The sequence below is a fragment of the Pedobacter sp. A2324 genome, assembly GCF_059693705.1.
Genome location: NZ_JCASSK010000004.1, coordinates 57672 through 115342 on the forward strand (window position 1 = coordinate 57672; position 57671 = coordinate 115342).

The 57671-nt window shown below is 40.9% G+C and carries 54 protein-coding genes and 2 tRNA genes (1 of these 56 only partly in view); 18 read left to right on the forward strand and 38 right to left on the reverse strand.

Features of this window, described 5'->3' with window-relative positions:
- On the forward strand, positions 1 to 907 hold the 3' portion of the coding sequence (locus tag AC570I_RS12805; RefSeq protein ID WP_497405723.1) for a DNA topoisomerase IB. The gene continues 143 nt to the left of window position 1, outside the view; only the last 907 of its 1050 coding nucleotides appear in the window; its start codon lies beyond the left edge, outside the window; the stop codon is at positions 905 to 907.
- A 43-nt stretch (positions 908 to 950) separates the two neighbouring features.
- Here the strand turns inward: AC570I_RS12805 and AC570I_RS12810 are convergent, their stop codons facing one another.
- Together AC570I_RS12810 and AC570I_RS12815 are read right to left on the reverse strand one after the other, a co-directional pair.
- On the reverse strand, positions 951 to 1160 hold the full coding sequence (locus AC570I_RS12810) for a hypothetical protein (protein WP_497405724.1): 210 nt from the start codon (positions 1158 to 1160) through the stop codon (positions 951 to 953).
- Positions 1161 to 1255: 95 nt separating this feature from the next.
- Positions 1256 to 2395 (reverse strand): exo-beta-N-acetylmuramidase NamZ family protein, encoded by a 1140-nt coding sequence (locus AC570I_RS12815; protein ID WP_369799759.1) that lies wholly within the window; start codon positions 2393 to 2395, stop codon positions 1256 to 1258.
- A 287-nt stretch (positions 2396 to 2682) separates the two neighbouring features.
- Between AC570I_RS12815 and AC570I_RS12820 the strand changes: the two genes are divergently transcribed.
- Entirely contained in the window at positions 2683 to 3903 is a 1221-nt protein-coding gene (locus AC570I_RS12820) for an ABC transporter permease (RefSeq protein ID WP_047799485.1), read from the forward strand.
- 39 nt (positions 3904 to 3942) lie between these two features.
- On the opposite strand, the gene AC570I_RS12825 is transcribed toward AC570I_RS12820, so the two are convergent.
- Positions 3943 to 4743: a tRNA pseudouridine synthase A gene (locus AC570I_RS12825; RefSeq protein WP_497405725.1), complete on the reverse strand. Its 801-nt coding sequence runs from the start codon at positions 4741 to 4743 to the stop codon at positions 3943 to 3945.
- Between the two features lie 166 nt (positions 4744 to 4909).
- On the opposite strand from AC570I_RS12825, the gene AC570I_RS12830 reads away from it, so the two are divergent.
- Positions 4910 to 5281, forward strand: coding sequence for a YchJ family protein (locus AC570I_RS12830; RefSeq protein WP_497405726.1), 372 nt, complete (start codon positions 4910 to 4912; stop codon positions 5279 to 5281).
- A 14-nt stretch (positions 5282 to 5295) separates the two neighbouring features.
- Here the strand turns inward: AC570I_RS12830 and AC570I_RS12835 are convergent, their stop codons facing one another.
- The 6 genes from AC570I_RS12835 to mnmC2 form a co-directional block, all read right to left on the reverse strand.
- Positions 5296 to 5697 carry a hypothetical protein gene (locus tag AC570I_RS12835; RefSeq protein WP_497405727.1) on the reverse strand — a complete coding sequence of 134 codons (402 nt, stop codon included), beginning with the start codon at positions 5695 to 5697 and terminating at the stop codon, positions 5296 to 5298.
- 2 nt (positions 5698 to 5699) lie between these two features.
- On the reverse strand, positions 5700 to 6506 hold the full coding sequence (mazG, locus tag AC570I_RS12840) for a nucleoside triphosphate pyrophosphohydrolase (protein ID WP_497405728.1): 807 nt from the start codon (positions 6504 to 6506) through the stop codon (positions 5700 to 5702).
- A 10-nt stretch (positions 6507 to 6516) separates the two neighbouring features.
- Positions 6517 to 6966, reverse strand: a complete 450-nt coding sequence (locus tag AC570I_RS12845) for a DoxX family protein (RefSeq protein WP_497405729.1) — start codon at positions 6964 to 6966, stop codon at positions 6517 to 6519.
- A 19-nt stretch (positions 6967 to 6985) separates the two neighbouring features.
- Complete coding sequence (locus tag AC570I_RS12850; protein WP_497405730.1) at positions 6986 to 8095, reverse strand: AI-2E family transporter; 1110 nt, start codon at positions 8093 to 8095, stop codon at positions 6986 to 6988.
- Between the two features lie 81 nt (positions 8096 to 8176).
- On the reverse strand, positions 8177 to 9124 hold the full coding sequence (locus AC570I_RS12855; protein WP_497405731.1) for an aldo/keto reductase: 948 nt from the start codon (positions 9122 to 9124) through the stop codon (positions 8177 to 8179).
- An 85-nt stretch (positions 9125 to 9209) separates the two neighbouring features.
- Positions 9210 to 9908 (reverse strand): tRNA (5-methylaminomethyl-2-thiouridine)(34)-methyltransferase MnmC2, encoded by a 699-nt coding sequence (gene mnmC2, locus AC570I_RS12860; RefSeq protein ID WP_497405732.1) that lies wholly within the window; start codon positions 9906 to 9908, stop codon positions 9210 to 9212.
- A 114-nt stretch (positions 9909 to 10022) separates the two neighbouring features.
- Here mnmC2 and AC570I_RS12865 point away from each other — a divergent pair, with 114 nt between their 5' ends.
- Positions 10023 to 10370, forward strand: a complete 348-nt coding sequence (locus tag AC570I_RS12865) for an MmcQ/YjbR family DNA-binding protein (protein WP_497405733.1) — start codon at positions 10023 to 10025, stop codon at positions 10368 to 10370.
- A gap of 34 nt (positions 10371 to 10404) precedes the next feature.
- Here AC570I_RS12865 and AC570I_RS12870 read toward each other — a convergent pair whose 3' ends face one another.
- Entirely contained in the window at positions 10405 to 11181 is a 777-nt protein-coding gene (locus AC570I_RS12870) for a DUF2625 domain-containing protein (RefSeq protein ID WP_497405734.1), read from the reverse strand.
- 160 nt (positions 11182 to 11341) lie between these two features.
- Positions 11342 to 13378 carry a M13 family metallopeptidase gene (locus AC570I_RS12875; protein WP_497405735.1) on the reverse strand — a complete coding sequence of 679 codons (2037 nt, stop codon included), beginning with the start codon at positions 13376 to 13378 and terminating at the stop codon, positions 11342 to 11344.
- 303 nt (positions 13379 to 13681) lie between these two features.
- On the opposite strand from AC570I_RS12875, the gene AC570I_RS12880 reads away from it, so the two are divergent.
- From AC570I_RS12880 to AC570I_RS12900, 5 genes are all read left to right on the forward strand, one after another.
- Positions 13682 to 15661 carry a heavy metal translocating P-type ATPase gene (locus AC570I_RS12880; RefSeq protein ID WP_497405736.1) on the forward strand — a complete coding sequence of 660 codons (1980 nt, stop codon included), beginning with the start codon at positions 13682 to 13684 and terminating at the stop codon, positions 15659 to 15661.
- Between the two features lie 138 nt (positions 15662 to 15799).
- The gene (locus AC570I_RS12885) at positions 15800 to 18466 is read left to right on the forward strand and encodes a valine--tRNA ligase (protein WP_497405737.1); all 2667 of its coding nucleotides are present in this window, start codon (positions 15800 to 15802) and stop codon (positions 18464 to 18466) included.
- Positions 18467 to 18820: 354 nt separating this feature from the next.
- A complete protein-coding gene (locus tag AC570I_RS12890; RefSeq protein WP_497405738.1) occupies positions 18821 to 20176 on the forward strand; it encodes a Gfo/Idh/MocA family protein in 1356 nt (451 codons plus the stop codon).
- 89 nt (positions 20177 to 20265) lie between these two features.
- On the forward strand, positions 20266 to 21630 hold the full coding sequence (locus AC570I_RS12895; RefSeq protein ID WP_497405739.1) for a 3-keto-disaccharide hydrolase: 1365 nt from the start codon (positions 20266 to 20268) through the stop codon (positions 21628 to 21630).
- A 28-nt stretch (positions 21631 to 21658) separates the two neighbouring features.
- Positions 21659 to 22852 (forward strand): Gfo/Idh/MocA family protein, encoded by a 1194-nt coding sequence (locus AC570I_RS12900; protein WP_497405740.1) that lies wholly within the window; start codon positions 21659 to 21661, stop codon positions 22850 to 22852.
- 29 nt (positions 22853 to 22881) lie between these two features.
- Here AC570I_RS12900 and AC570I_RS12905 read toward each other — a convergent pair whose 3' ends face one another.
- Positions 22882 to 23340, reverse strand: a complete 459-nt coding sequence (locus AC570I_RS12905) for a type I restriction enzyme HsdR N-terminal domain-containing protein (RefSeq protein WP_497405741.1) — start codon at positions 23338 to 23340, stop codon at positions 22882 to 22884.
- Between the two features lie 122 nt (positions 23341 to 23462).
- On the opposite strand from AC570I_RS12905, the gene holA reads away from it, so the two are divergent.
- Together holA and AC570I_RS12915 are read left to right on the forward strand one after the other, a co-directional pair.
- On the forward strand, positions 23463 to 24485 hold the full coding sequence (gene holA, locus AC570I_RS12910; protein WP_047799468.1) for a DNA polymerase III subunit delta: 1023 nt from the start codon (positions 23463 to 23465) through the stop codon (positions 24483 to 24485).
- A 69-nt stretch (positions 24486 to 24554) separates the two neighbouring features.
- Complete coding sequence (locus AC570I_RS12915; RefSeq protein ID WP_047799467.1) at positions 24555 to 24917, forward strand: VOC family protein; 363 nt, start codon at positions 24555 to 24557, stop codon at positions 24915 to 24917.
- Here AC570I_RS12915 and AC570I_RS12920 read toward each other — a convergent pair.
- From AC570I_RS12920 to AC570I_RS12945, 6 genes are all read right to left on the reverse strand, one after another.
- Positions 24904 to 25104, reverse strand: a complete 201-nt coding sequence (locus AC570I_RS12920; protein ID WP_497405742.1) for a hypothetical protein — start codon at positions 25102 to 25104, stop codon at positions 24904 to 24906. The two genes, AC570I_RS12915 and AC570I_RS12920, sit on opposite strands and share 14 nt — an antisense overlap.
- A gap of 23 nt (positions 25105 to 25127) precedes the next feature.
- Positions 25128 to 25199 (reverse strand) — tRNA-Cys (locus AC570I_RS12925).
- A gap of 158 nt (positions 25200 to 25357) precedes the next feature.
- Positions 25358 to 25780 carry a GtrA family protein gene (locus tag AC570I_RS12930; protein WP_497405743.1) on the reverse strand — a complete coding sequence of 141 codons (423 nt, stop codon included), beginning with the start codon at positions 25778 to 25780 and terminating at the stop codon, positions 25358 to 25360.
- Complete coding sequence (locus tag AC570I_RS12935; RefSeq protein ID WP_497405744.1) at positions 25777 to 26463, reverse strand: CDP-alcohol phosphatidyltransferase family protein; 687 nt, start codon at positions 26461 to 26463, stop codon at positions 25777 to 25779. Before AC570I_RS12935 ends, AC570I_RS12930 begins: the two co-directional genes overlap by 4 nt.
- Positions 26464 to 26615: 152 nt before the next feature.
- Complete coding sequence (locus tag AC570I_RS12940; RefSeq protein ID WP_047799463.1) at positions 26616 to 27422, reverse strand: phytanoyl-CoA dioxygenase family protein; 807 nt, start codon at positions 27420 to 27422, stop codon at positions 26616 to 26618.
- A 211-nt stretch (positions 27423 to 27633) separates the two neighbouring features.
- Positions 27634 to 28428, reverse strand: a complete 795-nt coding sequence (locus tag AC570I_RS12945) for an SDR family NAD(P)-dependent oxidoreductase (protein ID WP_497405745.1) — start codon at positions 28426 to 28428, stop codon at positions 27634 to 27636.
- Positions 28429 to 28568: 140 nt separating this feature from the next.
- Between AC570I_RS12945 and AC570I_RS12950 the strand changes: the two genes are divergently transcribed.
- A complete protein-coding gene (locus AC570I_RS12950; protein ID WP_497405746.1) occupies positions 28569 to 28973 on the forward strand; it encodes an EVE domain-containing protein in 405 nt (134 codons plus the stop codon).
- A gap of 28 nt (positions 28974 to 29001) precedes the next feature.
- Here the strand turns inward: AC570I_RS12950 and AC570I_RS12955 are convergent, their stop codons facing one another.
- The 8 genes from AC570I_RS12955 to AC570I_RS12990 all read right to left on the reverse strand — a co-directional run bounded on the left by AC570I_RS12955 (position 29002) and on the right by AC570I_RS12990 (position 38916).
- The gene (locus AC570I_RS12955) at positions 29002 to 30189 is read right to left on the reverse strand and encodes a cation:proton antiporter (RefSeq protein ID WP_497405747.1); all 1188 of its coding nucleotides are present in this window, start codon (positions 30187 to 30189) and stop codon (positions 29002 to 29004) included.
- A 70-nt stretch (positions 30190 to 30259) separates the two neighbouring features.
- Positions 30260 to 30781, reverse strand: a complete 522-nt coding sequence (locus AC570I_RS12960; protein ID WP_047799459.1) for an acyl-CoA thioesterase — start codon at positions 30779 to 30781, stop codon at positions 30260 to 30262.
- 390 nt (positions 30782 to 31171) lie between these two features.
- The gene (locus tag AC570I_RS12965; protein ID WP_497405748.1) at positions 31172 to 32092 is read right to left on the reverse strand and encodes a hydroxypyruvate isomerase family protein; all 921 of its coding nucleotides are present in this window, start codon (positions 32090 to 32092) and stop codon (positions 31172 to 31174) included.
- A gap of 28 nt (positions 32093 to 32120) precedes the next feature.
- The gene (locus AC570I_RS12970; RefSeq protein WP_497405749.1) at positions 32121 to 33113 is read right to left on the reverse strand and encodes an FAD:protein FMN transferase; all 993 of its coding nucleotides are present in this window, start codon (positions 33111 to 33113) and stop codon (positions 32121 to 32123) included.
- 6 nt (positions 33114 to 33119) lie between these two features.
- Entirely contained in the window at positions 33120 to 34439 is a 1320-nt protein-coding gene (locus tag AC570I_RS12975; protein WP_497405750.1) for a Gfo/Idh/MocA family protein, read from the reverse strand.
- 32 nt (positions 34440 to 34471) lie between these two features.
- Positions 34472 to 35437, reverse strand: coding sequence for a formylglycine-generating enzyme family protein (locus tag AC570I_RS12980; RefSeq protein ID WP_497405751.1), 966 nt, complete (start codon positions 35435 to 35437; stop codon positions 34472 to 34474).
- A gap of 137 nt (positions 35438 to 35574) precedes the next feature.
- On the reverse strand, positions 35575 to 36852 hold the full coding sequence (locus AC570I_RS12985; RefSeq protein ID WP_497405752.1) for a type IX secretion system plug protein: 1278 nt from the start codon (positions 36850 to 36852) through the stop codon (positions 35575 to 35577).
- Positions 36853 to 37002: 150 nt separating this feature from the next.
- Entirely contained in the window at positions 37003 to 38916 is a 1914-nt protein-coding gene (locus AC570I_RS12990) for an ABC-F family ATP-binding cassette domain-containing protein (RefSeq protein ID WP_497405753.1), read from the reverse strand.
- Between the two features lie 166 nt (positions 38917 to 39082).
- Here AC570I_RS12990 and AC570I_RS12995 point away from each other — a divergent pair, with 166 nt between their 5' ends.
- From AC570I_RS12995 to AC570I_RS13005, 3 genes are all read left to right on the forward strand, one after another.
- Positions 39083 to 39493 (forward strand): Rrf2 family transcriptional regulator, encoded by a 411-nt coding sequence (locus AC570I_RS12995; RefSeq protein WP_497405754.1) that lies wholly within the window; start codon positions 39083 to 39085, stop codon positions 39491 to 39493.
- A gap of 74 nt (positions 39494 to 39567) precedes the next feature.
- Positions 39568 to 40218: an NAD(P)-dependent oxidoreductase gene (locus AC570I_RS13000; protein WP_047799452.1), complete on the forward strand. Its 651-nt coding sequence runs from the start codon at positions 39568 to 39570 to the stop codon at positions 40216 to 40218.
- A gap of 84 nt (positions 40219 to 40302) precedes the next feature.
- Positions 40303 to 41331 carry a quinone-dependent dihydroorotate dehydrogenase gene (locus AC570I_RS13005; RefSeq protein ID WP_497405755.1) on the forward strand — a complete coding sequence of 343 codons (1029 nt, stop codon included), beginning with the start codon at positions 40303 to 40305 and terminating at the stop codon, positions 41329 to 41331.
- A 179-nt stretch (positions 41332 to 41510) separates the two neighbouring features.
- On the opposite strand, the gene AC570I_RS13010 is transcribed toward AC570I_RS13005, so the two are convergent.
- From AC570I_RS13010 to AC570I_RS13020, 3 genes are all read right to left on the reverse strand, one after another.
- Complete coding sequence (locus tag AC570I_RS13010) at positions 41511 to 41681, reverse strand: hypothetical protein (RefSeq protein WP_010602219.1); 171 nt, start codon at positions 41679 to 41681, stop codon at positions 41511 to 41513.
- Positions 41682 to 41715: 34 nt separating this feature from the next.
- Positions 41716 to 41789: transfer RNA gene (locus AC570I_RS13015), tRNA-Cys, on the reverse strand.
- Positions 41790 to 41858: 69 nt separating this feature from the next.
- Positions 41859 to 42605 (reverse strand): TrmH family RNA methyltransferase, encoded by a 747-nt coding sequence (locus AC570I_RS13020; protein WP_497405756.1) that lies wholly within the window; start codon positions 42603 to 42605, stop codon positions 41859 to 41861.
- On the opposite strand from AC570I_RS13020, the gene tamL reads away from it, so the two are divergent.
- Complete coding sequence (gene tamL / locus AC570I_RS13025; RefSeq protein WP_497405757.1) at positions 42596 to 45025, forward strand: translocation and assembly module lipoprotein TamL; 2430 nt, start codon at positions 42596 to 42598, stop codon at positions 45023 to 45025. The genes AC570I_RS13020 and tamL overlap by 10 nt on opposite strands.
- Positions 45026 to 45033: 8 nt before the next feature.
- Here tamL and AC570I_RS13030 read toward each other — a convergent pair whose 3' ends face one another.
- The 6 genes from AC570I_RS13030 to AC570I_RS13055 all read right to left on the reverse strand — a co-directional run bounded on the left by AC570I_RS13030 (position 45034) and on the right by AC570I_RS13055 (position 51763).
- Positions 45034 to 45564 (reverse strand): hypothetical protein, encoded by a 531-nt coding sequence (locus AC570I_RS13030; protein WP_047799449.1) that lies wholly within the window; start codon positions 45562 to 45564, stop codon positions 45034 to 45036.
- A complete protein-coding gene (locus AC570I_RS13035; protein ID WP_497405758.1) occupies positions 45561 to 47879 on the reverse strand; it encodes a patatin-like phospholipase family protein in 2319 nt (772 codons plus the stop codon). The genes AC570I_RS13030 and AC570I_RS13035 overlap by 4 nt, the downstream gene beginning before the upstream one ends.
- A 29-nt stretch (positions 47880 to 47908) precedes the next feature.
- Entirely contained in the window at positions 47909 to 48382 is a 474-nt protein-coding gene (locus AC570I_RS13040) for a TspO/MBR family protein (protein WP_047799448.1), read from the reverse strand.
- A 41-nt stretch (positions 48383 to 48423) separates the two neighbouring features.
- On the reverse strand, positions 48424 to 49776 hold the full coding sequence (locus tag AC570I_RS13045) for a M28 family metallopeptidase (RefSeq protein WP_497405759.1): 1353 nt from the start codon (positions 49774 to 49776) through the stop codon (positions 48424 to 48426).
- A 127-nt stretch (positions 49777 to 49903) separates the two neighbouring features.
- Positions 49904 to 50527 carry a peptidase M16 family protein gene (locus AC570I_RS13050; RefSeq protein WP_497405760.1) on the reverse strand — a complete coding sequence of 208 codons (624 nt, stop codon included), beginning with the start codon at positions 50525 to 50527 and terminating at the stop codon, positions 49904 to 49906.
- Positions 50528 to 50932: 405 nt separating this feature from the next.
- Positions 50933 to 51763, reverse strand: a complete 831-nt coding sequence (locus AC570I_RS13055; RefSeq protein WP_497405761.1) for an alpha/beta fold hydrolase — start codon at positions 51761 to 51763, stop codon at positions 50933 to 50935.
- Positions 51764 to 51922: 159 nt separating this feature from the next.
- On the opposite strand from AC570I_RS13055, the gene AC570I_RS13060 reads away from it, so the two are divergent.
- Positions 51923 to 54001 carry a CehA/McbA family metallohydrolase domain-containing protein gene (locus tag AC570I_RS13060; protein ID WP_497405762.1) on the forward strand — a complete coding sequence of 693 codons (2079 nt, stop codon included), beginning with the start codon at positions 51923 to 51925 and terminating at the stop codon, positions 53999 to 54001.
- A gap of 17 nt (positions 54002 to 54018) precedes the next feature.
- Complete coding sequence (locus AC570I_RS13065) at positions 54019 to 54765, forward strand: NUDIX hydrolase (RefSeq protein ID WP_047799574.1); 747 nt, start codon at positions 54019 to 54021, stop codon at positions 54763 to 54765.
- A 46-nt stretch (positions 54766 to 54811) separates the two neighbouring features.
- Here the strand turns inward: AC570I_RS13065 and AC570I_RS13070 are convergent, their stop codons facing one another.
- The 3 genes from AC570I_RS13070 to AC570I_RS13080 all read right to left on the reverse strand — a co-directional run bounded on the left by AC570I_RS13070 (position 54812) and on the right by AC570I_RS13080 (position 57666).
- Positions 54812 to 55729, reverse strand: a complete 918-nt coding sequence (locus AC570I_RS13070; RefSeq protein ID WP_497405763.1) for a helix-turn-helix domain-containing protein — start codon at positions 55727 to 55729, stop codon at positions 54812 to 54814.
- 12 nt (positions 55730 to 55741) lie between these two features.
- Complete coding sequence (locus AC570I_RS13075) at positions 55742 to 56650, reverse strand: SDR family oxidoreductase (RefSeq protein WP_497405764.1); 909 nt, start codon at positions 56648 to 56650, stop codon at positions 55742 to 55744.
- A gap of 137 nt (positions 56651 to 56787) precedes the next feature.
- Complete coding sequence (locus tag AC570I_RS13080) at positions 56788 to 57666, reverse strand: EamA family transporter (RefSeq protein ID WP_497405765.1); 879 nt, start codon at positions 57664 to 57666, stop codon at positions 56788 to 56790.
- Between the last annotated feature and the right edge of the window lie 5 nt (positions 57667 to 57671).

Here is a 57671-nt window from a genome sequence, read left to right on the forward strand (position 1 = left end):
GAGCCGAATCAAGTCCCTGGTAATTCCGCCGGCGTGGCAAAATGTATGGATTGCAAACAAGCCGAATGCCTACCTGCAGGTTACGGGTACCGATGCTGCGGGGAGAAAACAGTATAAATACCATCCGAAATGGACCAGCCGCCGTTCGGAGGATAAATATTTCAGGCTGCTGGAATTTGGAAGAGCGCTGCCAGCAGCGAGAAAAAACCTGGCGAAAGACCTTCGCAGAAAGGATCTGGATGAGCGCAAGGTGCTGGCTATTTCTGTGGACGTTTTACAAAAAACCTTGATTAGAGTTGGCAATGAAAGCTATAAAGAGCTTTATGGATCCTTTGGTTTAACCACGTTGCGTGATAAGCACGTAAAGATAAAGGGCAGCAAAATTCTAATGGATTTCATCGGCAAGAAAGGAGTAAAGCAACAGCTGGAACTAAATGACCGGTCGCTGGCTAAGCTGGTGAAGAAATGCAGGGACATTCCGGGTCAGGAACTGTTTCAGTACTACACTAATGGTAAAGAACATAGGGGTATTGACTCCGGAAAGATCAATAACTATATTAAGGAAATTACCGGCGATGATTTCACGGCGAAAGATTTCAGGACCTGGGGAGGAACGCTGGAAGCATTGAGGCAGTTTGCTAAATGTAGCAATGATAAAGACTTTAATCTTAACTCTAAAAAGGCTATTGTATCTGTGCTAGATTGTGTCGCAAAAAAGTTAGGGAATACCAGGGCCGTTTGTAAGAGCTCTTATGTTTACCCTTTGTTGCTTACCGCGTATGAGAATGACGAGTTGGGCAAGTATCTTAAGAAAATGAACAATGCGAAGACTTTAGGAAAGATCAATCTCGATCATGATGAAAAGGTGCTGTTATCTTTTCTGAAGGCAAACAGCAAAACAACCTAATGCATCAAAGCAGCCAATTAATATTGACTGCTTTGGTAAGTGTTTATTCTTTTGGCGCTTTTTTAATTGGTTGAACGGGCTGTTCCTCCATTTCACGCTGTTGTGCAGGATTATTTGTCTTAGGCGCCTTATTAGGGGTACTGTCTCCTGGTTTACGCACGGTCTGGTGATCTACAGGTTTTCTGCCTTTTGGTACTTCCTCCTGGTAATTGCTTCCTGGTTTATCGCTTTTTTCTTTCGGTCCGCTCATCATTTTTGTTTATTGAATTAGTAAATGAATGAATTAGTGAATTTGAATGTCAGTTCCCAACTCTTTAATAGAACACCATAAGCTTTAAAGTTGTTTCACTAATCATAAATCAGATACTTTTTACGCATCGTTTTGTAAGCGCTTAGTCCGGGTTCCCAGCTGGCTCTGATTTCCTTTTCACTTTTTCCGTCAATTACCTGCTGCCTGAAATCTGCCACACCAACCAGTCTTTCAATTGTTCCCATCTCTTTACTTAGTTTAGTATTAAAGAAGTCTTCTTTTTTTGGTGATGCATTATACAGCTCAATGAGCCAGGAAATATTCACTTGTTTGGATTTTCTCAACGCTGTAACATCATATTGCCTTAAATCCAATCCATAACACACCTGATCCTGAAATAATGGTGTTTCAGACATACCTTTAATGCTTTTTGGGGTAAAGCTAAATTCGAATTTGTCTTTCAGATAAGGTGCACCAACTATGGTAAAAGGAAACATGGTACCACGGCCGTGGTTTAGGTACGTACCTTCGAACAGACAGGTAGAAGGGTAGAGCATGATGGCCTGTTGGGTGTTTAAATTTGGTGATGGTTTTACAGGTAAGGTATACTCCATATCATGGTTATAACCCGCATTTTTAATGATGGTGATTTTGCACTTCACTTTATCCTTTAGCCAACCTTCGCCATTCAGCATTTGTGCATATTCTCCAACTGTTAGTCCGTGAGCAATGGGAATGGGCTGGATACCGATTCCTGATTTAAATTTAGGGTCGAGTATGGGCCCATCAATGAGATAGCCGTTAGGGTTTGGGCGGTCTAGTATTAAGAGTTCTTTATTGTTTGCCGCACAGGCTTCCATCACGTGTTGCAGCGTATTTATGTAGGTGTAAAAACGAACTCCAACATCCTGTATATCGAATACCATCAGATCAATATCTGCTAAATCTTCGGTTGTTGGCGTGCTGTGTTTTCCATAGAGCGAAATGGCTTTAATACCTGTTTTGGTATCCACATCATCTTTTACAGAAACACCTGCGCTTGTATTTCCCCTGAAACCATGTTCTGGTCCGAATATTTTCTGAATTGTAACCCCTCTTTTCAGCAAGCTGTCTACCGAGGCCTGATCGCCAATCACGGAAGTTGGGTTAACCACCATACCAATGCGTTTCCCTTTCAATAAGGGCAGATATTTTTCAGTTTGCTCGGCTCCGGTTTTGAAAGAGGACGGAAGCGGCATGGTTCTGATAGCGGTTTTACGTGTCTTGCCATTTAGTCCCTGGCCTAATTCCTGTTCAATCGGCTTGGGCTGGCCACATGCGCTAAGCGCAATTAAACTGGTAAACAAAAAGCTGAAGGTTGTTCTCATATTTAAAGATTTTAATCTCTGGATTAAAGCTTAAACAATTTAGCATTTTTTTGCTTGTTGTTATTAGCCTATTGATTATTTTACGGGTGCTTATTTATCATCAAAAATGCCATTTTTAAAAATGATTTGAGCATTTTTGCTACAACAAATTTTATAAATTGAATTTCGAATATTTCATAGCGGGGCGGATTGCCATAAAATCAGAACGAACTTTTTCAAAGCTCATTGTGCGCATTGCAATAGCAGGCGTAATGCTGAGCCTGGCCGTGATGATTTTGACAATAGCCATTATCAAGGGATTTAAAACTGAAATTCAGGACAAAGTGCGCGGTTATCTGGGCGATGTTCAGATTACGCGATATGACTTGAATAATTCTTTTGAACATTCGCCATTTGTACTGGATGCGCAAACCAAAAAGCAGCTTCAACAGAATAAAAATATTGAGTATTATTATCCTTTTGCTACCAAACCAGCCATATTATCTGCAAATAACGAGATTGAGGGCATTAATTTTAAAGGGATTGACAAAACCTACAAATGGGATTACATTAAGCAGCACATCATCAGCGGAACGATAATCGATTTCAGGGACAGTGTAGCCGCTATGCAGGAACTTTTGATCTCCCAGTATACTGCCAATCGCCTGAAGCTTAAAACGGGCGACGATTTCATCATGTATTTCGTGCAGAATCAACTGCGTCCACGGAAGTTTAAGATAGTGGGCATTTATGATATCGGGGTGGAGGATATCGATAAAGGCTTCGTTTTGGGCAACATTAATATCATTAAAAGACTGAATGACTGGAAGCCTGATCAGATTGGTGGAATTGAAATCAGGACTAAAAATTTTAACCGGTTGAAAGTTGTGGCCGATGGGATTTACGAGCAGCTTCCGCGGAACCTGAGGTCGTATTCGATTGAAGAAAACTTTCCTAATATCTTTACCTGGCTGGGGCTTTTGGATGTGAATACGAGGGTGATTTTGATTTTGATGTTGATTGTTGGTGTTATTAATATGGTTACAGCCTTACTGATTATGATTTTGGAGCGTACAAACATGATTGGAATGCTCAAATCTTTTGGAGCCAGTAACTGGAGTATTATGAAGATATTTCTCTTTAATGCGGCTTATTTGATTGGTATTGGACTATTGCTAGGAAATATTTTAGGGATAGGATTGGGCTTGTTTCAGCAGTCGACCCATATATTTAAACTAAACCAAACCTCTTATTTTCTGGCATACGCTCCGATTGAATTTCATGTAACCGATATTATAGGACTGAATCTGATTACTGTGATTGTATGTTTGCTGGTTTTAATTATTCCTTCGTTTCTGATCAGTAAAGTATCTCCATTGAAGGCAATCAGATTTAAGTAATTTTCTAATCTGCCGGTTTGGCTCAATTTTTTAATCTGGCTACAGCAATTCCCACTCTGCGCCTTGTACTACCGGTATAATTTCCGTTGCCGGCTCGAGGTTTAAATAGGGGTAGGTTACTTTGGAAAGATATAAGCCTGTAGGATGTGCGGGTAAAGACAGTTTAGTGGCTTTGAGATTAATCAGCTCGCTTTCAAACTCATCAATACTGAGTTCACCTTTCCCAACCATCAGTATTTTTCCCATTGTAATGCGGATCATTTTGCCGAGAAAGCGGTTGCTGGCTATGTGAAATCTAAACCGGTCTCTTTTAGCATTGAGGTATAAACGGGCATCCATTACATTACAGATGGTATGCTCATATTTATCGGGGTGAGTGCAAAAAGCCCGGTAATCTTTATATTGAGGCAGCAGTTTGACCACTGTATTCATCTTTTCGAAATCGAGATTATCCAGCTGATAAAAGGAACTTTGGTTGCTTAAAAACGGGTCTTTTCGAGTATGTACAAAATAATCGTATCTACGCTGAACGGCATCAAAACGGGCATGAGGTTTACCTTCCATTTTAATGATATCAAAAACTGAGATGTTATAGGGAAGAGCTTTATTGAGGATGTAAAGCAGATCGAAGTTAAGTTCCTGTTCTATATCGGCATGGAAGAAAAACTGGCTGGCATGAACATGTGCATCCGTTCGGCCACAACCAAAAACAGGTGTAGGCGTTTTAAGAATTTTGAAGAGTGTTTGCTCGATGACTTCCTGTACGCTTTTGACGTTAGGTTGTTTTTGCCATCCACTAAAATGTTGACCCTGATAAGCAATATGAAAGAAATACCTCATTTTTCGAGCACAATTTTACGGAAAATATTTTTGTAATCTGGTTAAAAGCCAAACCCGTGCTCAAATACAAATTTATTGATGATGTTAAGATGATTTAAGATATTTTTGAACCAGATAGGGAAATGAACAATTCTTATCATTTTAAAGAGAATTAATATACAATACGATGAATTGTCCTTGCGGAAGTGGTTTACAATATGAAAACTGTTGCCAGCCCTACCATTTAAAAATGAAAACAGCACCTACGGCAGCCGCATTGATGCGTTCCAGATATTCGGCCTTTGTAGTGGCTGATGGAGATTATTTAGCAGAAACTACTCATTTGAGCAAGAGAAAGGGAAATTCGAAAGAGGCGTATTTAAAAAGTGCGAAAAATACCAAGTGGTTGAAGCTGGAAATTGTAGCTGCCGATTCCGATACCGTAGAGTTTAAAGCTTACTATTTGGGTAAACACTATCGACCCGAGGTGTTGCATGAAAAATCGAACTTCAAGCTGGAGGATGGGAAATGGTATTATGTAGATGGTGTATTCTATTAGTTGGTCAGCTTTTCCTACAAATCAATATCCAGGATAATCTCTATTCTACCAGATTCAGTTTTATACACATCCAGTGCCACCAGATCAAGTGTATTGATGTCGAATCCTTCTGATTTCGCAAAAACTATGAATTTTTCCCTGAGTTCTATCAGGAACAACTTTCTTGAAAAACCGATGGAGGAATAGAGCTGAAAGTGTGTAGGGTTGCTTAAGGGATAATCTACAGCAACAGTAATTTCATGTTCCGGAATGACAATTTCTTCGGCATCAATGAGGTTTAGGATTTCTTCATTTGCCTTGCCAATATTTACCCAGGGAATAATACCCCCATCTATTGTCTGGGTAGCCGTAACGTTAAAAGTAATGATGCTGATCAGGTTTTTTGGTGCCTGTTCATTGTAATCTGCTGCGCTCATAATTATAATTTCTTGGCCTCATTCCAATAAATATCCATTTCGGCCAGTGTCATTTCGGCCAGTGCCTTACCACTTTCTTTGGCTTTATTTTCCAGGTACTGGAAACGTTTGATGAATTTTTTGTTGGTCTTTTCTAAGGCATTTTCGGGGTTGATATTGATAAAGCGTGCATAGTTGATGAGTGAGAAAAGCACATCGCCAAATTCTGATTCAGCTTTTTCGACATCGATTGCGGTATTGTCTGTTACATTAAATTCGGCTTTAAACTCCTGAAGCTCTTCCTCAACTTTTTCCCATACCTGGTTTTTGTCTTCCCAGTCGAAACCCACCCCGCGGGCTTTTTCCTGAATCCGGGACGCTTTAACCAAGGCGGGCAGTGAGGAAGGTACGCCGGCGAGTACCGATTTATTTCCTTCTTTTAACTTAATTTGTTCCCAGTTGCGTTTTACATCTTCTTCATTTTGTACTTCAATATCGCCATAAATGTGGGGATGCCTGTTTACCAGCTTATCGCAAACTCCATTTAATACATCAACGATGTTAAAATCATTTGTTTCAGATGCAATTCTGGAGTAGAATACCAGATGCATCATCACGTCGCCCAGTTCCTTCTTAATTTCGTTCATATCACCCTCCAGAATGGCGTCACTTAGCTCGTACGTTTCTTCAATCGTTAAGTGGCGCAATGTCTCCATGGTTTGTTTTTTATCCCAGGGACATTGTGTGCGGAGCGTATTTAAAACAGTGAGCAAACGATTAAAGGCATCTGCCGGGTTGTGTGCAACAGCTGGAATGGGGTTATTGGGCATGTTATGTGATTTATCGGATGCTAAAGTACCAAACCCAGGCGATTAAGAAAAATTGAAAAGGAATTCTGAACCATAAATATTTAATTCCTGGTCCCGGTTTGTATAAATCTTCATAATTGATTTGGTGCTTTGCTGCGTAAATATTAGCTGGCAAAATGGCTATAAGGAATATAAGTAATGCGATACCCGTATAGAATCGTGTGCTTTCCATGCCTAAACCAAAGGCAAAAAGGATTTCCAGCACACCTGTAAAAATTACAATCTGCACTTTAGCAGGTACAAAGAGCGGGATCATCGCTGCCATTGAGGTTTTAAATTTGAAGTGACCTATGGCTGTAAAAAGCAACATCACCGCCATAGCAATATTGCCAGCAAAGATGTTTCCTTTGTCAAACGTAGTATGGCTACCAAAAGCAAGCAATGCCACGTAAACGATCAATAACACGAACAGGGGTTTCATCTGGTAAAATTATAAGATTTTAATCTTTCTCTTCTAATCTAATCTTTTTGGTAATGCGGTAAACGCGTTTCTTTTTTTCAGGTTTGTGCTCTTCGCCCATTAAAATCCCCCATGGCTTCAATGTATCTACCCGGTCAAAAATGATTTTTAGCATAGCCAGGTAAGGAATGCAAAGGAACATTCCGGAGATGCCCCAGATCATTTCGCCCACTACAATGCCAATAAATGCAAACAAGGCATTGATTTTGACTTTCGAGCCTACCACCAGCGGCATTAGCACATTTCCATCTACGGCATGTACACCAACGAAGGCTATTAAAACCAAAAGGACTTTACCAGCGCCGGCAGTTGCGAATGTGATGAGACAGCTGATCAAAAGCGCGAAGAAGATACCCAGATAAGGAACCACGTTAAAAATTCCGGCTACGAGGCCAAGAAGTACCGCATATTTAACACCTAACAAACTCAGCACCGTAATCATTAACACGGTAACAATGAGCATCTGCAGGAATAAACCGATGATATATTTTTTGATGATGTACTGAATCTGGGTTACAATTTCAGTGACCTTCTCCTTATGTTCTTCTTTAAAAACCGATGTCAGGAAAGTGAATAATACCCTACGATAGTTGAGTATAAAAAAGGTAAATAATAGTGTAAATCCTAAAAAGAGCAGGGTTGACGAAAGGGTTGCCAATGTGGTTGCGACAATGGCGGCACTGGTCGCCAAAGCTTTTTCTGTACTATCATTAAGGTAGGCGAGTTGCTTTTCGGAGTTTACATGAAATGTTTTAGATATCCAGTGCTGAAGATCGTGATAGGAAGTATTGGCTTTATCTTTCAGTAAAGGCCAGTCTGCCCATAGATCACTCAATTGATTGCCAAAGAAGTATATGATCCCTCCAATCAATACGATCATCACGATGACCGACACTATTGTTGAGAGGCTTCTCTTAAACTTAAAACGTTGTTCGAGAAAATTACCTACTGGCAGGAGTAAAATGGCCATCAGGAAAGAGAACAACAAAGGGGCGAGCAAAGATTGTCCTAAAATGGCGATATAAGTTAAACTGATTAAGCAGAATAGTACGAGTGCCAGTTTTGGGAGAAAAGATAGTTTTTCTTTCATATTTTTTTAAATCCTGAATAATACAAAATGCCCGGATAATTGTTTAATTAACCGGGCATTTAAATATAACAGATTATTTTGCTAATAGCTGCTTGCTTCGTTTAAAAGTGAAATGTCTGCCGGCGACAAATTCAGGTTTGCAGCCTCGGTAAATGATTTTAGCTGACTTAAGTCGGTAACGCTGGCTATTGGTGCGGTGATGGAAGGATGGTTGATTAACCAGGACAAAGCAACTGAGGCTTGTTCAACGCCGTGGCTTTCAGCAACCTGGTCCAGTGCATTTAAGATTTTGAAACCTCTGTCGTTTAAAAATTTCTTCACGCCTGCGCCGCGCTGACTTTTATTCAAGTCATCTTCGCTGCGGTATTTTCCGGTTAAGAATCCGCTTGCCAGGGAATAATAAGTGACTACGCCCAGTCCGTGTTCAACACATATTTTCTCATGATCCTGTTCAAATTCCTGGCGGTCGAACAAATTATAGCCTGGCTGGTAAACTTCGTATCTGGGTAGGTTATTTGTAGCCGAGTGCAGTAAAGATTCTTTAAGTCTTTCAGCCGAAAAATTTGATGCGCCTATCCAGCGTACTTTTCCCTCCTTGATCAACGTTTCGTAAGCACTTAGGGTTTCTTCAACCGGTGTGGTTTCATCATCAAAATGAGAAAAATATAAATCAATGTAATCGGTTTGCAGGCGTGATAAAGAGTGTTCTACCTGATTGATGATATAGTCTTTTTTCAATGACTTTCCACTGCCCATATCAGATCCAACTTTAGTTGCAATGATCACGTCACGGCGTTTATTGTTCTTTTTTAGCCAGTTGCCGATAATTGTTTCTGACTCTCCACCTTTATTCTCTGGTACCCAGCGGGAATACACATCGGCCGTATCAATAAAATTGAAACCACTTTCTACGAAATGATCTAATATTTCAAATGATTTTTGTTCGTCGATGGTCCAACCGAACACGTTTCCTCCAAATACAATGGGTGCAATATTTAAATCTGTTTTGCCTAATATTCTTTTTTCCATGATATGAATTTTAATATAAGCTTAACAAATGAAGGATATTGTAGTTTTAAGATTCGGTCGCGTAATTGTCATGCTTAAGCAGGGGTTAAGGATTCAGGATTTGGAAGTCTTCTGTTTGTTCCTGCATTTTTACTGCTCTTAGCATTTCCCTTTTTCCTGGCGCTCCCGGTAATTTTTCTATATTAAAACCACAGGCCTTTACAGCGCGCTTGAGTTTACCTGTTATGGCGTATGTAACAAAAGTGCCGCCGGGCTTAAGGAAGCTGCATGCATGGGCAATAATTTCATCACTCCACATTTCGGGCTGGTGCTGCACAGAAAAAGCATCATAGTAAATCACATCAAATCTTTTGTTTGTTGTGAATTGTGCCAGGGTGGTATGTGGGATTTCGAGTTGGCAAAATGGCGATAGTGTCTGCACTGAATTTAAGCTCTCTTCATATTTAGAGGTGAAATCGCTCCATATACCAGCAGGTACATAGGCATCATAACCTGTTTGATTGATTACCTCCAAACTCAATGGAAAAGCTTCAATGCTGGTGTAATCTAGTTTAATTTGCTGATTGGTAGCGTATTCATAGCTTAAGATGAAGTTTAGCCCTGTTCCAAAGCCTACTTCCAACACCGCTATTTCTGATTTCCCTGCAGAGGCAAATTTCAGACCCGCCTCAATAAAAACATGTTTGCTTTCCTGTAGCGCACCGTGCTTGCTATGGTAATGTTCGCCTATGGTTTCACTAAAGAGCGTGTTGGAGCCATCGGCAGTTGGTGTGATAATATTCATGTACAGGTTTTTTAATATAGAAAGATTTTCTGAGGCAAAATTATTATTTTCGTGGTGAGTTTATATAAAATATTGAACATATAAATCTGTTGCCTTAGCCCCCAGAATCTGCTTATGGATATTGAATCATTCAGAGAATATTGTTTAAGTCTTCCCGGAACAACAGAAGGCATGAAGTGGGACCATTTATGCTTTATGATTGAAGAAAAGATATACGTGATCATCGCCATTGAAGAGGGAAGCCGGTTCTCTATCAAATGTAACCCTGATGATTTTGATGCGCTAACCGCAAGGCACGGGATACAGCAAGCTTATCACCTGGCTAAACGCCAATGGATACAGATTGCCAGTGTGGATGTTTTAAATGATAAGGAGCTAAAGGCGCTTGTTGCAGGCTCACGTGCAATGGTACTGGCCAAGTTACCCAAGAAGGTACAGGCAAAGTACGCTGTTACTGCGTAGTAACCCTGACGATGACTGCCCTGAACCCTGACGATTACTGCCCTGGTACCTCCTTCTTGATGCCTTTATCGGCGTTTATCTCCTTAGACTTCATGACGTTGAAGCGATACATTTCTTCGATACCTACAAGTTTTCTGGTACATTTATCGATATCAGTGCCTTCCTGCCATAAATACGGGCGGAAGCTATAAGTTTTCGTTCCGTCGAGATTTCCTATAAACTGATTCCAGTTGTTCCAGCGCAGGCCTTTGTAAAATTTCGACAGGTCGCTATCGAAGCAGAATACCAGGAACTCACCATAGCCTGCACCCAGGGGCTGCCAGGTAAGGGTATTTGGTTCGAGATAGTAAACGTTTTTGATGTCAGGGCCTAAGCCACCATAATTTATTGCAAAAAATCCCCCAACGGCATCATCGGCAATGAGGAGGTATGGCACATTATCGCCATATTCTTTTATGGTTTTGCCTTTATTCCACTCGGCGATATTTCTGTTCAGCCTTTCGCCACCAGAGCCCAGGATGCGTATCCAGCCATTATCTACGATTATACCGCCGGTATTGTAAATGACCGATCCAAGAGTGGCGTAGGTAGTCATTTGCGCATTATAAAGCACTTCATTCGCTTTTGCGGTGTCAACAGGCAGGATCTCTACTTTATTTTTTGCTGCCTCCACCCATTTTTGAACTAATGGCCAGGCCGGATCAGTTTTATTGATTAATTTATCAAGACTGATGAGTTTATTCTGAGCAGTTGCACTAAGGGTGAGAAAAAATAAACCAGTGAAAACTATGGCTTTAGATATGCATTTCATATGGACACAATTATTGTTTTTCAAAGATAGAATGATAAATAAGAATTCATCAATTGAGACGGCTTAATTTTGATTTCTCGGAAAAGAAAAAGCGCCCTGATGATTCAGGACGCTTTAGGTTTGGTATTTCTCTTCGGGATGAAAAAATTGCAGTATTAAACTACCACATTCTGATTCTATCCTCTGGTTTTTTGTATAATTTATCCCCAGGTTTTACATCGAAAGCATTGTACCAGGCATCCATGTTTACAGGTGCACCAATTGTACGGAACGGACCAGGAGAGTGCGGATCGGTTTTGATTAACTGAGCAGCACTTTCTGGCAAGATATTACCTCTCCAAACCTGTGCCCATGCCAGGAAGAAACGTTGATCGGGTGTAAAGCCGTCGATTTTCTCATTGCTTTGACCTTGTTTAGTCATTTTGAATGCAGTATATGCCGCGTTTAAACCACCTAAATCGCCAATGTTTTCGCCCATTGTGAGTTTACCAATCACATGTACTGTATCCAAAACGGTGTAAGCGTCGAATTGCTCACCCAGCGCTTTGGTTTTAGCATCAAACTTAGCTTTGTCTTCTGCAGTCCACCAGTTTTTTAAGTTACCAGCTGCATCGTACTGACTACCGCTGTCGTCAAAACCATGGCTCATCTCGTGACCGATTACGGCACCAATTCCACCGTAATTAACGGCATCATCAGCATTTGGATCGAAGAAAGGGAATTGTAAAATTCCTGCAGGGAAAACGATTTCATTTAAAGTTGGCGAATAATAGGCATTAACCGTTGGAGGCGTCATGCCGAAACGGGTACGGTCTACCGGTTTACCCAACTGTCCGATGGATTCGTTATATCCCCAAACGCTTGCATTGCGAAGGTTCTGGAAATAAGTACCTTTATTGATCACCAGACCATCATATGTTTTCCATTTGTCGGGATAACCCACTTTAGGTGTAAACGCATTAAGTTTCGCAAGCGCTTTTTGTTTGGTTTCAGCACTCATCCATTCTAAACCGTTGATTCTGATTTCGAATGCTTTACGCAGGTTGACAATCATCTGGTTCATGCGGGCTTTTGCTTCTGGCTTGAAATATTTGGCCACATATAGCTGACCTAATAATTCGCCGATAGTGCCATCTGTTAAAGATGACATACGTTGCCAGCGCGGCGTTTGCACCTTTTGACCTGTTTGCGCTTGTGTAAAGGCAAAGCTTGCTTTTACAAAAGGAGAACTCAGGCTTGAAGCTGAACTTTTGATGAGGTTCCACTCCAGGTATGTTTTCCAATCGGCCACTGGTACTGATTTCAGCATCGCATCCAGGCTGACCATAAATTTAGGTGACGATACCAATACTGTGTCCTGCCCTTTAATTTTGAATTTAGGTAAATAAGTATTCCAGTTGATATCCGGGGTTTTCTTATTTAGTTCAGCAACAGTCAGTTTGTTGTAAGTTGCATAAGGGTCGCGCATTTCCAAGCGACTCATCTGTGCTTCCGCAAATTGCTTTTCAATTTTAAATACGGTTTCTGCTTTTTGTTTAGCTACCTCAGGTGTGCTTCCGGTAAGCGTAAAAAGCGTAGACATATAGGTATTATAAGCTTCGCGGATTTTTATGCTGCGGGTATCATCTTTGAGATAATAATCACGGTCTGGCAATGTGGTTCCACCCTGACCGATGTTCACCATGTATTTATTTACATTTTTACGGTCTTGTCCAACACCAATACCAAACATTCCACCGCCTAAGCCATTGGTACGCATATAGGCGACCTGATCAAGTACTTCCTGAATGTTTTTAATTTGCTGAATTTTAGACAGGTCTGCCTTGATTGGTGTGTAGCCTAATTTTTCGATGGTCGCACTGTCCATTGCGGCCGTATAGAAATCGCCAACACGACGTTTTACTGAGCCTGCGGGTGCAGATTTATCTGCGGCTGCTTCTTCCACAAGCGATTTTACAGCATTGATATTGAAATCGCGAAGTTCATTGAATGACCCCCATCGTGTTTCTTTAGCCGGAACAGGGTTGTTTTTTACCCAGGCACCGCTGGCGTAGGTGTAGAAATCATCTCCTGGTTTAACGGACAAATCCATGTTTGCCGGGTCGATGAATTTTTTAACGGTTTGTGCATTAGCAGAAAAGCCAGCAGCAACTATACCGAGTGCTGCAAAATATCTTTTCAAATTTTGGTATTTCATTCGCTTAATAAGTTAGTTATAACAGCGAAATTTATGAAATACTAATTAATACTGAAACAATATATTAGAAATATTACTTGTTAAACCAGTAATAGATTTTAGCCAGACCTAAACGTCTGATAATTTCTGATGCAGAAAAATGAATTTTAACAGATTTCATAGTTTTTCAATCTTTATACAGTATTAACATTTTTTAACATTCTTTATTGTGTGAGTGTAAAAATTTTAGTTATTAAGAATGATTAGAAATAAAGCGTTAATTTTGATTTTATGCATGATTAAATTTACAATATATCGTTAACAATGAGCCATTCCCACCATAAAGAAGATAGCTGTTGCAGCAGTAAAGCCCATCAGGGAAATCAGAGCCATAACCATAGTCATGAAGATGGCGATGAGCACGACCATGATCATGGGGGCGACCCTTCAGCGTTTAAAACTTACCTGCCTGCTTTAGTGACATTGGTGATGCTGCTAACAGGGCTGGCGTTTGACCATTTTTTTAAGATCGCGGCCTTTCAAATCATTCGTCCGTATTGGTACATTGTTGCCTACTTGCCTGTTGGGATTCCTGTTTTAAAGGAGGTATGGGAAACTTTTAAGGCTAAGGATTTTTTTACTGAATTTTCTTTAATGTCGGTTGCTACTATCGGTGCTTTCGGCATCGGGGAATACCCTGAGGGTGTAACCGTGATGCTTTTTTATACGATTGGAGAACTATTCCAAATGGCAGCGGTAAACAGGGCTAAGCGAAATATCTCTGCCCTGCTTGATGTTAGGGCAGACGTAGCACATGTTTTGAGGAACGGCAAATACGAAGACGTCAATCCGGAGCAGGTAGCAGCAGGGGAAACCATACAGGTTAAGGCAGGGGAGAAGATCGCTTTAGACGGAGACATGCTATCTGAGAAAGGCAGTTTTAATACGGCGGCACTAACAGGCGAAAGCAAGCCGAAATCCATTGGTAAGGGTGAACAAGTTTTAGCGGGAATGTTGAACCTGGATCAGGTAATCGACATTAAGGTTACGAAAGTTTTTGCAGACAGTGCATTGTCGCGTATTTTAGAGATGGTTCAAAATGCTACAACGCGTAAGGCGAAAACTGAACTGTTTATCCGCAAGTTTGCAAAGGTTTATACTCCAATCGTATTCTTTCTGGCAGTCGCACTCGTGACCATACCGATATTGGTTTTAGGCAGTGGGTATGATTTTCATACCTGGCTGTATCGTTCATTGGTTTTTCTGGTTATTTCATGTCCATGCGCATTGGTGATCTCTATTCCCCTGGGTTATTTCGGTGGCATTGGTGCTGCATCATCACATGGAATTTTATTCAAGGGATCTAACTTTTTAGATTTAATTACGAAGCTGAATGTGGTAGTAATGGATAAGACGGGAACACTTACCAAAGGCGTTTTTAAAGTGCAAAAAGTGGAAAGTAACATCAATGAAAAAGATTTTTTAAATCTGGTGGTTGCTGTTGAGGCAAAATCCACCCATCCAATTGCCAAAGCCATAGTTGAATATGTAGGCACAACGGGAATTCATTCTGCGGAAAACATTGAAGAAATTGCAGGCATGGGTCTGAAAGGAAATGTGAGTGGGAAAGAGATTTTAGCTGGAAATGTGAAGCTCCTGGAAAAATTCAATGTTGATTTTGATGCTAAAGTAAAGGATATTGAAGAGAGTATTGTGGTTGTTGCATTAGATGGTACTTATGCCGGATATATTTTAATTGCCGATGAGATTAAAGAAGATGCCGGCGATGCCATCAGGCAATTGCACGACAATGGCGTAAAACGGGTGGTGATGTTAAGCGGGGATAAAACATCAATTGTAAAGAAGGTTGCCGGTGTCTTGGGCATCGATTCCTATTTCGGGGATTTACTGCCGGAAGATAAAGTCGCCAAACTCGAAGAAATTAAAAAAGATAAAACTCGGGTTGTGGCTTTTGTGGGGGATGGTATTAATGATACGCCGGTTCTGGCCATCAGCGATATCGGCATGGCAATGGGTGCTATGGGGAGTGATGCTGCTATTGAAACGGCAGATGTGGTTATCCAAACCGATCAACCATCGAAAATTGCCACTGCCATTAAGATTGGCAAAGCCACCAAAAGTGTGGTGATACAGAATATTGTTCTCGCTTTTGCGGTTAAAGCACTGGTTTTAATTTTAGGAGCAGGTGGCTTAGCAACCATGTGGGAGGCTGTTTTTGCCGATGTTGGTGTAGCGTTACTGGCTATATTGAATGCGGTGAGGATTCAGAAAATGAAGTTCTAAGATAAGGTTTGGCCAGAATTTGAACTGTTATTGAATGATGTATTAGATGATCTGGATTGAAAATAGGGCTATTACTGAAAACAGGTATGCTTTGGTCTTTCAGCTTAATTAGCTATTTTTGGGCTTTTAATATAATTCATGAGCATTTCCACGAAGTACAATCCTGCAGAAACAGAAGATAAATGGTATAGCTATTGGCTATCAAAAAAGTTTTTTCACTCGGAACCAGATGAGCGCGAGCCTTACACCATCGTAATTCCACCGCCAAACGTTACCGGAGTGCTGCACATGGGCCACATGCTTAACAATACCATTCAGGATGTTTTGATTCGTAAAGCGCGGATGCAGGGCAAAAATGCCTGTTGGGTTCCAGGTACTGATCATGCTTCAATTGCAACGGAAGCTAAAGTTGTAGCCATGTTGAAAGAACAGGGCATCAATAAAAAGGATCTTTCTCGTGAAGAGTTTTTAAAATATGCCTGGGAGTGGAAAGAGAAATATGGCGGCATTATTTTAGAACAGTTAAAAAAATTAGGTGCAAGCTGCGACTGGGACCGTACCCGTTTTACAATGGAGGAGGATCTTTCTGAAGCCGTTATTGATTCGTTTATTCACCTGTATAAAAAAGGCTGGATTTATCGGGGCATCCGGATGGTTAACTGGGATCCTGCTGGTAAAACGGCAGTTTCTGATGAGGAAGTTATCCGTAAGGAAGTAAACCAAAAGCTATATTACATTAAATATCTCATTTCCGGTACTGATGATCAATTCCTGACCATTGCAACAACCCGCCCGGAAACGATTATGGCAGATGCTGCAATTTGTATCAATCCGAATGATGAGCGTTTTACGCACCTGAAAGGTAAAAAGGTGTTTGTTCCGCTGGTAAATCATGAGATTCCGGTTATTGAAGATGACTATGTTGATATTGAGTTTGGTACCGGTTGTTTAAAAGTAACCCCTGCACATGATTTGAATGACTACGAGTTGGGTGTTAAACACCATTTGCCGGTTACAGATATCCTGAATGACGATGGGACTTTAAACGAGCTGGCTGTTATCTTGGTTGGCGAAGACAGGTTCATTGCCAGAAAAAAGATTGCTAAGTTATTGGATGAGGCAGGTCATTTAGATAAAGTTGAAGATTATAAATCGCAGGTTGGTTTCTCTGAACGTACGGATGCGGCTATCGAACCAAAGCTTTCCATGCAGTGGTTTGTAAAAATGAAGGAGCTGGCACAGCCTGCATTGGATGATGTTTTGAATGGAGAAGTCAATCTGATTCCGAATAAATTTGAAAATACTTACCGCCACTGGATGGAGAATGTGCGCGACTGGAATATTTCGCGTCAGTTATGGTGGGGGCAGCAAATTCCGGCCTGGTATGACGACAAAGGAAACTGGGTAGTGGCAAAAACCAAAGACGAAGCTTTAGAGGAATTCTGGAAGAAAAAACATCTGGATGAAAGCTGCTCGGAGGCTGAAAAAGCTGGTTTCAAACATCAATTGGAGCCTTTCGTAAAACAGGATGAGGATGTAATGGATACCTGGTTTTCATCATGGTTGTGGCCGATTTCTGTTTTTGACGGTTTTAAGAATCCTGACAATGCGGATATTAACTATTACTACCCAACTAACGATCTTGTAACAGCACCAGAGATTTTATTTTTCTGGGTGGCACGGATGATTATGGCGGGGCATGAGTTTATGGGCAAGAAGCCATTTACCAATGTTTATTTAACCGGTATTGTTCGCGACAAATTAGGGCGTAAGATGTCTAAATCGCTGGGCAATTCGCCGGATCCGATTGGATTGATTGAGAAATATGGTGCAGATGCAGTTCGTGTAGGGATGCTGATGTCATCACCTGCAGGTAACGACTTAATGTTTGATGAAAGTTATTGTGAACAGGGGCGTAACTTTGCGTCGAAGATCTGGAATGCTTTCCGTTTGGTTAAGGGTTGGGAAGTTGATGAGCGTTTGGAAAATCCGAATAAGCAAGCCATTTCCTGGTTTGAAAACCGTTTCAGTGCTGCCCTGATAGACATTGAAGATAACTTTAAGCAATACCGTTTATCGGAAGCCTTAATGACCACCTATAAATTGGTTTGGGATGATTTTTGTGCATGGTACTTAGAGATGGTTAAGCCTGCTTACCAACAACCTATTGATGCGGAGAGCTATCAGGCCACCATTGGCTTTTTTGAAAATATCATTAAATTACTGCATCCTAATATGCCTTTCTTAACAGAAGAATTATGGCATGATGAATTATTCGGTACACGTGAAGAACTGGATTGTTGCATTGTTGCTGATTTTCCAAAGGCGGGGGCAATTGATGAGAAATTGTTAAAAGATGCTGAAGTTGTTAAAACTGTGGTTGCAGAGATCAGGAATGTTCGTAACCAAAAGCAAATTTCGCCAAAGGAAACATTACCGTTAAGCCTGAAAGTGAATTCTGATATTGATTATGAAAAATGGTTAAATGTTGTTTTCAAGCTGGCCAATGTTTCTGAAGCAGAAATCGTAAATGAGAAGATAGCTGGTGCTACAGCTTTCATGGCTGGTAAAGATGAATTCTTTATTCCACTGACAGAAAACGTTGATGTTGACGCTGAACGTAACCGTTTGAATGCCGACCTGGTTTACCTACAGGGTTTCCTTAAATCGGTAGATGCCAAGTTGGGCAATGAACGTTTTGTACAAAATGCAAAACCTGAAATTATTGCCAATGAACGAAATAAGAAAGCAGATGCTGAAGCCAAAATCAAGATCATTGAGGAGGGTTTAGCCGCATTGGGATAGCATTCATCAGTAAAAACATGAATCTGAAAGCGCCTATAGGTTTTTCAGATTAAAGAAGTCCTTTTGAATATCATTCGAAAGGACTTTTTATATTTACCAGGTATCATGGATATCTTATGGTGGCATTTATTTATTTCAAACGTTTTCCATTTTTTTTACGCAATCTTATTGAGTTCAACACATGCCATTTACAGGCATTTATTCAATGATTATGGCAGTTGAGCTTTAATTCCGGTCTGATGGTTTCAAAAATATTACTTACCAGAATTCAGCTTTTGGTTTTATTAACCATATTTTAGGTTGATAAAACGGTTTACCCACAGCCTTTTATTTTATTCTAACCTAATATTAACCATGGAAAACCCAAGGAGAAAATTCATTAAACAATCGGCGATTTTTGCTGCGGCTACTTACGCCGGTACAATGGGTATGAGTGCCAAAAGTTACGGTCGGATTATCGGCGCAAATGACCGTGTCCGTGTTGGCGTAGTAGGCTTTTCAGACCGGTTTAAGGATACCTTATTACCCTGCTTTTTAAACCACAATAAGGAACTCAATTTTGATATCGTTGGATTATCAGACTTGTGGAACTACCGTCGGGATTTAGGCATTGCTCATTTGAAGGAGAAGTTTGGACATGACATCAAAGCCTGCCGTAATAACGAAGAGCTATATGCCACAAAAGACCTTGATGCCGTCATTATCAGCACGGCTGATTTTCAGCATGCCCTTCATACGATTGAGGCCGTAAAAGCCAACTGTGATGCATACGTTGAAAAACCATTTGCTGAGACAATGGATGACGCCAAGGCGGCGCTTAGAGCAGTAAAGGCAACCGACAGGATTGTGCAGATTGGCTCTCAGCGCAGAAGCGGAGAAAACTATGTAAACGCGGCTAAATTTATACAGGAAGGTAAGTTTGGGCCAATTACCGCAGTTGATTTGGTATGGAACGTAAACCAGCCGGGACGATGGCGAAGACCTGATCTTGTTGCTAAACTGAAAGAAGAAGATATTGACTGGAAAAGATTTTTATTAAACAGGCCTTCCGAGAGTTTCGATCCCCGTAAGTATTTAGAGTACCGGTTATTCTGGCCATATTCTTCAGGCATGCCTGGCCAGTGGATGTCGCACCAGATTGATACTGTTCATTGGTTTACCGGTTTGAAATATCCAAGAAGTGTAGTTGCTAACGGGGGTATTTACACCTGGAAAGACGGACGGAGGAACTGGGATTCTATGGTTGCGGTTTTTGATTACGGTCAGCCAGATACAACAGATGGTTTTCAGGTAACCTTTACTTCGAGAATGCAGAATAGTGTGGGAGATGTAGGTGAGGTTTATTATTCGAATGGAGGAGAGCTTAACCTGATTACCAATAAAGTTTCTCCAAAGGGTGGATTGAAAGAAAGAGAGGCAGCGGCGATGGGCTTAAAGGCTAATCTTTTACCTGATTTTGATTTGAGTAAAACTGAAATAAAAGCAGCTACAGGGGCTAATATGGGAGGAGATTCACTGACGTCGGGGCACATGAGGAACTGGATGGAATGTGTGCGGAGCCGTAAAACGCCAAATGCTCCGGTCGAAGCTGGTTATTCACATTCCATTGCCAATATCATGACTAATGCTGCGGTACGTACAGGTGCTAAATCGACATTTGATGAAGGCCGGCAGGAAGTGATCGCAAACGGGAAAATTTTTAAATATTAAATAATCTATCACCGCCCAAGCTACTTAAGTTCAGAAAGTTTGAATGGCTGAGATGCACTTAAATGTACAAGGCGGTAAACAATATCCAAATGTTAAACATTAGAAAATACACATTTTTAGCGCTGGCATTTGCCAGCCTAACATCGGCTGCCCAAAAATCAAAGCCACTTTTCGATGGTAAAACGCTTACAGGCTGGAAAGCTGTTGCAGGTGCTGCACCTTATAAGGTGGAAGACGGGATGATTGTGGGGACCATGACAAAAGGCACACCAAACTCATTTCTGATTACTGAGCAGGAATATGGGGATTTTGTTCTGGAACTGGATGTTAAGCTTGAAGGTGAGACGACCAACTCAGGGATTCAGACCCGTAGTCATATCAAGGCAGAGGGCAACAATGGCAAGGGGCTGGTGTTTGGCAGGCAGGTTGAAATAGATCCTACGGCGCGGGCCTGGACAGGGGGGATTTATGATGAGGCCAGGCGACTGTGGCTTTATCCGCTTGAACTTAATTCCCCGGCGAAATCGGTTTATAAAAAGAATGAATTCAACCATTACAAGATCGAAAACATTGGTAATGAATTAAAAACCTGGGTTAATGGAATACCTGTTGCCTACGTAATCGATACATTAGATCAATCGGGTTTCATTGGTTTACAGGTACACGGAATTGGAAACGAACTGGGTAATGATGGAAAGAAAGTTTATTTTAAAAACATCAATATCCAGACCGAAGGCTTAAAAGCAAAAACTTTCCCGAAAGGCGTTTATACTGTAAATTTGACGCCAAATACGCTTTCTGCATACGAGAAAGCTAATGGCTACAAACTGCTGTTTGATGGAAAAAGTAACGCAGGCTGGAAGGGCGCCTATAAGCCAGCTTTTCCGGAGAAGGGATGGAAAATTGCCAGTGGTGTAATTAGTGTTGAGCCATCGGGCGGCGCAGAATCTACCAATGGCGGTGATATTGTAACCAAAGAAGAATTCTCCGCATTTGATTTGTCTTTTGAGTTTAAGCTTACCCCCGGTGCCAACAGCGGAGTTAAATACTTTGTTACCCTGAGTGAAAATAATACGGGATCGGCAATTGGTCTGGAGTATCAGGTTCTGGATGATGTACTTCACCCTGATGCTAAACTAGGTAGAGACGGAAACCGTACACTGGCATCGCTTTACGACCTGATCACTTCAAAAAAGGAAGCCCGTTACCTGCGTCCAATCGGATCGTGGAACAATGGAAGGGTAGTGGTTTATCCTGATAACAGGGTAGAGCATTATTTAAACGGGGTTAAGGTGCTGGAATATGTGCGTGGTTCGGAAGAATTTAGAAAACTTGTGGCCATCAGTAAATATAAAGACTGGAAAAATTTCGGGGAAGCTCCTAAAGGACACATCTTATTGCAGGATCATGGTAACAAGGTTGATTTCAGAACAATAAAAATAAAGTCGTTATAGGCTTTTGTTTTAAATAAATAGCGTAAAAATGCATCGAAGATCGTTTATCAGGGATTCAGCTTTGCTAGGTTCTGGTTTGTTATTGGGGAATGAAGTCTTTGCTGGTGTAAAAGCAGATCGGGTGATTAATATTGCGATGATTGGCTGTGGTGACAGGGGCAAAGGTGTGCTGTCGGTAATTAAGTCGATGCCTTCAAAATTCAGAACGGCCGCTTACTGTGATGTGTTGGATTTCAGATTGAAAGAAGCAGAAAAACATGCCCCTGCTGACGCCAAGCCAATTAAGAATTATCAGCAGGTTCTGGACGATAAAAATATAGATGCTGTTTTTATTGCAACGCCCTTAAGTGAGCATTTCAAAATTGCAAAAGGTGCAGTACTTGCGGGTAAGCATGTGTATGTAGAAAAAACAATGACCTACAGTATTGAACAGGCGCTTGAATTGAAAAAACTGGTAAATCTTTCAAAACAACGAACTTTTCAGGTTGGCTATCAATACCGTTACTCGCCACTTTACTTCAAGGTGAAGGATATGATTCAGAGTGGATACCTGGGCAAGGTATCGCAAATTGATTGTAGATGGGACCGGAATGCCAACTGGCGCAGGCCTGTACCCGACCCGTCTCTGGAGCGTAAAATCAACTGGCGTATGTATAAAGAATATTCTGGAGGGCTTGCTGCTGAACTATTGTCACATCAGATCGATTTCATCAACTGGGCATTTGAAACGCAACCTGATGAAATTATAGGTTCGGGGGGAATCGATGTTTTCAAAGATGGCCGGGAAACCTATGATAATATTCAGGCTATACTTCGTTACAAAGAAAAAGGCATGATTGGTAACTTCGGCGCTACTTGTGGAAATAAGCATGACGGTTATCTTTTTAAAATTAAAGGGACAAAAGGGACTGTGTCATTATTAACAGATACAGGAGTGTTTTATCCTGAAGAGATCGCCAAAAAAGAACTTGGAATTGTTGACGGGGTAAGCGGGGCCACTAAGATTGTAGTGAATCAAGATGGCGGCATTCCTATATTAGACAAGCCGACTAAAGACGGGACCATTTATGCTTTGGATGAATTTTATAAATCGGTTATAACCGGCTCGCAGCCTGTATCTGGAATCAACACGGGTACCCAGGCTGCCATTTGCGTAGCCATGTGTAATGAAGCAATCTATTCGGGTACCAAGCAGGTTTGGAAAAAGGAATATGGCTTGTGACAGGTATTACAAGGTTAAACGATTGCGTGCTATAGATCCGGATACTCTGGCATTTGAGGCGTAAAGGCAAAACTCCCATTTTTAAGATCCATTTTGGCATATACATGCTGCAGGCCATTGGTTAAAACAATCCATTTAGCCTGGTGAATAGAATTATATCGGGAAGCCTGCTCAAATACGGCCTGGGTAATTTTAACTTTTGGCGCTTTACACTCAATAAGCATCAGCTTTTCCCCGGCAGTATTGTAAACCAGGATGTCACTACGCTTTTGCAATTGATTTAATACCAGGCCTCCTTCAATTTGAATCAGGGTTTTAGGAAACTTTTTGCTGGCAATCAAATCCTGTATAAAATGCTGGCGTACCCACTCTTCGGGCGTCAAAACAAGATGTTTTCTTCTCAGTTCATCGAAAATAAAAACCACATCATCTTTCTTCGTAATTTTAAACGGGTATGGTGGAAGATTAAGTGGGGTAGGGTTAAACATTTTTAGTCACTGGTGTGGATTGCAGGTTTGTGCTGTTATTCAAATAAAACTGACGGGCTAAAGTTACTATTGTTTATAAACAATTGCGAGAATCATAAAAGCTAAATTGTAATTTTACGGCTATGACCGCCGCCGAAATTATCAAGGATATCAAAGCCCGTAAGTATAAGCCAGTGTATTTATTGCATGGTGAGGAATCGTATTACATTGACCAGCTAACGGATTATATAGAAGATAACGTATTAAACAGTGCAGAAAAAGGCTTCAATCAAACGGTTTTATACGGCAAGGACACTGATATGAACACTGTTCTTGGCGCGGCCAAGCGTTATCCTATGATGTCGGAATACCAGGTTGTTATTGTAAAAGAAGCGCAGGATTTAAAATGGGGTAAGGAGGACGCGGGTAGTAAGGAGGCTGAATTTGTATTAAATTATTTCGAGAAGCCTTTACCGAGCACCATTTTAGTACTGGCATTTAAGTATGCAAATTTTGATAAGCGGAAGAAAATTTACAAGGCAATTAGTAAAAGCGGACTGATCTTTCAGTCGGATGCGGTTAGGGATTATAAACTTGTACCGTGGATTGAGGAATTTATACGCGAAAAGGGTTATAAGATAGACCAGCAGGCTTCCGCGTTAATGGCCGAATATCTCGGCACTGACTTGTCGAAGATTGCGAATGAGATTGAAAAACTCATGCTCAATGTACCTAAAGAGATGACGATAAATACGGATCTGGTTCAGAAAAATATCGGCATCAGCAAAGAGTATAATGTTTTCGAACTCCAAAAAGCGCTTGCTATCCGTGACGTATTGAAGTGCAACAGAATCATCAATTATTTCTCAAGCAACCCCAAAGCAAATCCTATGGTTATGGTGCTGGCTAATTTAGGAGGATATTTTACCAAGCTGCTGAAATATCACTATGTGCCTAACAAAGCTGATGCAGCTTCAGTATTAGGCGTTCCGCCTTTTTTCATCAAGGATTATGAAGTTGCAGCGCGAAATTATCACGCAGGAAAAGTTTTTCAGGTCATCAGCCTGCTTCGGGAATATGATTTGAAGAGTAAGGGGCTGGACAGTTCGGGGAATGTAAATGATGGAGAGCTTCTTAAGGAACTTGTATTTAAAATCATTCATTAAAAGTTAAAAAAATGGTTATTTAGCCATTTTTAACTGCTTAATTAATAATCATTAATTTAAAAATAAACTATGTTACAGGGACTTAGGACGATTGTGTATTACGTTGGCGATTTAGAAGCTGCGAAAGAATGGTATAAAAAGGTTTTCGAGATTGAGCCCTATTTTGACGAAGCCTATTATGTTGGTTATAATATTGGTGGCTTCGAACTGGGTTTAAATCCGGATGATACTGGTTATAGTAATGGTAACCATTCCATCACCTACTGGGGTGTTGAGAATATTAAATCGGCTTTTGATCGTTTGGCCAGTATGGATGTTGATATTCATGAGCAGCCGAATAATGTTGGGGGAGACGTTTGGGTTGGAAGTATCTTCGATCCGTTTGGAAATGTTATCGGCTTAATCGAAAATCCTGCGTTTAAATTAAGCTAAAACCCTTATTGATTTCATCTACTTGGAGATGTGGGTCTTCCGTATCTCCCGCGGTTTCCTTTGGCTTTTCCGCCTCTTTTCTATTGGCGATTAAGTAATCTTCCTCATCATCAATTTTTGTTGCACCGCAATTTCCGGGTATATTAAAAAAATCCCTGACCAGCGGGCAGTCGTTAGGTAATGGCATTTTTGTAATTATCAATTTCTTTGACGTCATGGGCGGATTCGAACCGCCGTAAAAGGTTTTGCAGACCTGTACCTCAACCACTCGGCCACATGACTATGTTGTGCAAATTCCCATGAATGTTATCTTGATTAGACATTCAAATTCTGAACTGCTAAACAAATATAGTATAATTAATATATATTCTATAGAATCAGTAGTCATTTTGTTTTTGCAGTGCAGGATGGTCAAGCAGATCCTGTACTTTTAGGGGCAGTTAATGAGATTGGACTGCTTTGCTGGATCTAAAAACCCAGTGTTTCATCAGTGGATAGTTAAACCCGTAAGAAACAATACTGTCGATTAGTAACCGACCTATCCGATAATCTAAATTGATGGTTCGGTGTAACAGGTAGGTCCCAGCCGACTTTAATGAAATGCTACCCAATACCACTCCGATAAACCTTGTTAACTGTTGTTGAGGTGTTGCGGAGTATCCTGACTGATTTTTGAACGCCCAAAGGCGGTTTAAAGAAAAGTTAACAATTCCTCCAACGGTTCCGGAAATCAGGATTGAAAAGACGAAATGCAGGTGTAAAATCTCGGTAAGAAATATCATCAAAGCATAATCGGTTATTCCTCCTGAAAATGCTGAAAGCTGAGCCTTAAGGAATGTTATTATTGATTTACGCTTCTTCATTTTAACTTTTCCTCCCGATCACGCTCGTTCCCAGCTTCCAGTAACTTAATGGTATCGACCATATTGATGATGAACAAAGATGCCGTGGTGATCAGAGCGGAGTATGTAATGGTTTGAGGAAATAGCCACTCTACAATAAAAATCAGCGCAATAAGTACACGGAGCTCAGTGGGGCCGAACCAACCTGAATCTATACGATAGACATTTGTTATCTTATATCTGAGCAGCGATATGATCATCGACCATCCGTAAAGTACTACGAAAAGGAAACCTAAAACTCTAACACTCTCATTTGCATAAAAATAGTAGCCTAAACCTGTAAGGATGATGCTCATCCAGTCCATGATGATATCTAAAGCGAAGCCGTACCACTTTCTGGGAGTATTTCGATAGTAAGCCAATCTGCCATCAAGAGAATCGCCTAGCCAATTTACGATCAGTCCAACAATACCTAACAGCAGGAAGTTTTTATGATAGTGCTCTGCAAGCGTGAACCCTCCAAATACAATGAAAGATCCGAGCATACCGATGCCTGTCAGGATATTCGGTGAAACCCAAATGGGAACACATTTCAGCAGAGCGTGAATTAAAAACTGTTCACCATTCCGCATGATGTTTGATCGTTTACGATCTGCAAAAATTTGCTTCCGCTCTGTTATCTGCACCTTCTCGCTTATCGCCATCAGCAGCTTAACAAAATAATGCCCGAGATTATAGCTACCTCCGGCCTGTAGGTGTTATGAATCTTTTTCTGACATGATTTAATCATTAATAAAGGTTTTCGAAGTTTTCCGGTTTTGGCCAGGTAACTAAAAATTAAGATAAAGATCATAAGCTATTTAACTATCCCCGCAAAACGCTGATAAAATACTGTTGGACTATTTTCATTTTTAGGCGCATATTTTCCAGCGATTATTGGAATATAAATCACCTTTCTTCTGCTCTCTTCTCCACGAATTGATGACTCTGCTACTCTATGCCATAATCTCCCGTCATGAACAGTCAGGTCACCTGCTTCTGGCAGAATGGAGACCTCATCTCTGTCTGGTTTATTATCTAAGAAATATTTTTTACGGAAAAGCATCTGGTAAATACTCTGTTTGTGTGTTCCTGGTATAATTTTCAATCCACCATTCTGTGGGTTCTGCGTAGTCAGATGGATTCCAACGTTGAGCATTGGATTTAGTTTTCCACCATAAAAAATATCTCTTAATCCATCTGTATGCCAACCCATTTTAGTGAAACTGCTGTCGGGGCCATTCACGTAATGATTGAAAACCATTCCGTCTTTTTCTTCCGTGCCTAATCTTGAATCTTCTCCGGCCAGGGGAAGTAAAGCTGAAATTCTGGGATCAAGTAATAAACCACTCAGCGTTTTGTGATGCTGGTTGATGAACGCAAAACGCTGCACAATTCTGGAACCATCTAAATCGGTTCCATATTTAATTGGCACCCCGTTTATTTTACGGATATCTGCATTTATCCAGTCTCTTTGAACTTCTTTTGATGCCTGATTGATGGAGGCGACTGTAGACTTTTCGATAAAGTTTTTGAAATGGATGAAACCGTGCGTATTGAAAAAATCAATCTGTGCTGAGGTTAGATTTTCTGATAGGGTAAAGGTTGGATACGAGGATGCCATGTAGTAAAAGTTTAAATTAAGGAAATTTAGAATTGGTTGATAGAAGATTATGAACAACAGCAGCACATTCGCATTCGCGAGTGGTTCTGTGCATGAGTGTAAGATAAGTGTCTATACTTATACATTATCTATCGATTTAGTAGTATTTAATACAAACGTAATCTTTTTTTAACATTACAACGAATATAAATCACTTTTTTTTGAAAAAAAGTCATGTTTTATAAATTCCTGCCGCCATCTTTTCGATGAAGAACTTAGGCAGGATTCTGTTGGCGTACACGCTAATTAGATTGGTGAAGCCTGGAATAACTTCTGATTTGCGGCCGAACAAGCCGTTTAGGCCTATATTTGCAACCTCATTGGGTTTCATGTTAAACTTTTCAGCCATCTTGCTAAAAGCATCCAGTCCAGCTCTGTGGGCAAACCCCGTGTCGACAGGTCCCGGGCTTAAGCAGGTAATGGAGAGGTTACTTTCCCTATGTTCAAAGCGCAGTGCTCTGGTAAAGGAAAGAATAAATGATTTGGTAGCTGAATAGATAGCAAGTGTTGGAACAGCCTGATAGGCTGCGGTACTGGAAACGTTCAGGATATATGCTTCTTTTTCCAAAAGCAAGCGGGGTATAAAAAAGTGACATAGCTTCACTACAGTATCCATATTTAACCTGCACATATCCATTTGAGCAGATAAGTCTAACGAAGAGAAATTGCCCCACAAGCCATATCCCGCGTTGTTGATTAGTACCGAAATCTTCAAGTCATTTTCTGATACCCAGTTTAATACTGTTTCAGGTGAAGCGCTTTCAGCCAGATCAATCGCTAAAAAAGTTGCTTTTATGCCGTATTGACTGGAAAGTTCTTTGCAAATTCCGGCAAGTTCCGCTTCAGACCTCGCAATCAAAGCAAGGTTATATCCTTTCTTTGCCAGTTCTATAGCAAATGATTTGCCTAATCCTTTACTGGCTCCGGTAACCAGTGCAAATGTTTTTTGACTAAGATCTTTTTCCATACGTATATTTTCAGTGCCCTAAAATATCATATAATATCTCATATTACTTCATTTTTATTAAAAACAGATGTAATTGTCGCCTGGAGTAGTTTTCAAATTCACTTCGTTTTGGTAGTTTTGAATCATTAATAAAGATACATATGAATCATTGGTTAATAAAGAGTGAACCTTTTAAATACAGTTGGGAAAAATTTAATGAAGATGGGCGCACCTTTTGGGATGGTGTTCGTAATTATCAGGCCAGAAACAACCTGAAAGCGATGAAACAGGGTGATCTGGTATTATTCTATCATAGTAATGAAGGAAAAAATGTAGTTGGTATTGCCAAAGTGGTTAAAGAGTTTTACCAGGATCCTACTACTGATGATGCCAACTGGGTTGTTGTAGATCTCGCTCCGGTAGAGACACTAAAGTATCCCGTATCGCTGGAGCAGATCAAAGCTGAACCCAGCCTTAGCGATATATCATTGGTTAGACAAGGTCGCCTTTCTGTGATGTCTTTAAAAGCCGAAGAATTTGATAAGATTTTGGAAATGGGAAGCTGATGATCAGTTTCCTTATCTTACAGTCAGTTTAAACCGTAATCTCTTCTGTTTTTCTTTTGCTTAGTGTGATGCCGAGCGTCATTACAATGCTTGATCCCAGTACAACGAGGAATAAAAATGACGGGCCCACTTCAATTACCTTAAGCGATGCAGGTAGGTTAAAGTAAAGTAAAATGCTAATCAAACCACGGGGTGCGATAAATAAAATTGGAGATACGCTGCCGTTCTTGAATACTTTTAAGAAAAATACCCGGATCAGGTAAATGCTGATCAGTATGAGAAAACCATTTGCCAGGATCAGTTTATTGTTTAACTCGCCGATATTCATGGTAAACCCAAAAATCACGAAGAAAAATGTGCGCAGAATGAAAGCACTTTCTGCAGACAACTGATAAAGCTGTGAAAGATCATTGGTTAAGTTTTTATAGATAAAAACACTTCTGAACCACATATTTTGAATGGTATCGGCGTTGTTCAAAAATAATCCTGTACTCAAAATCAGTACCAGTGAAGATAAATGATAGGATTGACCGATGGCGTATACCAATATCAGGATGGAGATGATCAGGAAAAACTTGATGTGATGAACAAGTTTTCCCATGATATATAATAGGACTACACACGCAATAGCTGATAGCAGAATAATTAAGAAGGTGCTTAACCCCAGGCCAATAAATGCAGAGGGCGTAATGGAGTGATTGGTGACTGCGAAATTAAATATAATGATGCCCAGTATATCGGAGAATGACGATTCGTAAATGACAAACTCTTTATCTGACTTATTTAATGCTGCAGCTGATGGTATGGCAATTGCCGAGCTGATTACGCTAAATGGAATGGCATTTGCAATGCACGTATACAAATTATGATGAGTGATCTGATATACGATTAGGGTAATAACGGTAATTGTTCCCAGCAAAATCGTCAGTGCTGATAAAAAGGCGCTTCTAATAAGTTTGTTTTTATTCCGGTCGTATTTTAATTCCAGAGATCCCTCAAATACAATTAAAATCAGGCCTACGGTACCAAGAGTAGGTAGGATAGATAGAAAATTAAACGTTTGGATTTTTAAAGAATCGACCAGAAACCTCAAGCCTATGCCAAGCAGTAAGAGCAATAAAACCGATGGTATTTTTGTTCTACTGGACACTAAATCAAACAGATAAGAAAAAATTACTAATCCGCTTAAAATAATAAGAATGGTATAGGTTGTCATATTTTTCAGCCTAGGGTAAGCCGCTAAAATAAAACAATCAAATTAAGCGAGGGGCAAGTTTATGTAAAAATTATGCTTTAAAGAATAAAGCTTTTAGTTCGCTGGCATCGTCAGGACTCATTTTACCGCCTAAAACAAGGCGAAGCTGGCGGCGTCTTAAAGCGCCATCATACAATTCCACTTCTTCGGGTGTTTCGGGTATTACTTCTGCCACAGGGATGGTTCTTGCGCTTTGATCAACTGCCACAAAAGTATAGTAAGCTTCATTGCTTTTCTGGCGTGCGCCACTGGGAATATTTTCAGACCAAACATCTAAACGAACTTCAACAGAGGTGTTAAACGCCCGGGTCACTTTAGCTTCAATAGTGATCACATCGCCCAGTTTTATAGGTTGTTTAAAAGAAACGTTGTCTACAGAAGCGGTTACTACAATGCGGTTGCAATGTTTTTGAGCTGAAATTGCTGCTGCGATATCCATCCAGTGTAACAAACGGCCGCCCATCAAATTGTTTAAGGTGTTGGTATCATTTGGTAATACCAGCTCATTCATTATCGTAAAACTCTCTTTGGCAAATTTCTTTTTCAAACTCATAACTGAGCGCAAAAGTAATTAAAATGTACAGCAAAATATCGCTTATTTAGCATTCTGTAAGAACGAATTATCGATATAATGTCAATAAAGGATTATTGTGCATTATTCAGGCTTATTTCAACATCCGGAATGTGAACTTTGAAACTATTGATCTAAACCCATGTTTTAAGCTGAAAATAATGCGGAACCTTACACTCATACAATTTTTCCACTGGTACTATAATGAAGACCAGAACTTATGGCTGAAAGTAGCAAATGAAGCCGCCCGTTTAAAAGAAATGGGAGTAACGGCGTTTGGCTGCCGCCAGCTTACAAAGCCAGTACATTCATAGCCATTGTCGAATTGGTTAGCCGACTAAACAGTTAACCAATTCAACACCCTTGCTTTGGCTAAAGAAAACTATCTTCTTTACGATAAGCTGCAATCACGGCCAGTTCGCCTTCTTTACCTCCCTTGGAATTGCCGTGCTCCATTCCCATTACGCCTTTATAGCCTTTTTGATGCAGGTGCTTAAACAGGTTTTTATAGTTGATTTCGCCAGTGGTCGGTTCTTTTCTACCCGGATTATCTCCAATTTGAATATAGGCGATTTCATCCCAGCAACGATCTATGGTTTTAATCAAGTCGCCTTCAGTGCGCTGCATGTGGTAAATATCATATAAGATTTTGCATGATGGACTTTTTACTGCTTTGCATACCGCGTAGGTTTCATTGGTTTTCTGAAGGAAAAGTTCCGGGGTATCACTCAGCGTTTCCAGCACCATAATTATACCATGGGGCTCGAAAATTTCTGCTCCTGCCCGCATGGCATCTATTACATTGGCAAACTGATTGCCATAAGGCAGATTACGTTCGTAAAAGCCTGGTACTACGGTAACCCATTTGGCATTACAACGTTTTGCGGCCTCTACCGATTTTTTACAGGTTTCTATGAATTTGTCTTTAAACTCCTTCTTTCCGGTAGTCAGTGAAGTTTTCCAGTTGTCGCCACCATCCACTACAAAAACGCCCATCCTCATACCTAACTTAGCCAGGAGATTTCCGATTTTATCCTGTTCGTCTACAGACCTGTTCAGGTAACCGTTATCCTCTATTGAACGGAAGCCTTTATCATACATAAACTGAATCTGATCGAGAAAATTATTTCCTGCATGGTTTTCAAACATCCCCTGGTGTGGCGCGTAGTCGAGGTTGAACACCCGGTCGGCAGGAAATTGCTGTTCTCCTTCAAAAGCATTACTGAAACCTGTTCCTGCAGTAATGGCACCGGCTGTTAACAGGCTGTTTCTTATAAATTCACTTCTTTTCATTTGTTCGTTTTTAAATGTAAAGCCAGGCTTATTTTTTTAATATTTTTTTGAATCCGGCAGATAGTGTATCGGCAATAGATCCGTCTTTGCGGTGATAAACAAAATAAGCTTCCAGATCTTTTCTTTGTTCCACAAAATGTAGCGCATCTTTCAGGTGCATCCCCATCAGGGCATTATCGTAGCCATCGGCTGTAATGGCATCTTTAGCATAAACAGTAACACTGATCATTTCATTTTGAAGCGGATAACCGGTTTTCGCATTGATCAGGTGAGATAGTTTTTTCTTTCCGCTCTGGTGAAATTTACGGTAATTTCCAGAGGTGGTGATGGCCCCGCTGTTTACCATTGCAATATGCCTGATTGCAGGTTCATCATGCTCATCCGGTCCTTCAATACCAATTTTTATTGCTGAGCCATCGGGTTTAGGACCGGAAATTCTAAGTTCCCCACCCAGTTCTGCGATGTAGGTTCTGATCCCTTTTTTTTCCAGATAACCGGCAATTACATCCACACTGTAGCCCTGGGCTATTCCGTTTAAATCAATTTGTACACATGGTTGCGTTTTGGTGAGCGAACCATTTTCAAAATGCAGGTTTTTCATGCCTACACAAGCTAAAATAGATTTTATTTTCGCCCTGCCCGGTTCTTCATCCGCTTTTCGAGGGCCAAATCCCCAGGCTTGAACCAGCGGCGCAACCGTAATGTCGAAGATTCCCTTCGTATCTTGATTAATTTCGAAACTTCTTTTCAAAACGGTATCCAGGAAATGATCGGTGTTAATTTGCCTGTCGGATGAATTAAACCGGCTAATTAACGAGTTTGGCTTGTATAAAGACATAGACTGATCAATGTCGTCGAGCAGACTATCAATCCCTTTTTTTGTCGCCACGCTATCTGTTGCATAATAGGTGATGGTATAATCTGTTCCCTGTGCATAGCCTGTAATTTTGTACTGTCGCACATTGTTACGGGTAAAAAAGCCAAACAAAACAGGAAAGCAAAGGAACAGAAATCTATACATGATAACCTATAGTACTTTAGTTTTACCAGGCATAGGGATTGGATAGAGGCCATTAGCATCAGGCATTAATTGTGGATTAGCATCCCATGCAAAGCGCTCAGGTAATAAACTGTTATTTGCAGCGAGTGCTTCATCCCATTTTATTGTTTGGCCTGAATAGGTAGCATAGCGGCCAATGATGCCCGAGAATGTTGTGGTTGCACCATAATCGGTATTTTGGAATTTATACTCTCCTTTGGAAATTGCTTCAAAAAGCTCATCATGTTCTGTTTGGTAAGGATTTGCATTGCCTTTGGTATTGTGGTTATAGATTTCTTTTCCACTGGCATCCCATATAATGGCCTGATTGCCTGCCGAGAGATATACTTTACCTTTGGTTCCCTGAAAAGTCTCATCAACACGGTTACGGGTTCCTTCGAAATGCCTGCACTGACTGTAGATTTTAGCACCGTTGGCATAGGTAAACTCATTGGCGTGGTTATCATAAATCTCTCCATAATCCTTTCCTGTACGCCAGGCCCTGCTTCCGGTGCCTTCTACTGAAACCGGATGTGCTCCTGTAATCCAGTTTGCAATATCAATATTGTGTACATGCTGCTCTACAATGTGGTCGCCGCATAGCCAGTTGAAATAATACCAGTTACGCATCTGATATTCCATTTCAGTCTGGTTAGCCGTACGCGGGCGCACCCAAACACCCCCACTGTTCCAATATACCTGTCCAGATACAATTTCGCCAATTGCGCCATCCTGTATCCGTTTCATGGCCTCGCGGTAGTTGCTCTGGTAGCGGCGCTGCAATCCTACCACTACATTTAATTTTTTCTTTTTCGCTTCTTCAGCAGCTGCCAGCACCTTTCTGATTCCAGGTGCATCTACGGCAACGGGCTTTTCCATAAACACATGCTTTCCTTGCTTAACTGCTTCTTCAAAGTGAATGGGACGGAAACCCGGAGGGGTAACCAGGAGTACCACGTCAGCCAGCGGGATTGCTTTCAGGTAAGCATCGAAACCTACAAACTGACGTTCTTTGGGCACATCCATCTTCGCTGCAAATTTTGAGCTTAATGACTGGTAGCTGCTGTCCAGGCGATCTTGAAAAGCATCTGCCATGGCCACGAGTTTCAGATTAAATTTAGTGCTGAGTGCCTGGAATGCTGCTCCTGTTCCGCGGTCGCCACAACCAATCAGGGCGATCCGGATGGTGTCAGTTCCTGAGGCAAATGCACCTGCAAGCGGAATGCTGCTTAAAATCGTTCCTCCGGCCAACAGCGCAGAGGCTTTAAGAAAGTCGCGTCTTTCTTGTGTGTTTGGTTCTGTTTTCATTTAGCGTTTGGTAGGTTTTGTGTGTTAAATAGTTAAAGATCTTTGATTGGTTGCTTATTATAATAGGCATCTATTTCAGTTTTTGAAGGTGTTTTGGCTGGACGAACGAGTCTTATTCCTACAAAAGGTGCCTCAGGGAACCACCAGTTACTTTTCGGGATCTGAGGATCGAGCTGTTTCCATGAAGGATCGGATGCCAACCGGACTGTTGAGGTTAGATTATCGGGCGTTTCATCATACGATCCGCCACGCACCGAATGAGGATAGAGTTTATCAGGCAAAGCAATGGGATTTACAGTTACCTTACCATTATGTTGGTTATAAAAATCAGCCAGGTATTGATCGCAGGTCCATTCGCTAACGTTTCCATGCATGTCATATAAGCCCCATGCATTTGGTTGTTTTAGTCCTACAGGATGTGTTTTGTTTTCACTATTATCTTTAAACCAGGCATATTCCGCTAGTTTTTTGGAGTCACTTCCAAAAGAATATGCTGTTGAAGTTCCGGCTTTACAGGCATATTCCCATTCTGCTTCTGTTGGGAGTCGGTAGAAAACTCCTGTACGAACGTAAAGCCATTTGCAGAACTGAATGGCATTGTACTGTGTCATAGCTATTGCCGGCTGGTTTTCTTTACCCATGCCAAAGGTCATATCCAGATAGGGTTTAGTTGGCCTGGTCACCGCGTCAACCTCAGCCGGAACTGGAGTAATACTGGCCTGCTTCTCATAATCACGATAAAGAAAGGGCTCAAAAATATTCCAAGTTACCTCGTATTTACCCATCCAGAAAGCATCGAGTTTTACTTCATGAACAGGCTGTTCATCGGCCTTTCCGGTTTTGCTACCCATTTTAAAGGCTCCTGCCGGTATGGCCTGCATATCGAAAGTCAATTTTGTACCATCAATATTTTGTGTATATGATTTAAATTCCTGGGCATAGTTTTCCCCAAAAGAAAGGAGTATTAAAGCTGGCGCAATAAATTTCTTAAACATCATAATTGGTTAGAAATGCCGGATGAAGAGCATTTGGGTTACTTTATCTGAACACTAAAGTAATTAACCAATTTTTAAATTAAGAAAATTTATGTAACAAAAACACTAGGTTTTATTTAAATTGAGTCAGCTAAAAGGTTTTATCGCTGATCAGTTACCTTATTGCTTAAATTGGTATATCCCACTAAAGTTTCCCAACGCGCTCCGGGTTTTTTATAATAGACAAATATCTGGTAGCTATTTTCCGTCTGGAAAAACGAGCCCTCAAAAGGTTGCATTTCCAGGGTTTTCGTATCCTTATTAAACCAGGCATACTGGTAATCGTATAAGCCTTGTTTCAACATGATGTTGCCGTAAAACTGTTTTCTGCCGGCATCATATATTAATTTGTTTTCTGGACTCAGTGTATAGTTGTTGAATCGGCCGATTACATATGCATCTCCATTTGTACCAGGCGCTGTAGCATTCAGGGTAAAAAGCACACCCATATACTCCGCTTCAGTTTTATCATCCCTGCCATCAGTATTTCTGATGAAAAAATTTCCATTCTCATCGAACTGGTTCGCAAATGCACTACCGTTTAATGCCGCATCCTGAAAAAGCATCACATTTACTGTTTCATTGTCACGGTAAATGTCTTTGACATTGGCCCCCTTAAAGCGTAGGCTTCGGGTATCAAATTTTCTAAATTCATTATTACCCCAAAAATCATTTGTATTCACGTCGTTATAAACCAATTGGTTAGGTCGTACAAATGCAGGTTTTGTACTGATCTGTGCGGTATAGGGATCGAAGTTCTGCATGACTATTGCTTTCAAATCCTGGTAAGGATTGGGGATGGATATAGAATGGTTAATTGTAAAGTTGATTTTTTGCTTTGTATTCCGGTCAGCTACCTGAATGGAATTGGTAAGCTCTGCTGCTACCGCAAGCTGACTTTCAACAACAAAAAACCTTTGAGAAATAACGGGTTGATTTTTGTCTCCGTCCAGATATACCTTTAAAATATAATTTCCTCCAATTTTGGGTTGTACCTGCGTGTTTGGAAAACTCAGTTCGTAGTGGGTGTATTTCCTGGTTGTGTTCGATGAGTATTTATAATTGATAATGCGGTCGCTGTCGAATCCCTGAAGATAGTCCATTGTTGAAATCCTCGAGGTTTGCCAGTCCGATGTGCAATGTTCTATGCTGTACCAGTAGTTCTTAGTTCCCCCAAGAAGATCGTCGAAAGAGAAAGCAATCGTTTCAGATGAGTTCAGTAAGATTAACGGAATGCTTTGTTCTTTCGTAGCATTATAGCAAAGCACCGTTTTAATGTTCGGCAGATATATCTTATTATCATTAGTGAAGATTTTATCCCGCTGAGCAAAACAAAGGGTAGAGGTAAAGGTCAGAAGTACTGCGATTAGTTTTTGCATGGTTAAAATTACAGGATAATAACCAGAGATAAAAAGGTTATTTTCTTTTGATTGCCGGCAACCTGGGAGCGTATTGCCAGTATTCAAAAGATATAAAAAAAGCCACAGAATTTCTGTGGCTTTTTTTATATGAATATCGGGCTAATGGTATTAACCTTCCAGTTTCATAATTTCTGTGGCTAGTGTTTCCCATTTGGCCTGACTGCTTTCTAAATCCTGCTTTGCAGAAAGATAGCGCTTGTTGGCTTCTGCCAGTTTAGCCGCATCACTATAAACCTGTTCGTTGGCAAGTTCCAGTTCTATATCTTTAATAGCTGTCTCCTGCTCTGCAATCACCGTTTCCACTTTTTTCAGTTCATCATTTAATTTCTTTAACTGATTAGCGGTATTTGGGCTGGTGGGCTTAGGGGCTTCTTTTTCTTTTGGTTTTTCAGGCAATTTAACCGGAATAGGTTTTGAAACGGGGATTTCACGCTTGCTGTTCCATTCTTCGTATTCTTCATAAGTACCGGGATACTGTTTGATTTTTTCGCCTTCGATAAACCAGATTTTGTTGGCCACATTATCCAGGAAGTACCTATCGTGAGATACTGCAATGAAAGTACCCTCGAATTGGTCTAAAGCCTGAATTAAAATATTTACCGACTGAATATCAAGGTGGTTGGTTGGCTCATCCAGAATCAGGAAGTTTGAATCTGTAGTTAATGACTTGGCCAAAGCCACACGCGATTTTTCACCACCTGAAAGTACTTTGATTTTTTTGAAAACATCATCGCCGGTAAACAGGAAGCATCCTAAAATACTACGTAATTCAGTGTCGCTGTGTTTAGGTGCAAATGCCTGTAGTTCTTCGAGGATGGAGTTACCCAGGTGCAAAGATTCCAACTGGTGCTGCGCAAAGAAAGTAGTGGTTACGTTATGGCCGGTTTCGCAAAATCCGTCGAATTTTTCTGTACCTGCAATCATTCTCAAAAGCGTAGATTTACCTTTACCATTGGCTCCGATCAATGCAATTTTATCGCCTTTTTCGATTACCGCTTCAGCATCTTCTAAAATATGTACGTTAGGGTAGTGCTTGGTGGCATGTTCTATACGCACTACGTGACGGCCTGAAGGTTTTGTAAATTTGAAGCTGAAATTAACGGTAGGGTTTTCATCATCAACGTCATCGATACGCTCCATTTTATCGAGCGCCTTCATACGCGACTGCGCCATTTTTGCCTTCGATGCTTTTGCTTTGAAACGTTCAATTAAACGCTCTTCCTGCTTAATTTTAGCTTGCTGGTTCTTAAATTCACCCTTCTGTATTTCGCCACGTAAAGCTTTTTCTTCTACATAAAAGCTATAGTTTCCGGCATATACGGTAAGTTTTCCTTTGCGTGATTCAACGGTACGGTTAACAATTTTATCCAGGAAATATCTATCGTGAGATACAATGACAATGGCACCTTCAAAACCTGCCAGATAATTTTCCAGCCATTTAATCGATGGTAAATCCATGTGGTTGGTAGGCTCATCCAGCAGCAAGATATCCGGATTCTGCAACAGAATTTTCGCAAGCATTACCCGCATTCTCCAGCCTCCCGAAAAGGTATTTAGCCGGCGGTGCTGATCTGCAGTACTAAAACCCAGACCTGCTAAAATTTCATTTGCGCGGTACTCAATGTTATAACCATCAAGGGCCTCAAACTCCTGTTGTTTATCACTCAGTTTGTACAAAACCTCCTCACTATAGTCGGTTTCAATTTTCTTCAGTAACTCTTCAATTTCATCATGCAGCTGGTTCTGGCGCTCGAAAGCTTCCATGGCTACGTGCAAAATGCTATGGTGCGATTCATAGGAAAGTAAGTCCTGGTTCAGGTAACCGATTTTCAGGTCTTTCGACATGGAAATTGTGCCCGAACTTGGTGCATATTCACCTACAATTAATTTTAATAGTGTTGATTTTCCTGTTCCGTTGGCGCCGATTAATCCGGCTCTGTCGCCGGGTTTAATGTGCCAGTTCGCTTCATCGTACAAGGCTCTTGAGCCAATCAGGAATGTTAAATTATTTATTGAAATCATTTCGGCTGCAAAAGTACGAATTTAAAAGCCTTTTTTCGGGTTAGAAATGAAATAGAAGCCGGGTGGCTTTAATGTTTTTATACATCACCTGCATAAACTTTTTGTTTTTTGTTTTGAATTAATCAAAATTTATCTACTTTTGTACTGTAATAAAAATAATTACAGAATGAATAGCAGCAGATTTCCGGTATCCCTCCATATTCTTACCTTGCTCGAAGATGCGAATGGGGAGATGGTGAGCTCTGATTTTTTAGCGGGCAGCATTAACATCAATCCTGTTCTGGTTCGCAAGGAAATTATGAATTTGCGGAAACATGGCTTCGTGGATAGTAAAGAAGGAAAGGGGGGAGGGTCGTTCCTGGCTAAAAATGCTGCTGATATCAACCTTGGTGAGGTGTATAAGGCTGTTAAGAATGTCAATATTTTAGGCCAAAGTAAAAATGAACCAAATCCTAAGTGCCCGATTGGAAGGCAGATTAACCGGCATTTGGATGAGCTGTATGTTGATGCTGAGCAGGCATTAATTGATCGTTTATCAAAACAAACACTGGCAGCTTTTGCTGCAAAATTCAAGTGACATTTTTTTTAATCTAAACTGTAACAAAATACATTACAATAAGTATTCAATTATTTAATCATAAAATAAACAACATGAAAGTAGCATTAATAGGAGCCTCGGGCTTCGTGGGGAAAGCCCTTTTAAACGAGTTAGTCAGCCGGGGAAATGATGTAATCGCCATTGCGCGGGATACTGATAAAATTGATAATGATGATCAGAAGGTAACAAAGGTATCGGCAGATGTGCTCGATACGGATAAACTTGCCGAAGCTTTGAAAGGTGCTGATGCAGTAATTAGTGCATTTAACGCTGGCTGGACTAATCCAAATCTTTATAACGATACTGTTGCCGGTGCTGAAGCCATACAGAAAGCCGTTAAAGCCTCGGGCGTTAAACGTTATATTTTTATTGGTGGTGCAGGTACATTACAAATTGATGGGAATCAACTGGTTGATGGTCCTCAGTTTCCTGCAGAAATTTATCCCGGCGCATCAGCTGTAAGGGATTATTTTAACACTTTGAAACAAGAAAAAGAACTGGACTGGTTATTTTTTAGTCCGGCGATTGAAATGCATCCTGGTATCACTATCGGACGTACAGGTAAATACCGTTTAGGTAAAACTTCACCTGTTTTCAATGAGGAAGGTCGTTCTATTTTATCAGTGGAAGATTTATCAATCGTACTTGCCGATGAACTTGAAAACAATGCCCACCACCAGGAGCAGTTTACTGCCGCGTATTAAAATCAGGTAAAATAGAAAATGTGAGATGGAAACGCTGGGGCGTAATCCATTTCACATTTTCTATTTTTTATCTATCTTCGTTGCATGTATCGCATCATTAAACCAATCTTCTTTAAGTTTGACCCTGAAAACGTTCATTATTTCGTTGTTAAACGGTTAAAATGGTTTAACGACAAGTTTCCGCTGGGTAAAACAATCATCCGAAGCAGTTTTGATGTTCACATCAAGGGCTTGGAGAAAGAAGTTTTCGGGATTAAGTTTCGGAATCCTGTTGGTTTGGCGGCAGGTTTTGATAAAAACGGCGAGTATGTAGAAGCTTTGAGTAACCTTGGCTTTGGTTTTATCGAAGTGGGTACAGTAACCCCAATGCCCCAGCCAGGTAATGATAAACCCCGTATGTTTCGCTTGCCTAATGACGAGGCTTTAATCAACCGGATGGGCTTTAACAATAAAGGCGTAGATGTAATGGCAGAACGTTTACGTTTGCTTAAAGATAAACATCCCGAGATTGTTGTGGGGGGTAACATCGGAAAAAATAAGGCTACGCCAAACGAAGATGCGGTGAGCGACTATATCAGATGCTTCGACAGGTTATTTGATGTGGTTGATTATTTTGTCGTGAATGTGAGTTCGCCTAATACGCCTGGCTTGCGCGAACTGCAGGAAAAAGAACCGCTCAAAAAAATTCTGAATACCTTACAGCAACGTAATCGTAAAAACGATATATCCCGTCCAATTTTATTGAAAATTGCGCCTGATTTAACTGATGCACAATTGGATGATATCATCGAAATTGTGGCCGAAACCAATATTGCGGGCATTATTGCGACCAATACAACCATCAGCAGAGAAAAGCTTGCAACCGGAAAAAGCCTGGCTGAAGAAACCGGTGGATTAAGTGGTAAACCCGTTAAAGAGCGTTCTACCGAGGTTATTAAATATCTTTCTGATAAATCTGATAAAGCTTTTCCGATTATCGGCGTAGGAGGGATTCATTCCGCTGAAGATGCACAGGAAAAACTAGATGCCGGAGCCAGTCTGGTTCAGTTGTATACAGGTTTCATTTATGAAGGTCCTGGCCTGATCAGATCGATCTGTAAAGCCCTGGTTTAATAAAATCGGGCTTATCAAAGTTACAGTTCCCATTCCCAGGTAACGTTTCCTGAATATTACTATCTCATCAGTTCGCCCTGAAACAGTCGGCCAGGCAATATGTATTAAAACTAAACGCATAAAAAAAGCATCCTTTGATCAGAAGGATGCTTTAAATTCTTTAGAAGAATATCTAAAAACTATTTTGCCAAGCCAGCTAAAACAGCATTGTTTTTAGCTAATTGATCGTTTTTAGGTTGTGCAGAACGGCTTCCTAACTCGATGTTAGTTGCTCTTTTTAAAAATGCTACCTCTTGGTGAGCTGTATTTTTATTTCTTCTGTCTTTTCTTTTTAATCTGGTAACTGCCATGGTAATAACCTTTTATTATTTTATTTTGTACAAATGGAGGTCGAGAGCGGATTCGAACCGCTGTAGAAGGTTTTGCAGACCTCTGCCTAGCCACTCGGCCACTCGACCTTGAAATTCAAGGTTGCAAAAATAGCAATTATAACTTAGCCCGCAAATAATATCTTAATTATTCTTGGTTTAATTTTTAACTCGCACTAATTCAGAACAAAAGATTGCGGCACTCACCGCAACATTTAACGACTCTGCCTCTCCAAATCTCGGAATCGTAACCGGTTTGTTTATTTTCTTTATGATTTCCGGCGAAATTCCTTTCCCCTCATTACCTAAAATCACGAGGCCTTCGGTACCCCAGGCGATCTGATAGATGGATTCTCCATTTAACAAGGCGCCAAATACGGGAATCTGACTGCGATCAAGAAAGTTGCTCAGGTTTTCTATGTAAATTTCTACCCGAGCCAAAGAGCCCATAGTGGCCTGAACTGTCTTTGGATTAAAAACTTCCACGCAATCTTCGGAGCAGACAATGTTCTGAAAACCAAACCAATCTGCTGTCCTGATAATTGTCCCCATATTTCCAGGATCCTGTACGCCATCTAAAACCAATGTAAACCGGTTTTTGAGTTGCTGCAGGCTCAGTTCCTTATTTTCCCGGGTATGAATTACTGCTAAAAATCCTTGCGGGGTTTGTAATGTACTAATCTTCCCTAATTCAGCGTTGTTTACTTCAAATAAGTTTATATTTGCAGGCAATTTGGGTAACAAATTGGCTTGTTCGCTGTTGTAAAATATGGAATGAATCTGATAGCTGGATTGTATAAATTCTTTAATGGATTTAATACCTTCAACTAAAAATAAACCATGTTCTTTGCGATATTTTTTTTGATGTAAAGACTTAATAAAACTAATCTGAGACTTTGAAAGCATACCAATACTTAATAAATATTAAACTGAAAAGCACTGCAATATTACTATTTATTATTGTTTTAATACAGGCTTGTTCATCAACTAAATACATAGCAGATTACCAATCCATTGTAAAAAAGGTTACGATAGACAGTGTGGATAAGAAGTTTGAAGAACAGGCTTACAATTATGTTCAGAAAGATATCCGTCCGGCATCAAACTACAGTATTAACGTGCCGCTTTACAACCTTTTCAATACAAAAGACGGCAGGTATAAAACAAGTGACATTAAGCCTTTCGGTACCCCGCCTGCCATTCTGGATAGTACTTTAGTGGAGATTTCCAGAACCCAGATTCAAAAATTTTTAAAGAGTAAGGGATATTTTCAGGCGCAGGTAACTTCTGATATCAAAGTAGCCAATAAAAAGGCCGAAGTAAGGTTCAGTGCAAAACCCGGACCCGCTTATTTCATAGATAAGTTAGGTGATTCTATACCTAACAAAAATATCAAAGCACTTTATGAGTCGAACAAACCTGGATTAACACATTTACGCGTAGGTGCACAGTATGATGAGGATTCACTTTCTTATGAGCGCGAACAGATTTACAAGTTAATGAAGGAGAACGGATATTTTTATTTCCTGAGGCCTTATGTTAATTTCGATGTGTATGGCGCTGAGGCCAGTTCCAAAACCAATAAAATTGATCTGAACCTGAACGTTACCGACCCGGCAAATGGTCCGCACAAACAGTTTTACATTGGTTATACGCACCTGCTCATTGCCCCAAATCCTGACGGATTGCCTGATTCAGCACGATATAAGTTGAGTAAGGATACCGTAAATGGTATTATTTATACTGACTTTTCCCGCCGGTATCGCAGGAACCCGATTGTAAGATATGACTTCCTGAAACAGGGAGAATTATATGATATCCGAAACGAAAATTTAACTTACGATCGTTTATATGAACTTAATATCTTTAAGAATGTAAAGATTGATTATTATAGAAGGGACAGTACTTCAAATAAGGTCAATACGATTATCCTGTTGACCCCTCAAAAAGTAATGAGCAACAGGGTAGAGGGAGAGATTCCGTTTAACGGCGGTACGGTAGGTTTCAACTTAAGTAATACCTATACCAATAACAACTTTTTCCGAGGGGCCGAACGTTTTGAGCTTCAGGTTAAGGGCGGTTTACAATCGCGTATAGGGGGAGGGACTTCGCCCTTTAAGGATATTTATCAGCGCGATTTCTCTGTTAGTGCCAGTATTACAGTACCACGGTTGCTGATACCATTTTATAACCCTGTTCTGGGTGGAAACGGAATGCCACATACCACTTTCTCATCCAGTTACATTTACGCCCTGCAGAAGGATATTTTAACGCGTCGGATATTAATCAATTCCATCACCTACGATTGGGTAGAAACCAAGTCGAAGCTACACTCTTTAACGCCGTTGAATTTTGAGTACCGTTTCGGTAATCTTCAAACCGAGAACATTGATTTAAACACCCTGTTAAACAATCAGTATTACATTGATCTGTTGGGTAGAAAGGATTTGACGCTGGGCATCAAGTATACTTATTCATTAAACGCAGATAAACTTCAGCAGCTGAGAAGCTTTGTTTATTTCAGGGGAAATATTGATTTGGCTGGTAATATGCTTCAGGCCATTTCAAGAATCGGAGGCAATCGCCATAATCCCAATAACTTTATTAATGGAGATAGTACCCAACGGGATTACGGAACGATTTTCGGTCTACCCTACAACCAGTATGTACGTCCGGAAATTGATATCCGCTGGTATAAACACCTGGGTGGAAACAGGCAGTTTGTTGCCCGGTTAAATACCGGTATTGGGTATGCTTATGGCAATTCGGTTACCATTCCATTTGAAAAGAAATTCTTTGCTGGGGGATCGAGTGGTGTAAGGGCCTGGCAGGCGAGAACCCTTGGCCCAGGAAATTATAACAGAGCGGTTTTAGGTTCGGATGAAGAAAGGAAAGCAGTTTTTGGTTTAGATCAGTTAGGAGACTTGCGGCTGGAGGCCAACCTGGAATACAGGTACTTAATCACGAGCAAGTTTTTTGGAGCAAGCCTCAAAGGGGCAGCATTTTTAGATATGGGAAATGTTTGGAACCTGTCTAAAGATGCGGATGATTTGTATGCCGAAGAGAAAATGTTCAGACTAAGTAAACTGGCTCAACAGGTAGCCATTGGTACAGGGCTTGGCCTGAGATATGATGTGCAGTATTTTGTATTCAGGTTCGACGTTGGATTAAAACTTAAGGACCCTCAGTTTAGCGGATCTGAACAATGGGTGGTTGGAAAGTTTATTGGTGGTGCACGCGACTTTAAAAACACCTACAATGCCACACACGGTCCCGATACGTATCGCTTTGTGCAGTATAATTTCGGTATAGGCATGCCGTTTTAGGCGGCCGGTCAGAACAGGCTTTTCAGTCCGTCGAATATACTTTCGAAAAAGGTGCCGAGATTTAATCCTGCGCTGTGGTTGAAATACACAAACACCAGAAAGGCAATTACAACGAAGATGATCAGCTTCCTAAAGGCAAACGCGATGATAACCAGCGCAATTGGAATGATGAAAAGCCACAGGCTGTTAATAGCATAGGGGCTCAGGTCGGCATCCTTTTTATATACATAAACCAGTTTGCTATGTGTACCCAAATCATTCTGGTGTTTAATATATACAAAAGTCGATTTAGCTATCGGCAAAGGTAGAACAGCAATCCCATCGTTAAACTTCAAAATCTGGGTAAAGCCACTTACGCTAAAGGTGTAGCTGCCATTGATGTTCTCATTAGGCACATTCAAAGAGTCTGCCGCTATGATCGCGAGTTTGTTGTTCTTTAACAGATTTTCTTTAACCAAAAAATTGTTGATGGCTGCATTTTGGGCGCCTGCAGAAAAAACAATTAAGCAAAAAGCAATCAAGACGTATATCTTTCTCATTCAAGTGAACGTTTATTGTAAATTAAATAACCAATGTGCAATAATACACCATTTCTTTTAACTGCATCATTATACAGGTTGTAACTGAAGCTAACCGGACCAAGAGGCGTATGGTAAACCAAACCGGCAGTGGCGGCGTAGCGAAGTTTAGTAATGGCCTTTGCATAATCTACCTCCTGAAGATTTGTTAACTCAAATTCTTTGTGAGGTAAAAATAAATAACCTTCCAGTCTAAAGTCGAAATTTTTTCTGATATTATAGATGTTTTTTATTCCACCGGCAGCATAGGTGGTTGCGCGGAATTTATCAAGGAATAATGAACGGCTATCTTGCAGCGGATAGAATGCCGGTGCTGTTAACAGCGTGCCGTAGTAAGTTCCAAACAAAGGTTGGTTAGAAATTACACCTTCTATCAGGTAGCCCAGGGTGTATTTCCTGAGGTGGAAAAAATAGTTTTCCTGACTCAGCTTGATACTTCCCCAGTGATGCAGTCTGCTAAAACCAGGTGCCTTTTTATAGCCTGGGGTAGAACGGAAAATATTGCCCGGGTCATAATTCTCACGGCCTGTAGTATAATTAAAGCTTAATGAAAAGCTTTGTCCGTTAGTGGCATATTGCTTTCTGTTGAGTGAGTTTTTCTCCAGGTTAACGGAACCTCTGAAACCATTGAATACAGTCTGATCAAGTACATCACCAACCCCAAACGTATTGTTAGGGCTATAGTGGTCCATGTTGTTGATAAAGGAGGAATGAAGTACAACCTTTGTATTATAATTTAAAGGGAAGCCTGCCATCAGGTCAATTTTCCTGTCCGATTGCTCGATATACATCGGGTGGGGATTCTCGATAAAAATCTGACTGGTGTTATAAAAATTCCAGTGATTATAGGTGAGCTCGGCAGCCAGAAATATCGGGAGCCTGGTTGGATAATCTACCCGGCCATTTACCTGCACCGATTCATAGAAACGTCCGGAATAAAAGCTGGTGCCAAATGTATAAGCTTTACGGTTCAAATAATTGTACTCGGCGCCCAGGAATACATTGCTTACCGGTCTTGTTGAAATATTCCCCCCTAATTCAAGCTTAAAACTCTTTTTTGGTTGGGCCACTACTTCAAAAGTGTAACTGTCGGTAGTTGGCTGATAAGTAATTTTAGGATAAACAGTTTCGAAAGTCTGGTCGGCCACTAGCTTGTAATAGGCCCTTTTAATATCTTCTAGATCGAAGCTGGTTTTATCGCTCTTAAACAGCCGTTCCACATATCTTTTCTGCTGATCATTTACACCTGAAACTATAATGTTGCTGAATTTCAGGTCGGGCTTTTTGCGGTTAAACTCAGCACGTTTGAGTTCAAGTGCTTCGGGATCGACACGGTTTTTGATCAGCGCTTTTATACGCGGCATATCGGCCATGGCTGCATCGTAGCCTTTTTTTATTAACTCAGCCACAGGGGCAAAATTGGTTACACTATAATCAGCCAAATCAGGCTGGATATAAACCCCGTTTTTACCAATCATGGTAGAATCTGATTTGGACAGGAACATGTAAACCAGAAACCGGTTCATCAAGCGGTCATCGATGTTTTTAGGGTATTCATTGTAGGTTTTGGATGATACATTAGCCCCAATGATGTAATCGGGCTTGAAGTCTCTATCCATTACATCTGCAGGGAAGTTATTATAAAGACCGCCATCGAAAACGTATTTTCCATCAAGCTTTATCGGGCGGTAGATAATCGGCACGGTCATGGTTGCGCGAACGGCTTCTGCAAGATTACCTTTACTTACTGTAATGCTTTTTTGCGACAGCACATCAGCTACCATGCAACGATAAGGAACAAAGAGATGGTCGAAATTCCCTTTAGAAACTGCTGATGCCTGGGAGAACAATTCCAGGAACGCAAAGTTTAGCGGGATATCATTAATGAGATTAGAGCGGAAACTAAAATGAAATCCCGTATCAATGGCAACCTTGGCAGTAAGCATGGAGGCATTGGGCGCATTCTTCTGAAAGAAAAAAGTGTAATCACTGGTGTATCGTCCGTTTACCCAGTTTTGAAAGTCGTTGCTCAAGGCTATTTTTTCGATTTCAGCAGGGGAGTAGCCCGCTGCATACATGGCGCCGACGATACCGCCCATTGAGGTTCCTGTAATATAATCGATGGGGATTTTATTTTCTTCAAGCGCTTTCAATGTGCCAATATGTGCGAGTCCCTTAGCGCCTCCGCCACTAAACACAAGGCCAACCTTTTGCGCCTGCAATCGGGTACAGCACAGCACGAAAAGGATCAGCAAAAATCTTTTGAATATTAACACTCCCTAAAAATAGGGCTTTTATTCTAAAATTAATTTAATATGAAGATGTTATATGTTAAAAAAGTGGCAAAACTTACCCAAAGAAGGTAAGGGATAAAAATCAGTCCGGCCCATTTATTAATTTTAAAGAACATCAATCCGTTGACCACGATTACGATGAGCAAAAGGAGGATTTCAGCCAAAGCAAAGCCTACTTCATGGAGGTAGAAGAAGATAAAAGACCAGGCAAGATTCAGGATAAGCTGAATAAAATAAATGGCTACCGTTCTGGGGAAATGGGCGATTTTGCTACGCTCAGTCCATACCAGATAAGCAGCTATACCAATCAGGATATATAAACTGGTCCATACCGGGGCAAAGAGCCAGTTTGGAGGATTGAATGAAGGTTTATTTAACGTAGGGTACCAGGTTTTAACAGATTGGGCTGTCGCCCACCCGCCTAATGCGCCTATAGCCAGGGGAATGGCGATATTAATAATAAACGCTAATGGTTTAAACTTCATGCTGTAAATTTAGCATAAAACACCGGTTTGAAACGAATGTTTTAGCGGCCGATACCCGGTACAACCGGCAAACTTTCATTGCCCCCGTTGCCAACACTTTGTACTGCAAATAAATAATTGTCCTTACTGTAAGGGATTTTTAATTCAGTAGCTGTGGTATAAAATTTCTTCTCCCAAACAGGGCTGCTGGTTTCACGCATTAAAACATAATAACCCTTTGCGGTTCCATTTGCGGGTGCCTTCCAGTATAAATATGATGAGTTGCTGAGGTTTTTAACGTCAATTTTTACTTCAGAAGGTGCCGACGGGGCTTTAGCCAGATTAGCCAATACCGCAATATTTACTGCTGTATTTTTTCGCAGGTATTCAAAATCCATAAACTCCTGCAGGTCGCCGTAACGCACACCTTTTTCAGTTCTCAGATCCTGGTGCTGATGCTCGAAATTTTCGTTCATTTCAGTAATCCTCACCGCAGTGAATCCGTTTTCAACGAAGGGTGTATGATCTCCGCCGCGCAAGAACCGGTCGTTTCTGTAAATCAGTTTTACCTCAAGCTGATCTACGTATCTCTCACCTGTTTCTTTTACGTAGCGGGCCAGCTGGCGGCTTTTGCCGTCATTCTCCAGTCCAAACTGGCGAATGGCTTTCGCATTTTTATCCAGTTCATAAGCAGGTAAGCCCTCGCTGAAAACCCGAAGACGTGTATTGTCTATAATTTGGGTTTCACTGCTATTGTTACTTCCGATCATGTCGTTATTTAGCATGGCATCTACGTTCCAGCCTTCTTTTTTAGCTTTATCTGCCATAAATCCCGATCCCAGGAGTGATTGCTCCTCACCACTCACCGCAACAAAAATGATGGTTGCCGAAAACTGGTATTGACTCATGATTCTCGCGGCTTCAATCACCCCTGCAACGCCACTACCATCGTCATTGGCCCCCGGTGCATCACTGGTTCTGTTCATTACATCCGTTACACGGCTGTCAAGGTGGCCGCTAACCACATAAACACGTTTGTCGTTGGTGTCGCTTCCTTTAAGTACGGCAACGGCATTGCCCAGTAGAGTAGACTGGTCTACGCGCTTTCCGTCAGGTTTAAATGTAGTAGTGTCCAGATAAGCAATTAACCGTCCGTCGCTCTGTTTTGCAAACTGATTAAATTTGCCGACTACCCAATTCCTTGCGGCACCTATTCCTTTCGTTTTACTTTTGATATCACTTAATGTACTTCTGGTTCCAAAAGCTACCATTTTCGAGATATATGATTTTAATGAATCCTGATGAACAGACTTGACCATCTTTTCAATATCAGCATCACGATTGATAATGGTTTGTGCCTGAAGACTTACTGCGGCAAATGAACTGACAAGTAATACAAATAAGGTTTTTCTCATGTGGAAGGGAAATTGATGCCCTAATATACCTGAATAAGTAGAAAGCAGTTCATTAGGTTTGTAACTTTTTAAGCATAAAAAAAGCCTCCCGGGTTAATCAGGAGGCTGGTATTAAAAATTTCCTTACTTATTTTGTAAGGATAGACGACTCTTGGTTTGAATAGGTTGCCCAGTTGCCAAATGCTTTTTTAGCTGAAGCTTTAGCATTGTTTAACTCCACATCACCAGCAATTGTCAGATATGTTTTCTCTGGAGAAACCTCAGCATAAAATGCTTTTACATCTGAAAGGCTTAAAGCGCTGATCGATTCTTCATTTACTAACTGGTCGTAATCATAATCTTTAGCTTTTATGCTGGTTAATAATTTTGCTTTTGCAGTATTGAAGTTTTGTTGGTTGATGCTTGCGTGTTGAATCAATGCAGCCATAGCTGAAAGTGCTTCATCTAAATTTGCTGTAGCAACAGCTAGTTTACCGCTATTATCTTTGAATGAGATATTTGAATTTTTGGCTACGTTTTCGTTTAAAACAGCATTTAATAATTCTACAACACCAGCTTTTTTACCTTCGAAATCTTTAGCATCTAAAGTGAAGCTTGCATATGCTTTTGGCGAACGGGTGTTTTCTGAAACAATGATGTTCATTCCGTTCTTTAGTTTAAATGCAACAGGCTCTTTGAAGCTTTGTGCGTTTGAAGTTACAATGGTGAAAATGCTTAGAGAGGTTAATAAAAGTGTTTTAATGGTGTTCATTTTTTGTGTTAAATAATTTGTCAAATCTGGTATAAAATGTCTTTCTAATACTACTACTTTTTCAAGTTTGTGCGCATATATACGAAGGGTATTTCACCTTGGTTTTCGACAAAAGTAGTAAATATTCATTTTGTTCATTTTCTATTCACACAGGATATTCTTATGAGTTGTGTCTTATTGTATTTTTGACAATACTTTGATTGAAATGGTTGTAAGGTGTTGATTATACGTAATTTGCATGTTGGTTCGAAAAGAATTTACAACAAACTATACCTTGAACAAAAGGTATTTTTTAGTTAAAAAAATAAATATGCCAGTATAATTGGAGGTAAAAATAAGAAGCTGTTCACAAAATGAACAGCTTATCAGCAAAAAGAAAAGACTAAGATTTAGAAAAGAGGATTTTCAGGCATAAATCCTGCTCGTCAAAGTAGGCCCGTTAGTCTTTATAAATGCTTTAATTTCCCTGATGGTTTCTTCTGGTTCACTGATATGCGGGAAGTGGCCGGTAGCCTGCATCACCACCAGGAAATTGTGAGGTGTATTCTGATGAATAAAATCCCCCGCTGAAAGCGGAGCCATAATGTCCGACCTGCTTTGCAGCGTTAAACTTGGAACCGTCAGGTGCTTTAATTTATCCCGGCAGTCGGTTTTAAACGTAGCCATTGCAAATGCCAATGCAATGCTGGGTTCAGTTTCCTCAAGGCATTCCTGTAAAAAGTTAGAAAGCCCGGGGGGGTATGCCTTGTCCATTACAACAGGAGCAATTCCTCTGGCCCATCCGGCATAATCTTCTTCAATTGAATTGAAAATAGTTTGTATATCGCCGGCTTCAAATCCTCCTATATATTCGCCGTCATTCATATATTTTGGCGATGGACCTATAAATACCAGCTTTTGAAAGGCTTCTGGTTTTTGCAAGGCGGCAATCATACCAATCATACTGCTCACCGAATGCCCTACAAAAATCACATCTTTCAGGTTAAGCGCTTCAATAATTTCTACAACGTCACTCGCATAGCCATCTAATGTAGAATATTTGTAATGATCATATTGTGTTATGTCAGATTCTCCGGAACCCACATAGTCAAATAAAACTACCTTATAATCTTCGAGAAAAGCGTCCGTCATGAATTTCCATGAATTTTGTGCACAGCCAAAACCGTGTGCAAAAATAATTACCTGAGTGCCTTCGCCGAGAATTTTTACGTTGTTTCGAATGAGTATGGGGTGCATGATCTGAGGATTAATTCACAATAATGTTACAAGGTAAATATTCTTTAATTTCAAATCAAATAAAAATAATAATGAACAGCGCTTATATTAGGGCGATTAAACAGGTTCGTTCTGTCTACTAAATCATTTTACCTAATTTCTAACCAAATCTAATCACCTATGAAAAAACTGCTGATCCTGGTATTTATTTGTTGTGGTGCCTTTTCCTATGCGCAGCAATCCATCGATTTGAAACTGCTAAAGAAAAATGGTGCATCGGTGGTGGCAAAGGGGAGCGTACTAACTTTGACATGGCCGGCCGGGGCCGGCAAAACCGGGAGGGCGATCATAGACCTTAACCAGAACAATCCGCTGTTCACCAGTCTGGCTATCGGTACCCATGGTACTTATCAGCAAGTAGCCGCTAAGCTTGATCCGGCATTCATACTAAGGGTTGGGAGCAGAACACTGAGTCCATCGAGTGGTGGTTGGGATGTTTTCTTTGATCGCGTACCAACCAGGCCTTATACTACAAATGCCATAACATTTAATAAAGGTAATGCGGTGGTAACCAGTAGTGGCGCTCAAACGATTGTAACCATTTCTGCACTCGAGTCTTCCATTTTCAACGGGAACCTGGAAATTACATTTTATAATGGCAGTCCAATGTTTAATGTTGCAGCAGTAATGGCAACGGAAAAAGACTCCACCGCAATTTTATATGATGCAGGGCTGGTGACAAAAACGGATGTATGGAAGAATGTAGCCTGGAGCGATGTGCATGATCAGTTTCAACGGGAGGCGGCATCAAATGCTGATGAAAGTAAAAACCTCGAAGTAAAATACCGCACGGTGATTGGGGAGAATCAGGGTGGCAGTATTGCTGTTTTTCCTGCACCGCATCAGTATTTTTATCCGCTTGATGAGGCTTTCAATCTGAAGTTTAACTGGAAAGGCAATAACTATCTCGGCCTTATTCCCGGATATGGTATCGGAATCAGACAGGATCCATTAGGCGATAAGCGCTATGTTCCCTGGTTTAATGCACCTCCGAAAACGAAACAACGCCTCAACTTTTTCTGCCTGCTTAGTACGCAAAAGGCAGAGTTTGCACTCGCTGAGGTAAAGAAGTTTACTCATAATGATTCCTACCAGCCTTTGCCAGGGTACAAAACCATGGCCAGCCATTTCCATAATGAATTCATATCAGATGTGGTATTAAGTGGTAAACCGGTGCCTGAAAAGCCTGAATTTGTGGATGTTTTAAAGAAAGCAGGGCTCGATATCGTTAAACTGGCTGAGTTTCATGGACCGGGACATCCCAAAGGTCCGGATTCTACCCGTTTAAAAGAACTTGACGCCCTTTTCAGGCAAACCGAGCGTTTATCAGATCAGAACTTTTTGCTGTTGCCGGGAGAAGAAGCCAATAACTTTTATGGGGGGCACTGGCTGGCTTTTTTTCCAAAACCAGTTTATTGGGTGATGTCGAAAAAAGAAAATCAGCCTTTTTTAATGAACGATCCCCGGTTTGGTAAAGTATACCATGTAGGCACTCAGGAAGAAATGTTGAAACTGCTGGAAATGGAAAAAGGACTTGCATGGACTGCTCACGCCCGTACCAAGGCATCAACAGGATATCCGGATAAATATAAAAATGAAGATTTTTTTAAATCAGAAACTTTTATGGGTGCAGCCTGGAAAGCAATCCCCGGCGATTTGTCGCTCCCGACGTTAAGTAAACGTGTACTCAACCTGATGGATGACATGGCGAATTGGGGATTGAAAAAACATATAATTTCCGAAGCGGATATTTTTACGGTTACCCATCAAAATGAAATGTATGCGCACCTGAACGTCAACTATCTGCAGTTAGATAAGGTACCCAGCTACAAAAATGGTTGGCAGCCGGTACTTGATGCGGTCAGAAACGGGAAGTTTTTTGTTTCCACCGGCGAAGTACTCATTCCCTCTTTTACCATTAACGGCAAAGGGGCAGGAGAAACGTTAAGGCTGGACGCTGCAAAAACATCTGTGAAAATGGAACTGAGCTGGACATTCCCGCTAAGTTTCGTTGAAATTGTTTCTGGTGATGGTGAGAAAGTATACCGCGAACATATAAAGCTGAACCATACCCAGGCATTTGGTAAAGAGACTTTCAGCTGGCCTGTTAATCTTACCAACAGAAAGTGGGTAAGGGTAGAGGCCTGGGACATCGCTGCGAATGGTGCCTTTACACAAATGGTTTGGCTGGAAAAATAAATTTATACTTTTGTTGTATGGATGACCTTTCTGTATTTGAGCGAAGAAGTGAAACCTTCTATCAAACGCACCTGCCGCACATATCAATCGATTGTGTGGTTTTTGGATTTCATATCAATACACTCAAGGTGCTACTCATTAAAATGAAGGGGCAAAACAAATGGGGTTTACCAGGGGGTTACTTAAGTCACGATCAGGATCTGGATGAAGCTGCGAAAAGCATTCTTCAGGAACGCACAGGGGCGGAAAAGGTTTTTCTCGAGCAGTTTAAAACCTTTGGCGAACTTGGCCGGTCGGAAAGTGATTTACATTATATGCCAGAAAATATCTGGTTCCGCCAGCGTTTCCTTTCCGTAGGTTATTATGCTTTGGTAGATTATGAACAGATTATACCCGTTGTAGATGAGATCTCTGTGGCTTGTGAATGGAAAGATGTGAATGAATTGCCTGAGATGATGATGGATCATGCTAAAATTTATCAGGAAGCCCTGAATACCATGCGGTTTCAGTTAAACTACAAACCGATAGGCTATAGCCTGCTTCCCGAACAGTTTACCATGCCCGAGCTGCAGCGCCTTTACGAAACTCTGCTCAATAAACCATTGAGCAGGGGTAATTTCCAACGTAAAATGCTGGCTTATGATATTTTTATTAAACACGATGAAGGACGCAAGGGAGGCGCGCACCGCACACCAAACCTCTATAGTTTTGATCAGGAAAAGTATAATAATGCTTTGAAAAAAGGATTAAAGGAAGCATGGTAGTTCTTAATTTACATTCCCGATAGTGTTTTATATTAAATTCGTATGATCAGTTAAACGACTGCCTGAAAGCCATTGGCGATAAACTGGTTTTAGTTTTGAAAAGTTTACTGAACGACTGCAGGTGTTCAAATCCCAGCTCATAGGCAATTTCACTCACGGATAAATTGCTGGTAGACAGTTTTTCCTTGGCCAGTTCAATGAGTTTATCATGAAGGTATTGCTGAGTATTCTGCCCGATCAGTGACTTTAGCAATCCCGTTAAATATCCGGAAGAAATGTTCAGGTCGGCAGCAATCTGCGCAACGCTCGGCAAACCATTTACCGCCAGTAAGCCACTTGAAAAATAATCGCCCACCAATTGTTCCAGCCGGTCTATGATTTCATGATGCCCGGCTTTTCTGGTAATGAACTGGCGCTGATAAAAACGTTCAGAGTAACTTAATAATAGTTCCAGCTGGGCGATTACAACCTGCTGGGTAAAGCGGTCTGTATTTGAATTTACCTCCTGATTGACCTGGTGTGCAATGGCATTTAAGGTAAGCTCTTCCGTTTCCGAAACATGGAGGGCCTCATAAAGCGAATAGTCAAAAAAATCGTACTGTTTAATGGCTTTGGCCAGGTGGGTACCCCATAACAAATCGGTGTGGAACAAGAGCATCCAGCCTGTTGGGCGATGCGTGCGGTCTTCATATACTTCCACTGTAAACACCTGCCCGGGCGCCATGAAAAACAACACCCCATCCTCAAAGTCGCTCATTTGCTGCCCATATTTTATTTTGGCATCAGGAACCCTTTTCAGTGCAACTGTATAAAAATCGAAGATCATACTTACCGATCGGTTTTTCATCGGCATGTGTACATTTTCCAGATTGACCACACTCACCAGCGGGTATGCCGGTTTAGGCAAGCCCGCTAGTTTGTGGTATTCGGAAATGGTTTTAAATCGATATTTTAGCTTATCCATCTCCTTAAGATATTAAAAATAAATGCCATTTACCAAATCTTCTGGTAATGATGGATGAGTTGGGTTCCAGCCCAGGGTTTCGCGGGTAGCGTGGGCTGAGGCCGGGCCATCAATTGAAGCAAAATGTTCGAAAAATCCGAAGTGTGAAGCTGCTGCGTTCCCAGACTTAGACACAACTGGTATATCCAATTTTGAGCCTATAATTTCTGCAATTGATTTAAGGGTAACAGCCTCATCCGCAACTGCATGGAAACGCAATCCCGGCTGCGCTTTGTCGAGTGCCAGGCGGTAAAGCACAGCAGCATCCAAACGGTGTACGCCGGTCCACCGGTTTAGTCCGGCGCCAATGTAAGCTGATTCACCTTTTTTACGGGCGATATCAATCAGCATGGGTACGAATCCGTGCAAATCACCTTCTCCATGTACTGAAGGAGATAAACGGACAACAGAGACCTTTACACCTTTCGCTGCAAGTGTATCAACAGCCTTTTCTGATGCCACCCGCGGGTTATGTGAATGTTCATAGTCGGGGATTGTATCTTCACTGGCCAGTTGTCCCGGTCCGGCTACTAATGTACCTGATGTAACCAAAAATGGTTTATCCGTTCCAAGTATGGCATTTCCGATGGCTTCAATAGCAATGCGGTCTATTTCGCAAACCTCAGCAAAGCGGGTAAAATCATGAATAAATCCCAGATGAATGATGCCATCGGCAGACTTTGCACCTGCAATGAGGCTATCCAGATTTTCTAAATCACCATGGTGAACTTCAGCACCAGCCGCCTTTAAACGTTCAGCCGCCTCGTTATTCCGCGCGAGGCCTAAAACCTTATGGCCCGCCCCAATTAATTCATTCACTACAGCATTGCCAACAAAGCCTGTTGCTCCGGTTACAAAAACTTTCATAAGTTCTCTTTTCAATAATTAAACAATGTTATTAAATATGAATTGTGATCATTTTTTTCAAACGATCATCAACAATACAAAAGTGAAGTATTGATCAGGTGTTTATTTAGCCGGATCTGATTTTGATTTAGCCAAAACAGGCTAATGAGCACTTAATTGGTCCTTTGCCTGATATTGAAAACAATGACCGCAAGAAAAATCAGTCCGTAAGCGAAGATCTGAAGTATTCCTAAAGTCTCATGATAAACCAGTCCCGAAAGCGCAAATGCAATAATGGGATTAATATTCAGGATCATACCCACCCTGGAAGAGCTGATGCCACTCAGGGCATATAAGTTCAAAAACAGAGGGATGATGGTATAGATTACCGCGATAATTTCAACATAGAGATAGAATTTAAAATCAGTAGGCAGCGGCCCTGAAAAAGAAGGATAAAAAGGAATCAGGATTAGGGCAGCCAACACAATGTGAAAGTTGAGGATGATAAATTTATCAAAGCCTTTATTCTGATGCTGACTAATCAGGTAGCAGGCATAACTTAAACCAACTATTGTACTGAAAAACATATTGGAAATACTGGTGTAAGAAAGCAAAACGCATCCTACGCAACTCAAGGCCACAGAAAACCACTGCAACCTGTTCAACCTGTCATGCAAAAGAAAATATGCCAATAGGGTTGTCAGGATGGGGCAAACCAGGTATGCTACTGAAGTGGCCCTCACACTGACGTGATTCATTACATAAATAAATGAAAACCAGTTTGCCGTGAGTAAAATACTCCCGCCAACATTAAGCCAAACCATATTGCGCTTGTTTTTTAGTGGCAGTGCCTGGAACAAAGCAATATTTTCTCTGATTTTTTGTCGTTTAAAAAGCAGCGAAATCACCAGCATAATCAGGGCACAGCTAAATACTCTGTAAAAAAGGATATCGAGCGAGGAATAAGCATGCAGCGGTTTTAATACGAGACTAAAAAATCCCCATATAGAGAAGGCAAGGATGGCAGCTAAATAGTATTTAAGATTTTTCAAGATGG

What these genes read in the sequence shown, in the direction of transcription:
- AC570I_RS12810 (WP_497405724.1), bottom strand. Translation starts at nt 1,160, where the DNA reads ATGATGAGCGGACCGAAAGAAAAAAGCGATAAACCAGGAAGCAATTAC.
- AC570I_RS12815 (WP_369799759.1), bottom strand. Translation starts at nt 2,395, where the DNA reads ATGCCGCTTCCGTCCTCTTTCAAAACCGGAGCCGAGCAAACTGAAAAA.
- AC570I_RS12825 (WP_497405725.1), bottom strand. Translation starts at nt 4,743, where the DNA reads ATGAGGTATTTCTTTCATATTGCTTATCAGGGTCAACATTTTAGTGGA.
- AC570I_RS12830 (WP_497405726.1), top strand. Translation starts at nt 4,910, where the DNA reads ATGAATTGTCCTTGCGGAAGTGGTTTACAATATGAAAACTGTTGCCAG.
- AC570I_RS12835 (WP_497405727.1), bottom strand. Translation starts at nt 5,697, where the DNA reads ATGAGCGCAGCAGATTACAATGAACAGGCACCAAAAAACCTGATCAGC.
- mazG (WP_497405728.1), bottom strand. Translation starts at nt 6,506, where the DNA reads ATGCCCAATAACCCCATTCCAGCTGTTGCACACAACCCGGCAGATGCC.
- AC570I_RS12845 (WP_497405729.1), bottom strand. Translation starts at nt 6,966, where the DNA reads ATGAAACCCCTGTTCGTGTTATTGATCGTTTACGTGGCATTGCTTGCT.
- AC570I_RS12850 (WP_497405730.1), bottom strand. Translation starts at nt 8,095, where the DNA reads ATGAAAGAAAAACTATCTTTTCTCCCAAAACTGGCACTCGTACTATTC.
- AC570I_RS12855 (WP_497405731.1), bottom strand. Translation starts at nt 9,124, where the DNA reads ATGGAAAAAAGAATATTAGGCAAAACAGATTTAAATATTGCACCCATT.
- mnmC2 (WP_497405732.1), bottom strand. Translation starts at nt 9,908, where the DNA reads ATGAATATTATCACACCAACTGCCGATGGCTCCAACACGCTCTTTAGT.
- AC570I_RS12865 (WP_497405733.1), top strand. Translation starts at nt 10,023, where the DNA reads ATGGATATTGAATCATTCAGAGAATATTGTTTAAGTCTTCCCGGAACA.
- AC570I_RS12870 (WP_497405734.1), bottom strand. Translation starts at nt 11,181, where the DNA reads ATGAAATGCATATCTAAAGCCATAGTTTTCACTGGTTTATTTTTTCTC.
- AC570I_RS12875 (WP_497405735.1), bottom strand. Translation starts at nt 13,378, where the DNA reads ATGAAATACCAAAATTTGAAAAGATATTTTGCAGCACTCGGTATAGTT.
- AC570I_RS12880 (WP_497405736.1), top strand. Translation starts at nt 13,682, where the DNA reads ATGAGCCATTCCCACCATAAAGAAGATAGCTGTTGCAGCAGTAAAGCC.
- AC570I_RS12885 (WP_497405737.1), top strand. Translation starts at nt 15,800, where the DNA reads ATGAGCATTTCCACGAAGTACAATCCTGCAGAAACAGAAGATAAATGG.
- AC570I_RS12890 (WP_497405738.1), top strand. Translation starts at nt 18,821, where the DNA reads ATGGAAAACCCAAGGAGAAAATTCATTAAACAATCGGCGATTTTTGCT.
- AC570I_RS12895 (WP_497405739.1), top strand. Translation starts at nt 20,266, where the DNA reads ATGTTAAACATTAGAAAATACACATTTTTAGCGCTGGCATTTGCCAGC.
- AC570I_RS12900 (WP_497405740.1), top strand. Translation starts at nt 21,659, where the DNA reads ATGCATCGAAGATCGTTTATCAGGGATTCAGCTTTGCTAGGTTCTGGT.
- AC570I_RS12905 (WP_497405741.1), bottom strand. Translation starts at nt 23,340, where the DNA reads ATGTTTAACCCTACCCCACTTAATCTTCCACCATACCCGTTTAAAATT.
- holA (WP_047799468.1), top strand. Translation starts at nt 23,463, where the DNA reads ATGACCGCCGCCGAAATTATCAAGGATATCAAAGCCCGTAAGTATAAG.
- AC570I_RS12915 (WP_047799467.1), top strand. Translation starts at nt 24,555, where the DNA reads ATGTTACAGGGACTTAGGACGATTGTGTATTACGTTGGCGATTTAGAA.
- AC570I_RS12920 (WP_497405742.1), bottom strand. Translation starts at nt 25,104, where the DNA reads ATGCCATTACCTAACGACTGCCCGCTGGTCAGGGATTTTTTTAATATA.
- AC570I_RS12930 (WP_497405743.1), bottom strand. Translation starts at nt 25,780, where the DNA reads ATGAAGAAGCGTAAATCAATAATAACATTCCTTAAGGCTCAGCTTTCA.
- AC570I_RS12935 (WP_497405744.1), bottom strand. Translation starts at nt 26,463, where the DNA reads ATGGCGATAAGCGAGAAGGTGCAGATAACAGAGCGGAAGCAAATTTTT.
- AC570I_RS12940 (WP_047799463.1), bottom strand. Translation starts at nt 27,422, where the DNA reads ATGGCATCCTCGTATCCAACCTTTACCCTATCAGAAAATCTAACCTCA.
- AC570I_RS12945 (WP_497405745.1), bottom strand. Translation starts at nt 28,428, where the DNA reads ATGGAAAAAGATCTTAGTCAAAAAACATTTGCACTGGTTACCGGAGCC.
- AC570I_RS12950 (WP_497405746.1), top strand. Translation starts at nt 28,569, where the DNA reads ATGAATCATTGGTTAATAAAGAGTGAACCTTTTAAATACAGTTGGGAA.
- AC570I_RS12955 (WP_497405747.1), bottom strand. Translation starts at nt 30,189, where the DNA reads ATGACAACCTATACCATTCTTATTATTTTAAGCGGATTAGTAATTTTT.
- AC570I_RS12960 (WP_047799459.1), bottom strand. Translation starts at nt 30,781, where the DNA reads ATGAGTTTGAAAAAGAAATTTGCCAAAGAGAGTTTTACGATAATGAAT.
- AC570I_RS12965 (WP_497405748.1), bottom strand. Translation starts at nt 32,092, where the DNA reads ATGAAAAGAAGTGAATTTATAAGAAACAGCCTGTTAACAGCCGGTGCC.
- AC570I_RS12970 (WP_497405749.1), bottom strand. Translation starts at nt 33,113, where the DNA reads ATGTATAGATTTCTGTTCCTTTGCTTTCCTGTTTTGTTTGGCTTTTTT.
- AC570I_RS12975 (WP_497405750.1), bottom strand. Translation starts at nt 34,439, where the DNA reads ATGAAAACAGAACCAAACACACAAGAAAGACGCGACTTTCTTAAAGCC.
- AC570I_RS12980 (WP_497405751.1), bottom strand. Translation starts at nt 35,437, where the DNA reads ATGATGTTTAAGAAATTTATTGCGCCAGCTTTAATACTCCTTTCTTTT.
- AC570I_RS12985 (WP_497405752.1), bottom strand. Translation starts at nt 36,852, where the DNA reads ATGCAAAAACTAATCGCAGTACTTCTGACCTTTACCTCTACCCTTTGT.
- AC570I_RS12990 (WP_497405753.1), bottom strand. Translation starts at nt 38,916, where the DNA reads ATGATTTCAATAAATAATTTAACATTCCTGATTGGCTCAAGAGCCTTG.
- AC570I_RS12995 (WP_497405754.1), top strand. Translation starts at nt 39,083, where the DNA reads ATGAATAGCAGCAGATTTCCGGTATCCCTCCATATTCTTACCTTGCTC.
- AC570I_RS13000 (WP_047799452.1), top strand. Translation starts at nt 39,568, where the DNA reads ATGAAAGTAGCATTAATAGGAGCCTCGGGCTTCGTGGGGAAAGCCCTT.
- AC570I_RS13005 (WP_497405755.1), top strand. Translation starts at nt 40,303, where the DNA reads ATGTATCGCATCATTAAACCAATCTTCTTTAAGTTTGACCCTGAAAAC.
- AC570I_RS13010 (WP_010602219.1), bottom strand. Translation starts at nt 41,681, where the DNA reads ATGGCAGTTACCAGATTAAAAAGAAAAGACAGAAGAAATAAAAATACA.
- AC570I_RS13020 (WP_497405756.1), bottom strand. Translation starts at nt 42,605, where the DNA reads ATGCTTTCAAAGTCTCAGATTAGTTTTATTAAGTCTTTACATCAAAAA.
- AC570I_RS13030 (WP_047799449.1), bottom strand. Translation starts at nt 45,564, where the DNA reads ATGAGAAAGATATACGTCTTGATTGCTTTTTGCTTAATTGTTTTTTCT.
- AC570I_RS13040 (WP_047799448.1), bottom strand. Translation starts at nt 48,382, where the DNA reads ATGAAGTTTAAACCATTAGCGTTTATTATTAATATCGCCATTCCCCTG.
- AC570I_RS13045 (WP_497405759.1), bottom strand. Translation starts at nt 49,776, where the DNA reads ATGAGAAAAACCTTATTTGTATTACTTGTCAGTTCATTTGCCGCAGTA.
- AC570I_RS13050 (WP_497405760.1), bottom strand. Translation starts at nt 50,527, where the DNA reads ATGAACACCATTAAAACACTTTTATTAACCTCTCTAAGCATTTTCACC.
- AC570I_RS13055 (WP_497405761.1), bottom strand. Translation starts at nt 51,763, where the DNA reads ATGCACCCCATACTCATTCGAAACAACGTAAAAATTCTCGGCGAAGGC.
- AC570I_RS13060 (WP_497405762.1), top strand. Translation starts at nt 51,923, where the DNA reads ATGAAAAAACTGCTGATCCTGGTATTTATTTGTTGTGGTGCCTTTTCC.
- AC570I_RS13065 (WP_047799574.1), top strand. Translation starts at nt 54,019, where the DNA reads ATGGATGACCTTTCTGTATTTGAGCGAAGAAGTGAAACCTTCTATCAA.
- AC570I_RS13070 (WP_497405763.1), bottom strand. Translation starts at nt 55,729, where the DNA reads ATGGATAAGCTAAAATATCGATTTAAAACCATTTCCGAATACCACAAA.